Annotated in this window: 53 protein-coding genes and 3 pseudogenes (1 of these 56 cut by a window edge); 31 read left to right on the top strand and 25 right to left on the bottom strand. The window is 65.2% G+C overall.

Going from position 1 to position 56,407, the window contains the following annotated elements; genetic code table 11:
- Window positions 1-65: 65 nt before the first annotated feature.
- From folK to hda, 4 genes are read right to left on the bottom strand one after another with little or no spacing between them, the layout of a single operon-like run.
- Window positions 66-596, bottom strand: a complete 531-nt coding sequence (gene folK, locus KYG_RS14530) for a 2-amino-4-hydroxy-6-hydroxymethyldihydropteridine diphosphokinase (RefSeq protein WP_008905674.1) — start codon at window positions 594-596, stop codon at window positions 66-68.
- Complete coding sequence (pcnB, locus tag KYG_RS14535) at window positions 593-2,194, bottom strand: polynucleotide adenylyltransferase PcnB (protein WP_008905675.1); 1,602 nt, start codon at window positions 2,192-2,194, stop codon at window positions 593-595. Before pcnB ends, folK begins: the two co-directional genes overlap by 4 nt.
- Window positions 2,195-2,232: 38 nt before the next feature.
- Window positions 2,233-2,943, bottom strand: a complete 711-nt coding sequence (locus tag KYG_RS14540) for an HAD family phosphatase (protein WP_008905676.1) — start codon at window positions 2,941-2,943, stop codon at window positions 2,233-2,235.
- Window positions 2,944-2,978: 35 nt separating this feature from the next.
- A complete protein-coding gene (hda, locus tag KYG_RS14545) occupies window positions 2,979-3,677 on the bottom strand; it encodes a DnaA regulatory inactivator Hda (protein WP_008905677.1) in 699 nt (232 codons plus the stop codon).
- A 268-nt stretch (window positions 3,678-3,945) separates the two neighbouring features.
- Here hda and KYG_RS14550 point away from each other — a divergent pair, with 268 nt between their 5' ends.
- From KYG_RS14550 to KYG_RS14560, 3 genes are all read left to right on the top strand, one after another.
- Window positions 3,946-5,163 carry an MFS transporter gene (locus tag KYG_RS14550; RefSeq protein ID WP_008905678.1) on the top strand — a complete coding sequence of 406 codons (1,218 nt, stop codon included), beginning with the start codon at window positions 3,946-3,948 and terminating at the stop codon, window positions 5,161-5,163.
- 82 nt (window positions 5,164-5,245) lie between these two features.
- The gene (gene purM, locus KYG_RS14555; protein WP_008905679.1) at window positions 5,246-6,295 is read left to right on the top strand and encodes a phosphoribosylformylglycinamidine cyclo-ligase; all 1,050 of its coding nucleotides are present in this window, start codon (window positions 5,246-5,248) and stop codon (window positions 6,293-6,295) included.
- Window positions 6,296-6,326: 31 nt separating this feature from the next.
- Entirely contained in the window at window positions 6,327-7,436 is a 1,110-nt protein-coding gene (locus KYG_RS14560; protein WP_008905680.1) for an AI-2E family transporter, read from the top strand.
- Between the two features lie 98 nt (window positions 7,437-7,534).
- Here the strand turns inward: KYG_RS14560 and KYG_RS14565 are convergent, their stop codons facing one another.
- Window positions 7,535-8,602 carry a PHB depolymerase family esterase gene (locus KYG_RS14565; protein ID WP_008905681.1) on the bottom strand — a complete coding sequence of 356 codons (1,068 nt, stop codon included), beginning with the start codon at window positions 8,600-8,602 and terminating at the stop codon, window positions 7,535-7,537.
- Between the two features lie 310 nt (window positions 8,603-8,912).
- Between KYG_RS14565 and KYG_RS14570 the strand changes: the two genes are divergently transcribed.
- From KYG_RS14570 to KYG_RS14590, 5 genes are all read left to right on the top strand, one after another.
- On the top strand, window positions 8,913-9,497 hold the full coding sequence (locus KYG_RS14570) for a cysteine hydrolase family protein (protein WP_008905682.1): 585 nt from the start codon (window positions 8,913-8,915) through the stop codon (window positions 9,495-9,497).
- 18 nt (window positions 9,498-9,515) lie between these two features.
- Window positions 9,516-9,824 (top strand): DUF1272 domain-containing protein, encoded by a 309-nt coding sequence (locus KYG_RS14575; protein ID WP_008905683.1) that lies wholly within the window; start codon window positions 9,516-9,518, stop codon window positions 9,822-9,824.
- Window positions 9,821-10,855: a GlxA family transcriptional regulator gene (locus KYG_RS14580; RefSeq protein ID WP_008905684.1), complete on the top strand. Its 1,035-nt coding sequence runs from the start codon at window positions 9,821-9,823 to the stop codon at window positions 10,853-10,855. Before KYG_RS14575 ends, KYG_RS14580 begins: the two co-directional genes overlap by 4 nt.
- Window positions 10,856-10,952: 97 nt before the next feature.
- Window positions 10,953-11,459 (top strand): GAF domain-containing protein, encoded by a 507-nt coding sequence (locus tag KYG_RS14585; protein WP_008905685.1) that lies wholly within the window; start codon window positions 10,953-10,955, stop codon window positions 11,457-11,459.
- Window positions 11,456-11,845 (top strand): response regulator, encoded by a 390-nt coding sequence (locus KYG_RS14590; protein ID WP_008905686.1) that lies wholly within the window; start codon window positions 11,456-11,458, stop codon window positions 11,843-11,845. The genes KYG_RS14585 and KYG_RS14590 overlap by 4 nt, the downstream gene beginning before the upstream one ends.
- A gap of 30 nt (window positions 11,846-11,875) precedes the next feature.
- Here KYG_RS14590 and ppk2 read toward each other — a convergent pair whose 3' ends face one another.
- Window positions 11,876-12,790 (bottom strand): polyphosphate kinase 2, encoded by a 915-nt coding sequence (ppk2, locus tag KYG_RS14595; protein WP_034694817.1) that lies wholly within the window; start codon window positions 12,788-12,790, stop codon window positions 11,876-11,878.
- A 196-nt stretch (window positions 12,791-12,986) separates the two neighbouring features.
- Here ppk2 and KYG_RS14600 point away from each other — a divergent pair, with 196 nt between their 5' ends.
- Complete coding sequence (locus KYG_RS14600) at window positions 12,987-13,838, top strand: hypothetical protein (RefSeq protein ID WP_008905688.1); 852 nt, start codon at window positions 12,987-12,989, stop codon at window positions 13,836-13,838.
- A 3-nt stretch (window positions 13,839-13,841) separates the two neighbouring features.
- Here KYG_RS14600 and KYG_RS14605 read toward each other — a convergent pair whose 3' ends face one another.
- Together KYG_RS14605 and murJ are read right to left on the bottom strand one after the other, a co-directional pair.
- Window positions 13,842-14,693, bottom strand: a complete 852-nt coding sequence (locus KYG_RS14605) for a SirB1 family protein (protein WP_008905689.1) — start codon at window positions 14,691-14,693, stop codon at window positions 13,842-13,844.
- Between the two features lie 100 nt (window positions 14,694-14,793).
- Complete coding sequence (gene murJ / locus KYG_RS14610; RefSeq protein ID WP_008905690.1) at window positions 14,794-16,359, bottom strand: murein biosynthesis integral membrane protein MurJ; 1,566 nt, start codon at window positions 16,357-16,359, stop codon at window positions 14,794-14,796.
- A 201-nt stretch (window positions 16,360-16,560) separates the two neighbouring features.
- On the opposite strand from murJ, the gene rpsT reads away from it, so the two are divergent.
- The 9 genes and pseudogenes from rpsT to KYG_RS14655 all read left to right on the top strand — a co-directional run.
- Window positions 16,561-16,863, top strand: a complete 303-nt coding sequence (rpsT, locus tag KYG_RS14615; protein WP_008905691.1) for a 30S ribosomal protein S20 — start codon at window positions 16,561-16,563, stop codon at window positions 16,861-16,863.
- A gap of 293 nt (window positions 16,864-17,156) precedes the next feature.
- Window positions 17,157-18,371: a site-specific integrase gene (locus tag KYG_RS14620; RefSeq protein WP_008905692.1), complete on the top strand. Its 1,215-nt coding sequence runs from the start codon at window positions 17,157-17,159 to the stop codon at window positions 18,369-18,371.
- Between the two features lie 75 nt (window positions 18,372-18,446).
- Window positions 18,447-18,806, top strand: a complete 360-nt coding sequence (locus KYG_RS14625) for a type II toxin-antitoxin system RelE/ParE family toxin (RefSeq protein WP_008905693.1) — start codon at window positions 18,447-18,449, stop codon at window positions 18,804-18,806.
- A gap of 3 nt (window positions 18,807-18,809) precedes the next feature.
- On the top strand, window positions 18,810-19,130 hold the full coding sequence (locus KYG_RS14630; protein ID WP_034694820.1) for a helix-turn-helix domain-containing protein: 321 nt from the start codon (window positions 18,810-18,812) through the stop codon (window positions 19,128-19,130).
- A gap of 299 nt (window positions 19,131-19,429) precedes the next feature.
- Complete coding sequence (gene dsr1 / locus KYG_RS14635) at window positions 19,430-23,221, top strand: anti-phage defense-associated sirtuin Dsr1 (RefSeq protein WP_034694822.1); 3,792 nt, start codon at window positions 19,430-19,432, stop codon at window positions 23,219-23,221.
- Between the two features lie 631 nt (window positions 23,222-23,852).
- A complete protein-coding gene (locus tag KYG_RS14640) occupies window positions 23,853-24,500 on the top strand; it encodes a DNA methyltransferase (protein WP_008905696.1) in 648 nt (215 codons plus the stop codon).
- Complete coding sequence (locus KYG_RS14645; protein ID WP_008905697.1) at window positions 24,497-24,751, top strand: hypothetical protein; 255 nt, start codon at window positions 24,497-24,499, stop codon at window positions 24,749-24,751. The genes KYG_RS14640 and KYG_RS14645 overlap by 4 nt, the downstream gene beginning before the upstream one ends.
- Window position 24,752: 1 nt before the next feature.
- Window positions 24,753-24,950: a hypothetical protein gene (locus KYG_RS14650; RefSeq protein WP_008905698.1), complete on the top strand. Its 198-nt coding sequence runs from the start codon at window positions 24,753-24,755 to the stop codon at window positions 24,948-24,950.
- 966 nt (window positions 24,951-25,916) lie between these two features.
- Window positions 25,917-26,210, top strand: a pseudogene (locus KYG_RS14655) (DUF932 domain-containing protein); the annotation flags it as partial.
- Window positions 26,211-26,429: 219 nt separating this feature from the next.
- Here the strand turns inward: KYG_RS14655 and KYG_RS25515 are convergent.
- Both KYG_RS25515 and KYG_RS14660 read right to left on the bottom strand, forming a co-directional pair.
- Window positions 26,430-26,603 (bottom strand): annotated as a pseudogene (locus KYG_RS25515) (nucleotidyltransferase domain-containing protein); the annotation flags it as partial.
- Window positions 26,604-26,655: 52 nt separating this feature from the next.
- Entirely contained in the window at window positions 26,656-26,949 is a 294-nt protein-coding gene (locus KYG_RS14660; protein ID WP_008905700.1) for a helix-turn-helix domain-containing protein, read from the bottom strand.
- A 313-nt stretch (window positions 26,950-27,262) separates the two neighbouring features.
- On the opposite strand from KYG_RS14660, the gene KYG_RS14665 reads away from it, so the two are divergent.
- From KYG_RS14665 to KYG_RS14680, 4 genes are all read left to right on the top strand, one after another.
- Complete coding sequence (locus KYG_RS14665; RefSeq protein ID WP_008905702.1) at window positions 27,263-27,613, top strand: DUF2958 domain-containing protein; 351 nt, start codon at window positions 27,263-27,265, stop codon at window positions 27,611-27,613.
- 334 nt (window positions 27,614-27,947) lie between these two features.
- Complete coding sequence (locus tag KYG_RS14670) at window positions 27,948-28,700, top strand: DUF2285 domain-containing protein (protein ID WP_008905703.1); 753 nt, start codon at window positions 27,948-27,950, stop codon at window positions 28,698-28,700.
- A gap of 83 nt (window positions 28,701-28,783) precedes the next feature.
- Entirely contained in the window at window positions 28,784-29,065 is a 282-nt protein-coding gene (locus KYG_RS14675) for an AlpA family transcriptional regulator (RefSeq protein ID WP_008905704.1), read from the top strand.
- Between the two features lie 26 nt (window positions 29,066-29,091).
- On the top strand, window positions 29,092-29,949 hold the full coding sequence (locus KYG_RS14680) for a replication initiator protein A (RefSeq protein ID WP_008905705.1): 858 nt from the start codon (window positions 29,092-29,094) through the stop codon (window positions 29,947-29,949).
- Between the two features lie 141 nt (window positions 29,950-30,090).
- Here the strand turns inward: KYG_RS14680 and KYG_RS24720 are convergent, their stop codons facing one another.
- Complete coding sequence (locus KYG_RS24720) at window positions 30,091-30,240, bottom strand: hypothetical protein (protein WP_160165353.1); 150 nt, start codon at window positions 30,238-30,240, stop codon at window positions 30,091-30,093.
- On the opposite strand from KYG_RS24720, the gene parA reads away from it, so the two are divergent.
- From parA to KYG_RS14705, 6 genes are read left to right on the top strand one after another with little or no spacing between them, the layout of a single operon-like run.
- Window positions 30,239-30,877: a ParA family partition ATPase gene (parA, locus tag KYG_RS14685; protein ID WP_008905706.1), complete on the top strand. Its 639-nt coding sequence runs from the start codon at window positions 30,239-30,241 to the stop codon at window positions 30,875-30,877. The genes KYG_RS24720 and parA overlap by 2 nt on opposite strands.
- On the top strand, window positions 30,874-31,158 hold the full coding sequence (locus KYG_RS14690) for a hypothetical protein (RefSeq protein ID WP_034694778.1): 285 nt from the start codon (window positions 30,874-30,876) through the stop codon (window positions 31,156-31,158). Before parA ends, KYG_RS14690 begins: the two co-directional genes overlap by 4 nt.
- Entirely contained in the window at window positions 31,155-31,700 is a 546-nt protein-coding gene (locus KYG_RS14695) for a DUF2840 domain-containing protein (RefSeq protein WP_008905708.1), read from the top strand. The genes KYG_RS14690 and KYG_RS14695 overlap by 4 nt, the downstream gene beginning before the upstream one ends.
- Window positions 31,697-32,284 carry a S26 family signal peptidase gene (locus KYG_RS14700; RefSeq protein WP_008905709.1) on the top strand — a complete coding sequence of 196 codons (588 nt, stop codon included), beginning with the start codon at window positions 31,697-31,699 and terminating at the stop codon, window positions 32,282-32,284. The genes KYG_RS14695 and KYG_RS14700 overlap by 4 nt, the downstream gene beginning before the upstream one ends.
- Window positions 32,281-32,748, top strand: coding sequence for a hypothetical protein (locus KYG_RS23895; protein ID WP_008905710.1), 468 nt, complete (start codon window positions 32,281-32,283; stop codon window positions 32,746-32,748). Before KYG_RS14700 ends, KYG_RS23895 begins: the two co-directional genes overlap by 4 nt.
- A complete protein-coding gene (locus KYG_RS14705; RefSeq protein WP_008905711.1) occupies window positions 32,745-34,697 on the top strand; it encodes a relaxase/mobilization nuclease and DUF3363 domain-containing protein in 1,953 nt (650 codons plus the stop codon). The genes KYG_RS23895 and KYG_RS14705 overlap by 4 nt, the downstream gene beginning before the upstream one ends.
- Before the next feature lie 364 nt (window positions 34,698-35,061).
- Here KYG_RS14705 and KYG_RS14710 read toward each other — a convergent pair whose 3' ends face one another.
- Window positions 35,062-36,798, bottom strand: a complete 1,737-nt coding sequence (locus tag KYG_RS14710; RefSeq protein WP_008905712.1) for a GMC family oxidoreductase — start codon at window positions 36,796-36,798, stop codon at window positions 35,062-35,064.
- Between the two features lie 35 nt (window positions 36,799-36,833).
- The gene (locus tag KYG_RS14715; RefSeq protein ID WP_008905713.1) at window positions 36,834-38,300 is read right to left on the bottom strand and encodes a benzaldehyde dehydrogenase; all 1,467 of its coding nucleotides are present in this window, start codon (window positions 38,298-38,300) and stop codon (window positions 36,834-36,836) included.
- Window positions 38,301-38,588: 288 nt separating this feature from the next.
- On the opposite strand from KYG_RS14715, the gene KYG_RS14720 reads away from it, so the two are divergent.
- A complete protein-coding gene (locus KYG_RS14720) occupies window positions 38,589-40,505 on the top strand; it encodes a sigma-54-dependent Fis family transcriptional regulator (protein WP_008905714.1) in 1,917 nt (638 codons plus the stop codon).
- Here the strand turns inward: KYG_RS14720 and KYG_RS14725 are convergent.
- On the bottom strand, window positions 40,495-41,169 hold the full coding sequence (locus KYG_RS14725) for an OmpW family protein (protein ID WP_008905715.1): 675 nt from the start codon (window positions 41,167-41,169) through the stop codon (window positions 40,495-40,497). The two genes, KYG_RS14720 and KYG_RS14725, sit on opposite strands and share 11 nt — an antisense overlap.
- Before the next feature lie 181 nt (window positions 41,170-41,350).
- Here KYG_RS14725 and KYG_RS14730 point away from each other — a divergent pair, with 181 nt between their 5' ends.
- On the top strand, window positions 41,351-42,352 hold the full coding sequence (locus KYG_RS14730) for a helix-turn-helix domain-containing protein (protein WP_008905716.1): 1,002 nt from the start codon (window positions 41,351-41,353) through the stop codon (window positions 42,350-42,352).
- On the opposite strand, the gene KYG_RS14735 is transcribed toward KYG_RS14730, so the two are convergent.
- Both KYG_RS14735 and KYG_RS14745 read right to left on the bottom strand, forming a co-directional pair.
- Window positions 42,353-44,134, bottom strand: a complete 1,782-nt coding sequence (locus KYG_RS14735) for a carboxylesterase/lipase family protein (RefSeq protein ID WP_369749934.1) — start codon at window positions 44,132-44,134, stop codon at window positions 42,353-42,355.
- Between the two features lie 462 nt (window positions 44,135-44,596).
- Entirely contained in the window at window positions 44,597-46,438 is a 1,842-nt protein-coding gene (locus KYG_RS14745) for a tannase/feruloyl esterase family alpha/beta hydrolase (protein ID WP_008905719.1), read from the bottom strand.
- A 266-nt stretch (window positions 46,439-46,704) separates the two neighbouring features.
- Between KYG_RS14745 and KYG_RS23345 the strand changes: the two genes are divergently transcribed.
- Window positions 46,705-47,565 carry a helix-turn-helix domain-containing protein gene (locus KYG_RS23345; protein ID WP_008905720.1) on the top strand — a complete coding sequence of 287 codons (861 nt, stop codon included), beginning with the start codon at window positions 46,705-46,707 and terminating at the stop codon, window positions 47,563-47,565.
- A 211-nt stretch (window positions 47,566-47,776) separates the two neighbouring features.
- On the opposite strand, the pseudogene KYG_RS23900 reads toward KYG_RS23345, so the two are convergent.
- The 9 genes and pseudogenes from KYG_RS23900 to KYG_RS14800 form a co-directional block, all read right to left on the bottom strand.
- A pseudogene (locus KYG_RS23900) lies at window positions 47,777-48,187 on the bottom strand (transposase); the annotation flags it as partial.
- A gap of 203 nt (window positions 48,188-48,390) precedes the next feature.
- Window positions 48,391-50,241, bottom strand: a complete 1,851-nt coding sequence (locus KYG_RS14765; RefSeq protein WP_008905721.1) for an EAL domain-containing protein — start codon at window positions 50,239-50,241, stop codon at window positions 48,391-48,393.
- Between the two features lie 65 nt (window positions 50,242-50,306).
- On the bottom strand, window positions 50,307-51,278 hold the full coding sequence (locus KYG_RS14770; RefSeq protein ID WP_008905722.1) for a methyl-accepting chemotaxis protein: 972 nt from the start codon (window positions 51,276-51,278) through the stop codon (window positions 50,307-50,309).
- Window positions 51,279-51,308: 30 nt separating this feature from the next.
- On the bottom strand, window positions 51,309-52,445 hold the full coding sequence (locus KYG_RS14775; protein ID WP_008905723.1) for an ABC transporter substrate-binding protein: 1,137 nt from the start codon (window positions 52,443-52,445) through the stop codon (window positions 51,309-51,311).
- 102 nt (window positions 52,446-52,547) lie between these two features.
- A complete protein-coding gene (locus KYG_RS14780; protein ID WP_008905724.1) occupies window positions 52,548-53,249 on the bottom strand; it encodes an ABC transporter ATP-binding protein in 702 nt (233 codons plus the stop codon).
- A complete protein-coding gene (locus KYG_RS14785; protein WP_008905725.1) occupies window positions 53,250-53,996 on the bottom strand; it encodes an ABC transporter ATP-binding protein in 747 nt (248 codons plus the stop codon). It abuts the gene before it with no gap.
- On the bottom strand, window positions 53,993-54,982 hold the full coding sequence (locus KYG_RS14790) for a branched-chain amino acid ABC transporter permease (RefSeq protein WP_050813865.1): 990 nt from the start codon (window positions 54,980-54,982) through the stop codon (window positions 53,993-53,995). The genes KYG_RS14785 and KYG_RS14790 overlap by 4 nt, the downstream gene beginning before the upstream one ends.
- Before the next feature lie 17 nt (window positions 54,983-54,999).
- Window positions 55,000-55,872 (bottom strand): branched-chain amino acid ABC transporter permease, encoded by an 873-nt coding sequence (locus KYG_RS14795; RefSeq protein WP_008905727.1) that lies wholly within the window; start codon window positions 55,870-55,872, stop codon window positions 55,000-55,002.
- Between the two features lie 87 nt (window positions 55,873-55,959).
- Window positions 55,960-56,407, bottom strand: the 3' portion of a protein-coding gene (locus KYG_RS14800; protein WP_008905728.1) for an ABC transporter substrate-binding protein. It continues 725 nt past the right edge of the window; the window shows 448 of its 1,173 coding nt (coding positions 726-1,173); its start codon lies off the right edge, out of view — the gene reads right to left on this strand; the stop codon is at window positions 55,960-55,962.

The following is a 56,407-nucleotide window of genomic DNA, read 5'->3' on the forward strand; positions in this document are numbered from 1 at the left end:
TGTTTTTAGCCTCCAGCGCTTGTCCATCAAGCGCTAGCAGCTCCTTTTTCAGGAGCAAATCACCGTCAATCCACGCGATCCACCCTATCCGCCCAGCTCGGCCCTTGCAGCCGCTGGATGTCCTGCGACGCCACCGCCTGCAGCCACGCGGCCTCCACGCGTTCTGGTGCCAGGTCGGCAAGCGGGCGCAGCACAAACGCACGCTCGGCCATGCGGGGATGGGGCACGGTGAGTGCCGGGCTGTCAATGATCTGGCCGCCAAACCACAGAATGTCCAGGTCCAGCGTGCGCGGGGCGTTGCGGTAGGGGCGCTCGCGCCCGGCGCCAAGTTCTATGGCTTGCAACGCAGCCAGCAGGGCCTGGGGGGTCAGCGTGGTAGCCAGCTCGGCCACAGCGTTGAGGTAGTCCGGCCCGCCGGCATCCAACGGTGCGCTGCCATAAAGGGGCGACACCCGCATCACGCGCGTGCCTGGCAACCGTCCGATGGCCGCCAGCGCAGTGCGCAACGCCGTTTCACGCTCGCCCAGGTTGGCGCCCAGTCCCACATAGACCGGCGCGGGCCGTTCGCCGTGCTTTTCGGGACCTGGCAGGTTCACTCGCCGGCCGCAGCAGGGGCTGCGCCTGCACCGCCTTCGGTGCCTCCGGCACCACCGGGCTTGCGACGACGGCGGCGGCGTTTCTTGGGGGCGCCGCCTTCGGAGGGGAACTCCGAGTCGCCCTCGGCAGGGCCGTGGCTCTCGGCACGGGGCAACCCGCGCGGGTCGGCGGCAGGCGCGGCGCGGGGCACGCGTTTGACCACGGGCTGCGCTTTCTGGCGCGCTTTCTGCTCTTCCTTGGCCTGATCCATCAGGTCGTCGCGGCGCTCGTCGTCGGCGGTCTGGAAGTCCTGCCACCATTCGGCCAGCGCCTCATCCACCTCGCCCACATCGGCGCGCAGGCGCATGAAGTCGAACCCGGCGCGAAAGCGCGGCTGCATCACCATGCCAAATGGCGTGTTGCCCACGCGCTTTTCAAAACGCGGCTGCATGACCCAGATCTCGCGCATGTCGGCGGCCAGCTTGCCCCGGCCTGAGACGTCGCCAATGCGCTTGTCAAACACCTCGTCGATGGCCTCCTGCAGCGCGGGCAGCGGGTGCTGGCGCTGGTTCAGACGCTCTTGCCAGCCATTGCGCACGTCGTCCCACAACACGCAGGCCAGCAGGAAGCTGGGCGCGACGGGCTTGCCTTCGTTCACGCGGCGGTCGGTGTCCACCAGGGCGGCTTTGACAAACGGGGTGTCGGCGCGCTCCACGGCCACATCGAGCAGCGGATAGATGCCCTTGGACATGCCCAGCTTGCGCAGCTGGTCGATGGTGGCGATGGCATGCCCGGTCTGCAGCAGCTTGAGCATTTCGTCAAACATGCGGCTTTGCGGGACCTCGGCCAGCAGGGTCTGCGACTGCACCAGCGGCGCCGCCGACTTGGCGTCGATGCTGAAGCCCAGCGGGCTGAGCTTGGCCGCAAACCGCACGGCACGGATGATGCGCACCGGGTCTTCGCGGTAGCGTGTGGCGGGGTCGCCAATCATGCGCAGTGTCTTCTTCTTGGCGTCCTGCAAACCCTTGTGGTAGTCCACCACGATCTGGCTGACCGGGTCGTAGTACATGGCGTTCACAGTGAAGTCGCGGCGCGTGGCGTCTTCGTCCTGCGGGCCCCATACGTTGTCGCGCAGCACGCGGCCGCTGGCGTCCACAGCATGCTGCATGCCCGACAGCTGCGCCTTGCTGGTCTTCTCGTTGCCCGCCACCTGGCCGGCGGCGGCATTGTCGAGGTAGGCGCGGAAGGTGGATACCTCGATCACCTCGTGCTCGCGGCCGCGCCCGTGCACCACGTGCACGATGCGAAACCGCTTGCCGATGATGAAGGCGCGGCGAAACAGCCCCTTGACCTGCTCGGGCGTGGCGTTGGTGGCCACGTCGAAGTCCTTGGGGCGCAGGCCGAGCAGCAGGTCGCGCACGGCGCCGCCCACGATGTAGGCCTCAAAGCCCGCCTGCTTGAGTGTGGCCACCACATCGGCGGCGCGCCGGTCCACCAGCTCGGGGTTGATGCCGTGCACGCTGGCGGGCACCTCTTCGCGCTTGCCGAAGTGGGGCTTGCCGCCTGCGGTGCCGGGCGTCGATTTGCCCATCAGTTTGTCGAGGAACTTCTTGATCATGGGTAGGGAGTCGTCAGGGGATTGCGCTTGCGCAGGGGTCAGGAGGCCGTCTGGCTGGCGGGCGCTGCAAACAGGTCCAGTATGCGCCAGCCGCGCTCCTGGGCCAGTGCGCGCAGGCGCGGGTCGGGGTTGGTGGCCACGGGGTGGTTCACCTTCTCCAGCAGGGGCACGTCATTCATGGAGTCGCTGTAGAAGGTGCTGTCCACGTCGGCCCAGCTGAGCTGCCGCCCGGCCAGCCATTGTTCCATGCGGCGCACCTTGCCTTCGCGCATGGTCGGGATACCGTCAATCTCGCCGGTGTACCAGCCGCTGGCGTCACGCGCCAGCTGCACAGCCAGCAACTGCGGCACGCCCAGCGCCTGGGCGATGGGCGTGGTCACGAACTCGTTGGTGGCGGTGACGATCAACACCTCGTCGCCCGCCGCCTGGTGCTGGCGAATCAGGTCGAGCGCCTGCGGCTTGATGGCCGGGGTGATGACCTCGCGCATGAACTGCTGGTGCGCATTCGCCGCGGCCTCGGGGCCGCGCAGGCGCACAGCCTCGGTGGCAAAGCGCACGTAGTCGTGCACATCGAGTGTGCCGGCCTGGTAGTGGGCGTAGAACTCGTCGTTGCGGCGAGCGAACTCCACGGGGTCGTTCCAGCCGATGCGGATGGTGAATTCGCCCCACTCGTAGTCGGAGTCGAGCGGCAGCAGCGTGTGGTCCAGGTCAAACAGCGCAAGCCGCAGGCGGCGGGGTTCAGTAGTCATTCAGTGTCACAAAGGGCAATAAGAGGTGCGCAGCGTCATTCCGACTCGAGCATGGTTTTCAGCAGCGGAATCGTGATGGCGCGCTGGGTGCGCAAGGCAAACGCGTCGAGCTGGTCCAGCAACTGCATCAGGCTGCCCAGGTCGCGCGAGAAGCGGTTGAGCATGTAGTCCATCACTTCGTCGCCCAGGAACACGCCGCGCGCGTCGGCCTCCTGGCGCAGCACGGCTCGGCGCTCGGCCTCGCCCAGCAGCTGCAGCTGGAACACATGGCCCCAGCCCAGGCGGCTGCGCAGGTCGTCGCGCAGCGGCAGGTCCGCCGGGGGCAGGTTGCCCGCAGCCAGCACCCAGCGCTGGCTGCCGCTGGCGGGGCTGATGGCGTTGACGAACCAGTTGAAGGCCGTGGCCTGCTGGGCGGTGCTGTACAGGTGCACGTCGTCCATGACGACGGCGGCCCAGCGTTCATCAAAATCGGGCGGCTCGGCCACCGAGGGGTCGAGCCAGCCCACGCTGGAGCCCTGCTCGCGCAGGGCCTGGCGCACGGCCTGGAGCAAATGGGTCTTGCCGCTGCCCGGCTCGCCCCACAGATAGGTGGGCACCGGGGACCGCGTGGCTTCGCTGCTGCCCGCCCCGGCGGCCAGGCGAAGGTGTTGCAGCGCGGCCTCGTTGGGCCCGGCAAAAAAGCGCTCCAGGGTGGGCCCGGTGGCCAGGCTGATGTCCAGCGCCAGTTGCTTCATCGTCATGCGCGGCACCCGCACAGCACAGGCCGGGCCCTGGCGGTGGGTGCGCAAGCGGCGGTCAGAAAGAGGGTCAGCAGCGGCATCACAAGTGGGTGGGAAGGCACCGGGCCGTGGATGACTGCGGCCAGGCGCGGCGACAAAGTGGCGTACGGCGCGTGGTCACCGACCGGCTCCCTCACAGGGGCTGGGCGACAATGGCCGCGATTTTAGTCTGCTGCCAGCCTCTTTTGGCCGCCGCCCGGCCCACCCCCACGCGCACTGCACCATGGCCCCTCCCGCATCCCCTGCCCAGCGCCTGCCCGCCAGCATCTGGGCGCTGGGCTTCGTCAGCCTGCTGATGGACGTGTCGTCCGAGATGATCCACAGCCTGCTGCCGGTGTTTCTGGTCACCACGATGGGCGTGAGCATGCTCGCGGTGGGCCTCATCGAAGGCGCGGCCGAGGCCACGGCGTTGATGCTCAAGGTGTTCTCGGGCGTGCTGAGCGACTGGTGGGGGCGGCGCAAGCCGCTTGCGGTGCTGGGCTACGGGCTGGGGGCGCTGTCCAAGCCGCTGTTTGCCATCGCTCCCACCGTGGGCCTGGTGGTCACGGCGCGCCTCATCGACCGCGTAGGCAAGGGCATCCGCGGCGCGCCGCGCGATGCGCTGGTGGCCGACCTGGCACCGCCGGAGATGCGCGGTGCAGCGTTCGGGCTGCGGCAGTCGCTGGACACCGTGGGCGCCTTCCTGGGCCCGCTGCTGGCCATGGGGCTGATGCTGCTGTGGGCCAATGACTTCCGCGCGGTGTTCTGGGTGGCCGTGATTCCGGCCGTGCTGTGCGTGGCCTTGCTGCTGGTGGGCGTGCGTGAGCCCGAGCGCGCCGCCAGCGCCGTGCGCACCAATCCCATTCGCCGCGAGAACCTGCGCCGCCTGGGCAGCGCCTACTGGAGCGTGGTGACCCTGGGCGCCGTGTTCACGCTGGCGCGCTTCAGCGAGGCGTTTCTGGTGCTGCGCGTGCAGCAGGGTGGCCTGCCGCTGGCCTGGACGCCCCTGGTGCTGGTGCTGATGAACGTGGTGTTTGCGCTGGGCGCCTACCCGCTGGGCAAGCTCTCTGACCGCATCCGCCACACCACGCTGCTGGCCTGGGGGCTGGTGGTGCTGATCGCCGCCGATGCGCTGCTGGCGGTCAGCGACCAGGGCGCAGTCGCCTGGCTGGGCATCGCGCTGTGGGGCCTGCACATGGCCATGACGCAGGGCCTGCTGGCCACCATGGTGGCCGACACCGCGCCTTCCGACCTGCGTGGCACGGCGTTTGGCATGTTCAACCTGGTCAGCGGCGTGGCGCTGCTGGTGGCCAGCGGCCTGGCGGGCCTGCTGTGGGACCGGCTGGGCGCCAGCGCCACGTTTGGCGCCGGAATGCTGTTTGCCACACTGGCGCTGGCCGGTGTGCTGGTGCAATCCGCACGGCAAGGCCGCACCCCAAAGCCCCCTGTCACACAGGGCTGAGAGAGCTCGCCAAAGCGCGCCCCTTAAAATCCCCGGATTCCAGCCCGCCCGGCGGGCCTACCAGCACCAAAGCACCCCCTCCATGAGCTCCTCTGCCCCCTCCACTCCCATCTCGTACAAAGACGCCGGCGTTGACATCGACGCGGGCGACGCGCTGGTCGAACGCATCAAGCCGCTGGCCAGGAAGACCATGCGCGAAGGTGTGCTGGCGGGCATTGGCGGCTTTGGCGCACTGTTTGAAGTGCCCAAGCGTTACAAGGAGCCCGTGCTGGTCTCCGGCACCGATGGCGTGGGCACCAAGCTCAAGCTGGCGTTTGAATGGAACATGCACGACACCGTGGGCATCGACCTGGTGGCCATGAGCGTGAATGACGTGCTGGTGCAGGGCGCCGAGCCCCTGTTCTTCCTGGACTACTTTGCCTGCGGCAAGCTCGACGTGGACACGGCTGCGGCCGTGGTCGGCGGCATCGCCAAGGGCTGCGAGCTCTCTGGTTGTGCGCTGATCGGCGGCGAAACCGCCGAAATGCCCGGCATGTACCCCGCAGGCGAATACGACCTGGCCGGCTTTGCCGTGGGTGCGGTCGAAAAGAGCAAGATCCTGACCGGCAAGGACGTGGCCCCTGGCGACGTGGTGCTGGGCCTGGCCTCGTCCGGTGTGCACTCCAACGGCTTCAGCCTGGTGCGCAAGTGCATTGACCGTGCCGAAGCCGCTGGCACCGTGCCCGCCACGCTGGACGGCAGGCCCTTCAAGCAGGCCATCATGGAGCCGACCCGCCTGTACGTGAAGAACGTGCTGGCCGCGCTGGCCCAGCATCCCATCAAGGCCCTGGCCCACATCACCGGCGGTGGCCTGCTGGAGAACATCCCCCGCGTGCTGCCTGACGGCACCGCAGCCCACCTCAAGAAGGGCAGCTGGCCCCAGACCGAGCTGTTCGCCTGGCTGCAGAAGACGGCCGGCATTGATGACATCGAAATGAACCGCACCTTCAACAACGGCATCGGCATGGTGGTGGTGGTGGACGCGGCCAGCGCAGAAGCCACGGCCGCCACACTGCGTGCAGCGGGCGAGCAGGTGTACGCGATTGGCACGATCGCACCGCGCGGTGACGGGGCTGCCGTCGTGGTGGCCTGACCGCACTGCCTTCCTTCAGAACGCTCCGCGCATGGCGCACACCCCGCCCTCGCCCCCCGTCGTCATCCACCACACGCCGGAGCCGGCCCCCGCCACGCTACCGCCGCGCCCCCCCACCCGGGGCATTGTGGTGGCCAGCTATCTGCTGATGGCCGCCACCTTGCTGCTGGTGATGTGGCGCGGCCTGTTGCCGGGCCTGCTGTGCGTGTGCCTGGGCTTTCTGCTGACCCGCGCGCTCACCCGCTGGTTTGCCCAGGGCCTGAGCCGGGTGCGACGCCAGGCCCAGCCCTCCGCATCCGGCCTGCGGGTTGCGCAGATCGCCGCGGCGGCCCTGGTCATGCTGCTGCCGCTGGCGCTGCTGGCTGCAGGGTTGACGCATTCGCGCGGGTATCTCGTTACGGCGCCGCAGCAATACCAGGAGCTGCTCAATTACATGGCACGCACGGTGCTGGAGCTGCGGCTGAAGCTGCCCATGGACATGGCCACCCACCTGCCCGAAGGGGCCGCCGAGATCCAGCGCATCATCGCCAATTACCTGGGCGCCAAGGCGGGCGCGCTGGCCATGGCCGGGCGCGCGTGGCTGGCGGGCGTGCTGTTTGCCTACGTGGGACTGCTGATTGGCGCGCTGGCCGCGGTGCGCCCCGCCGCGCTGGCCGGCGGGCCGCTGGCCCAGCAGCTGAAGTTGCGCATCACGCTGTTTGGCGAGGCGTTCCGCCAGATTGTTGCCGCGCAGTTCTGGATTGCCGCCTTCAATACCCTGCTGACGGGCCTGTTCCTTCTGTTTGTGCTGCCCTTGTGGGACCTGGAGTTGCCTTACACGCCGGTGCTGATCACCTTCACCTTCATTGCAGGGCTGGTGCCCATCGTGGGCAACCTGGTGTGCAACGTGGTGATCACCATCGTGGGGCTGTCGGTGTCGCCCCTGGCGGCAGTGGCGTGCCTGGGGTTTCTGATCCTCATCCACAAGGCCGAATACGTCATCAACGCCAAGGTGGTGGGCCGCCGCACCCAGATGGGCGTGTGGGAGCTGCTCTCGGTGATGTTTGTGGCCGAAGCCGTGTTCGGCCCGGCCGGGCTGGTGGCGGCGCCGCTGTGTTACGCGTACCTGAAAAAAGAGCTGGTGGCGGCGCGGCTGGTGTAGTTGCAGCGCATCGCTGCAGGCGACACCTTTCACCGACAAAAACTACAATTTTGATAGCTTCCAGCGCTTGATGGATAAGCGCTGGCGGCCATTTTCACTCACAATTTTGCAAACTGCCGCGCCACGAACGCCCACACCAGGGCCGACGCGTCCGGCCCCGCAGGATCGCTGTAAGCCAGCTTCGCCGCGCCGCCGCTCCAGGCATGGGCCAGCCCCACGATCTCGCGCAGGGCCACCACGGTGCGGCCGCTTTTCTTGAACTCGGTCACCCGCATGGCGTGGCGCTGCCCGCGCTGCAAGGTGCGAATGGCGCCTGCACGCGCACCCAGGGCGTCCGCCCACAGCAGGGCGGTGGCGGCAGCGTTGCGCACGGACACCACCCCATCCGCGTCCCCATGCAGCACCAGCAGGGGGGGCAGCGCGGCGGGCGCAGCCTCTGACGGCACGACGTCCGGCAGGTGCGCGTCGCGCCGCCCATGCATGGCGGCCATGGCGGAGGCCGCCGATTCGGCCGTGCCGGGAGCCACCCCCGAATGCATGGCCACGGCGCAAAAGCGGTCGGGGTACCGCGCCGCCATGAGCACGGCCATGCTGGCACCGGCCGACAGGCCCGCCACGGCCACGCGCGCCAGATCCACGGGGTGTGTGGCGGCCACCCGGTCAATGGCGGCAAGCAGCGTGGCGGCTTCAGCCTGGGCCTTGCCGTTGCGCCGCTCGAACCAGTTCCAGCAGCCGTGGGCGTTGGCCATGCGCTCCTGCTCGGGGTAGAGCACCAGAAACCGCTGGCGCGCCGCCAGCCGGTTCATGCGCGACACCGCGGCCAGGTCGCGCCCCGTCTGACCGCAGCCGTGCAGCATGACCAGAAGCGGCAGCTTCTCGCGTGCCTTGAGCGCCAGGCCCGGCGGGATATACAGCTGGTAGCGCCGCGCCCCCGCGGGCCCGCGCGCCAGGCCCGCCAGCCATTCACCGCTGACGGGTGGGGGCCTGCCCGCAGGCCGGGCAGCGCTCGCCACCGCAGGCACCTTGACCGCTTTGGCCGCCGCCCCCCGCAGCTTGGCAGGCGCCTTGGCCCGCACCGGCCGCGTTGCGCGCGCGAACGCCTTGAGGTTGCGCTGGTACGCCCGGGTCAGCGACGACAAAGAGAACAGACGGGAACGGCGGGGCATGGGCGAAAGGAATGCTGGACGAGTGGCAACAGGAATATAGGGAAAACCCTAGCCACCATAGCAGCTTATGGCCCCCATCGTCAAAACTATTAAATTGATAGCTGCTTGCGCTTACTGAGTAAGCGCCAGTGGCCAATTTGGCTTCAATTTCTGTCACTTCCGCCAGCGGCAAAGGCAAACCCGCGCACATCCGGCATACCGCCAGGATTCATGGCTGAAAATGATCGATTCCTGTCTGCAGGGGTGCGGACACCGGCACATCGCCCCGGCATCATTGGCGCCATTCTCCCCACCACCTAGAGAGCCTGCCATGAACACCTGTCTGATAGTGATTGACGCACAAGAGTCGTTTCGCCACCGCCCGTACTTCACCGACACCGACCTGCCCGCCTACCTGCGCGCCCAGAACGCACTGATCCAGGGCTGCGCGGCCCGGGGTGTGCCCGTGGTGCGCGTGCTGCACAGCGACGGCCCCGAACTGCCCGAGAACGCCTTCGCGCACATGTCGGGCCATGTGCGGCCACTGCAGGGCCTCGCGCTGTTCGAAGCCGCCGCCACCTTCACCAAGTCGCGCCACAGCGCACTGGTGGGCACCGGCCTGGATGTGTGGCTCACGCAAAACGGCATCCATCGCCTCATCATCAGCGGCATCCGCACCGAGCAATGCTGCGAGACCACCACGCGCCATGCCAGCGACCTGGGCTGGCAGGTGGACTACGCCCTGGATGCCACCCTGACCTGGGACATGGTGCAGCCCGATGGCGAGATACTGAGTGCGCAGGACATCAAGACCCGCACCGCCACCGTGCTCCACGGCCGGTTTGCCACCGTCACCACCGCACAGCAGGCGCTGGCCCGGCTGGTGCCCGAGCATCTGCTGGCGCAGGCCGCCTGACCCGCCGGAGTTTTGCCCATGCTGGAACTGCGCCCCACCTGTGAGCACTGCAATACTGCCCTGCCCCCGGCGTCACTGCAGGCCCGCATCTGCAGCTTTGAATGCACCTTTTGCGCCACTTGCGCAGATACCGTGCTGGGCAACGTGTGCCCCAACTGCGGCGGCGGTTTTGCGCCCCGCCCCATCCGCCCCGCGCACAACTGGCGCAACGGCAACCACCTGGGCAACCACCCCGCCAGCGCCGCGGTGCGCCACCGCCCGGCAGACCCTGTTTCGCACGCGGCGCTGGCTGCCGCCCTGCAGGCTGTGCCGCCCGGGTTGCGATGACCCGGGCCGTGGACAACACCACCGCCACCGCGGGGCACGGCGCCCGTCCGATCCACGTCTACTTTGCACTGCTGCCGCACAGCCTGCTGCTGGACTGGGCGGGCCCGGCCGAGGCGCTGCGCATTGCCAACCAGACCCTGCGCGCGCTGGGGCAGCCCGATCGCTTTGTGCTGCACTTTGTCAGCCCCACGCCACAATCGGTGACCTCGGTGGGCGTGATGCTGACCGGGCTGGCGCCGCTGCCTGAAGCCCTGCAAGCCCTGCCGACCCCGTCATGGGTGGTGCTGGTGGGCCTGCCCGGCGAGCGCATTGACGTTGACCACAGCGATGCCCGCACTTTGCTGCACTGGCTGCGCGGCTTGCGCCTGGCCACCGGCCAGCTCGAGCTGGTGACCGTGTGCGCAGGCGCCATCGTGGCCGCCCACGCAGGCCTGTTGACCGGGCGCCGCGCCACCACCCACCACCACCACCTGGAAGAACTGGCCGCGGTGGACCCGCGCTGCGACGTAACCGCCAACCGCGTGTTTGTGGCCGACGGACCGGTGCACAGCAGCGCGGGTGTGACCACCGGCATCGATTTGCTGCTGCACCGCATTTCCGACATTTGCGGCCCCGTGGTGGCCGCGCAGGTGGCACAAACCATGGTGGTGGCCCTGCGCCGCGGCCCCAACGACCCCGAGCTGTCACCCTTTCTGCACCACCGCAACCACCTGCACGCTGCGCTGCACCGCGTGCAGGACGCCGTGGGCCGCCAGCCCCAGGCCGAGTGGAACGTGCCCGCCATGGCGGCCGTGGCCCACACCTCGCCCCGGCACCTCACGCGGCTGTTTCTGGAACATGCGGGCATCGCCCCGCTGGCCTACCTGCGCCGCATCCGGCTGGCCACGGCCGAGGCCGCGCTGCACGCGGGGCAGAACGTGACGCAGGCCGCGCTCATGGCAGGCTTCAGCTCGGACACCCAGCTGCGCCGTGCGTGGCACCAGTTCGGACGTGGCGGCACGCCGTCGCAGGGCAGCACGCGCAGCCGCTGAGGAGGGAAGCGCACGCCGTGCCGTGCCGCGCCCGCCCACCGCGCCACGCCGGCCGATAATTGGCCCGTTTGCCGCACCACCCATCCGGGTCGCCACCATGCAAGAACTCCCCCGCCCCGCCGACGAGCCGGACCGCCTGCAGGCACTGCGCCAGTTGCTGATCCTGGACACGCCGCCCGAAGAGCGGTTTGACCGCCTGACCGCATTTGCCGCGCAGGAGTTCGACGTGCCTACGGCACTGCTCTCGCTGATCGACGACGACCGACAGTGGTTCAAGGCACGGGTGGGCATGGGCCCGTGCGAGACCCCGCGAAGCATCTCGTTCTGCGGCCACGCCATCCTGCAGGACGACATCATGGTGGTGCCCGATGCGCACCAGGACGAGCGCTTCACAGGCAACCCGCTGGTGACGGGGGAGCCATTCATCCGGTTCTATGCCGGGGCGCCGCTCAGGCTGCCCGATGGGCACAACGTGGGCACGCTGTGCCTGCTGGACAGCAAACCCCGCACGCTGGACGAGATCGACCTGGCCATCCTCGGCTCGCTGCGCGATCTGGCGGTGGAAGAGCTGGTGCGCCGCGAGCCGGGAACCGCGACCCCATGAGCGAGCGCCGCAATCAGGACATCCTGCTGATCGAGCCCAGCTCGCTGACCGGCAGCATCATCGTGGCCACGGCCCGCCAGCTGAACCTGCCTGCAGTGCGGCAGGTCAACAGTGTGCGAATGGCCCAGCAACGGCTGGTGCACCAGGATTTTGCGGCAGTGATCGTCTCCATCGACGAGCAGCAGCAGGAGGCGATTAACCTGCTGGAGCAGGTGCGCAACGATGCGCTGGCCATCAGCGCCAGCGTGCCTGTGGCGGTGATCACCGCTCAGGTCGATGCGTCCACCGCCATCAAGATGAAAGCGCTGCAGGTGCGGCGCGTGCTGATCAAGCCCTTCAAGGTGCGGGACGTGATCGCCACCATCACCCTGCTGAAAGACACCTGAACCGCCCCAGCCCGCGGTGCTGTGCAGGTCTCAATAAATCTCCGGCACGTACATGCTGGCAGGCACGGGCTGGCGCAGGTATTCCGGGTTGCGCACGCGGTCGGGCAGCACCACGGGCGGGTGCGGCACCTCCTGGTAGGGCAGCTGCGACAACAGGTGCGCAATGCAGTTCAGGCGCGCCTTTTTCTTGTCCACCGCCTGCACCACCCACCAGGGTGCTTCGGGGATGTGGGTGCGCTCCAGCATCGTCTCTTTGGCCTTGGTGTAGGCCTCCCAGCGCACGCGGCTTTCCAGGTCCATGGGGCTCAGTTTCCACTGCTTGAGCGGGTCGTGGATGCGGCCCAGAAAGCGCAGGTGCTGCTCCTCATCAGTGATGGAAAACCAGTATTTCACGAGCGTGATGCCCGAGCGCACCAGCATCTTTTCAAACTCGGGCACGGTGCGAAAGAACTCTTCGTACTCGTCGTCGGTGCAAAAACCCATCACCCGTTCGACGCCCGCGCGGTTGTACCAGCTGCGGTCAAACAGCACCATCTCGCCGGCTGCAGGCAGGTGCGCCACATAGCGCTGGAAGTACCACTGCGTGCGCTCGCGGTCGTTGGGCGCGGGCAGCGCTGCCACACGGGCCACGCGCGGGTTCAGGCGCTGCGTGATGCGCTTGATGACGCCGCCCTTGCCCGCCGCGTCGCGCCCCTCGAACAGGATCACCACCTTCTGGCGGCTGTGCTGCACCCAGTCCTGCAGCTTTACGAGCTCGCCCTGCAGGCGAAACAGGTCCTTGAAGTATTGCTGGCGCGCCAGCCTGTCGCCGGGTGTGGGTGCGCCAATGTCATCGACCTCGCGGTCTTCGATCTCCAGCTCCAGCTCTTCGTCGTAGCTGTCAATGAGGTCGTTGGCGATGCGCTGCATCAGGTCCTGGGTATCGAGGGTGGTGCTGTAAAACATGGTGCAGTCCGAGGGACCGGAAGACGGAAACTCCGCCATGGTTGCGCGGTGCGGTGACATGGCCATGACACCCGCGCATGCTCGTCCTGCCGCCGTCACGGGCAAACGGCCTTTTGCCTGCGCCCTGGCGCGCCGCGCTGTAAACGCCCTCTACAATCGCGCCCCTTGCCCGCCCCGCAATTGCCTTGCTTGCGCCATGAACATCGTCGTCAACGAAGAACTCAAAGCCTATATCGACCCCCTGACCGCCGACGAGCACGAAGCGCTGGAACGCAGCATCCTGTCCGAGGGCTGCCGCGATGCGCTGGTGCTTTGGGGCGACGTGCTGGTGGACGGGCACAACCGGTATGGCATTTGCCTAAAACACGGCCTGCCCTTCCAGACGGTGCAGAACCCCCGCTTTCAGTCCCTGGAGGACGTGCACCTGTGGATGATCGACCAGCACCTGGGGCGGCGCAGTGTGTCGGATTTTCAGCGCGGGGTGCTGGCGCTGCGCAAACGCGAAATCATGGCCGACCGCAAGGCCCGCGCGGCCGCGCCCGCGCAAACTGAACCGGCCGCCGCAAAATCTGAAACGCCCGAGGCAGCGGCCGCCCTGCCCGCACCCGAGCCCCTGCACAGCCGCGAGGCCATTGCCCGGGCCGCACGCCTGAGCAGCAGCCAGGTGGTGCTGATTGAAAAGATCCAGAAGCAGGCAGCGCCGGAGCTGGTGGCTGCGGTGAAATCCGGCACCATCTCCATCAATGCAGCGGCGGCTGTCGCCACCCTGCCCGCGCAGGAACAGGTGGCGGCCGTCGCGGCTGGCAAGGACGAACTCAAGCTGGCGGCCAAACGCGTGCGCGAACTCAACAAGCGCAAGCCGCGCCAAGAATCAGTACACGATGAAAACCCTGCAGCCGCAGATGCCAGCGCGGGCACGGAAGCCGACGCCGATGTACTCCAGGCCCTACGGGCCCGCGTGGCAGAGCTGACGGCAGAGAACACCGAGCTGCGCCGGCAGGTGGCGCAATTGCAGGCGGCGCTGCCAGAGGGCAGCAGCCCGTTCTGAGGTTCAGCCGTTGGCGTTGCGCAGCGCGCTCAGCCGGTCGGCAATCAGGTCGATGTCGAGCCCATCCTCGGCGTGGGCCAGATAGGCCTGCAAATCGGCAATCGCTTCAAGGGTATTGCCCCGCTCGGCATGGGCGAGCCCCCGGTCGCGCCACTCGCCCCAGGCTTCGGGCAGCAGCACGATGAGACGGTCCAGCACGGCAATCAGGCGTTGCCAGTCCTGCTGCGTGCGGTGCACTTCCTTCAGGTTGCGCAGCATGCGCGCAATGATGTCGCGCGGCGTGGCGGCCTGCAGGTACAGGCCCAGTGGCACGTCGTAGTCATCCACCAGACCGTTGCGGCGCTTGTAGGGCTCCAGGCGCTCGGCCAGCTCTTCGCGGCTCAATGACTGGCCCGAGATCGGGTCGAGCACCACCTGGCCCTTGGGCAGCAGCACCTTGACCATGAAGTGCCCCGGGAACGCAATGCCCCGTGCATGCAGGCCCAGGCCTTGGGCCAGCTCCATCCACAACACGGCGAGCGAAATCGGGATGCCCCGGCGCGTGCGCAGCACGGCGTTGAGGTAGCTGTTTTCGGGGTCGTAGTAGTTGTTGATGTTGCCGGCGAAGCCCAGGTCGGCAAAGAAGAACTGGTTGAGCGTGCGCAGGCGCTGCAGCGCAGGGGCATCGGTGGGCAGGCGGCGTTTGATGCGGGCCAGCAGCTGGTCCATATCGCCCAGCAGCTGCTGCATGTCCAGCTCGGGGTATTCGTCCTGCGCCAGGCTGGCCGCCGCCTCCAGGAGCGGAAAGTGCTCGTCGCTTTGCACCAGTGATGCAAAGTACTCCAGCGAGGTGGGCACGGAATAGCTCAGGGACATGGCTGGTTTGTAAGTCTGGTCTGCGGCGGCGTCAACCCACAGATACTCTGGTTTAGCGGGGCTTTTACGGGCTTTGCCAGGCGGTGGCGCTCCAGGCCCATCAGCGCCGCAGCATCTTGCGCAGCTGGAGGCCCGCCGCCCACAGCGCGCCAAAGTACAGCAAGGCTGCCGCAGCCATCAGTGCCGCCAGCAAGCCCGCGCGCTGCAGGGACTGTGCCTTCATCCCCACCCAGTCGAAATGCTGGGAGCTCCACACCAGCAACACCGCCAGCAGCGCACTGGCTGCCACCACCTGCAGGGCGAACTTGCCCCATCCCGGCAGTGGCTGGTAGCTGCCGCGCCGCAGCAGCCCCACCAGCAGCCACAGGGCGTTGATGAGCGCGCCCAGGCCAATCGACAGGGCCAGGCCCGCGTGGGCAATCAGCGGCACCAGCGCAATATTGAGCAGCTGGGTAATGACCAGCACCACGATGGCGATCTTGACCGGCGTGCGTACATCCTGGCTGGCGTAGTAACCCGGCGCCAGCACCTTGATGGCCACGATGCCCAGCAGCCCCGCGCCATAGCCCGACAGCGCCACGGCAATCTGCCCCACATCACTGTCTGCCAGCTTGCCGTGGTGGAACAGCGTGGCCACCAGCGGTGTGGAAAACGTGAGCAGCGCCACCGCACAGGGCACGGCCAGCAGCACCACAATGCGCAGGCCCCAGTCGAGCATGGCCGAGTACTTTTCGGCATCACCCGCGGCCTTGGCGGCCGTGAGCTGCGGGGTCAGCACCACGCCCAGGGCCACACCCAGCAGCGCGGTCGGGAACTCCATGAGCCGGTCGGCATAAAAAAGCCAGGTCACGCTGCCGGGCGTGAGGTAAGACGCAATCTGTGTGTTGATCATCAGCGAGATCTGCGCCACCCCCACCCCCAGCAGGATCGGGCCCATGAGCATCAGCACGCGCCGCACGCCGGGCTCTGCCCAGGCGGCACGGATGGCGCCCCAGGTGATGCCGATGCGCGGCACCAGCCCCAGCCGCGCCAGCGCAGGCACCTGCACGGCCAGCTGCAGCACGCCGCCCAGCATCACGCCCCCCGCCATGGCAAAAATGGGCTCGATCCCCCGCGCCTGGAGCTGCGGTGCCCCCAGCCAGGCGGCGGCGATCATGCAGAGATTAAGCAGCACCGGCGAGGCAGCCGGTACGGCAAAGTGCTTCCAGGTATTGAGAATGCCCGCCGACAGCGCGACCATGGACATGAATCCGATGTAGGGGAACATGAAGCGCGTCATGAGCACGGCAGCGTCATAGGCCTCGCCACTGTGGCGCAGGCCGCTGGCCAGTGCCCAGACCAGCACGGGGGCGCCCAGCACACCAAGGATGCAGGTCAGCAACAGCACCCAGGCCAGTACGGTGGCCACGGCCGCGATGAGCTGGCGCGTGGCCTCGTCACCCTGCTGCGCCTTGGTGGTGGCCAGCACTGGCACAAAGGCCTGGCTGAAGGCCCCTTCGGCAAACAGACGGCGAAACAGGTTGGGGATGCGAAAGGCGACGTTGAAAGCATCCGTCAGGGCATTGGCCCCGAACAGGGTGGCCATCAAGAGGTCGCGCACCAGGCCCGTCACGCGGGAGGCCAGGGTCAGCAGGGAAACGGTAGAGGCGGCTTTGGACAGAGACACCGCCGGGAGTGTATTCCCCCTGAGCCGCTTCGCGTCTTCCCCCAGAGGGGGACGCACCCGGTGGCCTGGCAGAGCCAGTTCCACGGGTGCGCTGGCGATGGGGCTGCGCCAGTTTCGGGGGTTGGGATTGGATGCGGAAACCCGCTGGGCTATAATCGCTGGCTTTGCTGGCATCATCCACAGACCTCAAGGAACTCAACAATGGCATCCGCTAAACCCAAGAAGAAGAACCCGCGCCTGGCGTCGGGCCGCAAGCGCGTCCGTCAGGACATCAAGCTCAACGCTGCGAACACCTCGCTGCGCTCCAAATACCGTACCGCTGTCAAGAACGTCGAAAAGGCGGTTCTGGCTGGCGACAAGACCAAGGCGACCGAACTGTTCGCCAAGATGCAAGCCGTGGTGGACACCGTGGCTGACAAGGGCATCTTCCACAAGAACAAGGCAGCTCGTGACAAGAGCCGTCTGTCTGCCAAGGTGAAAGCCCTGGCTCTGGCAGCCGCCTGACCCACCTCTCCGCCTGCTCCGGCAGGCAAACAGCCCGAACGGCATGTGCCGTTCGCCGTTTGTAACGGGTGCGCTGCCAGCAAAAAAACGACAAGACCGCCTTAGGGCGGTTTTTTCGTTTCACGATGACTCCAGCACCGAACTTTGCCGGACTACGCCAAAGCCCGATATAGCAGGTTTATCAATAACTTAGGCGCGTTCATCATATGCCGGTGCTTTCTGAAACCTGACCCGGCTTGTGTCCTCATGGCTCCCATGTGGCCCTTGCAAAACGGGTCTTTTGAGGAGTCATCATGGCCAAAATCAAACTCACCAAATCCGCCGTCGATACGGCGCAACCCCGGGCGCAGGCCGTCGAACTCCGGGACACGCTGGTGCCCGGCTTCCTGTGCAAGATTACACCAGCGGGCCGCAAGGTGTTCATGCTCCAGTACCGCACGAACGCTGGCGAGCGCCGCAAGCCTGCCCTGGGCTTGTTCGGGGAGTTGACCGTCGAGCAGGCCCGCTCGCTAGCGCAGGAGTGGCTGGCCGAGGTTCGTCGAGGCGGCGACCCCGGCGGGGCCAAAGCTGCCGCGCGTGCTGCCCCCACGGTCAAGGAATTGTGCGAGAAGTTCATGGAGGATCACTCCAAGCAGCGCAACAAGCCCAGCACGCAGGCCGGCTACCAAAAATGCATCAACCGCAACATCGTCCCGATGCTGGGTCGCATGAAGGTGCAGGATGTGAAGCGCCCGGACGTGGCCACGGCGATGAAGAAGATGGCGCACAAGCCCGCCGACGCGAACCGCACGTTCAGCGTGATGCGCAAGATGTTCAACCTGGCCGAGGTGTGGGGCTACCGGCCAGACGGCACCAACCCTTGCCGCCACGTCCCGATGTACCCCAGCGGCCAGGCCACCCACCTCATCAGCGATGAGGAAATGGGCAAGCTGTTCCAGTATCTCGACTATCTGGAAACCGACGGGCTGGGCCTGGATCATGCGATTCTGCCGCTGGCCATCCGGCTGCAATTCGAGTTCGCTGGCCGCCGCTCCGAGATCATCACTCTGCAATGGGATTGGGTGGATCTGGAGAACCGGCGCGTGGTCTGGCCCGACAGCAAGACCGGCGGCATGTCCAAGCCCTTGAGTGAGGAAGCCTACCGGCTGCTGTCCACCGCGCCGCGCCAGGACGGCTGCCCGCACGTGTTCCCCTCGCCGAACCATCCGGGGCTGCACATGACCACGGGCGAGTATTACGGCGGCTGGACGCGCATCCTCAAGCGCGCCGGTGTGAGCCACGTGGGCACGCATGGCATCCGCCACCGCTCGGCGACCGACATTGCCAACTCGGGGATTCCGGTTAAGGTCGGCATGGCCCTGACGGCTCACAAGACCGTGGCGATGTTCATGCGCTACGTCCACACCGAGGACAAGCCGGTGCGCGAGGCGGCCGAGTTGGTGGCCAACCGGCGCCAGGCCATCGCGGGCATCCGGCGTAACGCGCCGACCGAGGCCGTGACCGCTTGAGCCGCCAGCCCGGATTGTCGTGCCACTGTCACGACAATCCGGGCGCTTGCAATATATACCCGAACGGATATAATCATGAACCCTGAACGCAAGCTGCTGTATTGGGAAGGCTCCTCGAAAAAGGACTTCAAGGAATTTCCCATCGACGTGCAGAAAGACATGGGCGTGGCCTTGTTCATCGTCCAGTTGGGCAGCACGCCGGATTCGGCCAAGCCCTGGAAGGGGCTGGGTTCCGGCGTGTACGAGTTGGTGGAAGACCACCGGGGGGATACCTTCCGGGCCGTCTACACCGTGAAGGTCGGCGACGCAGTGCATGTGCTGCATGCGTTCCAGAAGAAGTCCAAGTCCGGCATTGCCACGCCGCAGCCGGACGTGGAGTTGATCGAGAAGCGGCTGAAAGCAGTGCTCGCCCGCTATGGGGCGAGCGGGAGATAGATGATGACCCGTATCGACCATCCCGAAGGCACCGACAACGTGCTGGCAGACCTGGGCTTCGACGATGCCGAGGAACTGACGGCCAAGGCCGCGCTCGCCCTCAAGCTCAACACCCTGATAGAGCAACGCGGCCTGAGCCAGGTGGAAGCGGCGGCGATCACCGGCATGACCCAGCCCAAGGTGTCCCAGGTGCGCCGCTACAAGCTCCAGAACATCTCGCTGGAGCGGCTGATGCAGGCGCTGGTGGCGCTGGATCAGCGGGTTGAGATCGTGGTGCGGCCCGCGCGGCGCACGCATGTGGCGGGTATCGCGGTGGCGGCCTGACCGGAATGGATAGCCCCGCCGAGCATTCGCCAGACAGTGTCTGGCGGATTTCCCGTCAGATGTTCCGGGCCTGAACACACAACCCTCGGCGGCAAGCTGAGGCACGGATCCTGTCGCTGCCGGGTGATCGCTGCTGCCGTCGCATGACAGCGATGCTCAATTTCCCAGACAGTGTCTCGGAAATCTGGTCGTGCATCGGCATCGATCCCGCTGTCTAGATCGACCCGAGCTAGTCTGTCTATTCCAGTTTGGTTGGATGATGGCATGATCCATTAACTTGTTAGCGGATGTCACTTGAGATGCAGTTTGTTCGTCACGGCCCTGATATTCCCGAAAGGCTCTTGCAGGCTCACGAAGACGGGTGTGTAGTGTTCTTCTGCGGCGCGGGCATTTCCTACCCCGCGCGGCTACCCGGCTTTTCTGGTCTGGTGGACAAGCTCTATCAAGCCCTTTCGGTCACCCCAAATCCGGTACAGCAGTCTGCAATCAAGGCCGGGCAGTTCGACACCGCCATTGGCCTGTTGGAAGCGGATTTCGTCGGTGGCCGATGGAAAGCGCGCAGTGAACTGGCGAAAATTCTGACGCCAAACCTTACGGCTCCGAATGCGATGGTCACACACGAAGCCCTGCTGACGCTGGCACAGAACCGCGAGGGCCGCACACGACTCATCACAACCAACTTCGACCGCTTGTTCGAGGAAGTCAGGACTGCGAAATCGCTGTCGTTTCCAGACTTCAAGGCACCCCTACTCCCAGTGCCGAAGACCCGATGGGATGGCTTGGTGTATCTGCACGGCCTGTTGCCCGTTACGGCAACGGCAGGCGATCTGGATCGGCTCGTGGTTTCCAGCGGAGACTTTGGGCTGGCCTACCTGACAGAACGCTGGGCCGCGCGCTTTGTGAGCGAGTTGTTCCGAAATTTCACGGTTTGCTTCGTTGGCTACAGCATCAACGATCCGGTGTTGCGCTACATGATGGATGCGTTGGCCGCCGACCGTCTACTGGGGGAATCTCCGCCGGAGATGTTCGCATTCGGCAGTTATTCCAAAGGGAAGGAGGTGGATCGCGCTAGCGAATGGAAGGCAAAGAATGTCACGCCCATCCTCTACCGCGAGCATCAGCACCACGCCTATCTTCACAAGACCCTGCGCGCCTGGGCGAACACCTACCGCGACGGTGTGCGCGGCAAGGAGCGTATCGTCGTCGAATGCGCCATCGCCCGCCCGCTGGTGAGCACGAAGCAGGACGATTTCGTCGGGCGGATGCTATGGGCGTTGAGCGATCCGGGCGGTTTGCCCGCAAAGCGGTTCGCAGAACTCGACCCCGTGCCCTCGCTGGACTGGCTAGAGCCGTTGAGTGAGGAACTCTATTGCCATGCTGACTTGGGACGATTCAGTGTGCCGCCCCAAACTGCTGTGGACGACAAGCTCGCCTACAGCTTGATCAATAGGCCCACTCCATACCCGCTTGCGCCATGGATGAGGATTGTCGATGCCGGGCATCGCAGCAGTGGATGGGATGCGGTGATGTCCCAACTGGCCCATTGGCTGCTCCGTCACCTCGACGACCCGAAGCTGTTGATCTGGCTGATCAAGAGCGGCGGCCACCTGCACAATCAATTGGTCTGGTTGATCGAACATCGTCTCGACGAACTAGACAAACTCGCCAACGATGGCAACTCCACCGAATTGGATCGCATTCGAGCGAATGCACCGAACGCCATTCCCCGTCCCGCGATGCGAACGCTCTGGCGCTTGCTGCTCAACGGGCATGTGAGATCCGGGCTGCGTGATCTCAGTCTGTATCAGTGGCACGATCAATTCAAGCGCGATGGGTTGACTGCCAGCGTGCGCTTGGCTCTTCGAGAAGTATTGACCCCTTGCTTGTCATTGCGCGAGCCATTCCGCTGGTCTGATGCGGACGATGACGACGAAGCGCAGGATCGCATCAAGGGCATTGTGGAATGGGAAGTCGTACTGGCGTCAGACCACGTTCACTCCGGCCTGCGCGACCTGCCCAAGAATGAACAGTGGACGGCGGCACTGCCGGAACTGCTGGACGATTTCAGTGCCCTGCTGCGCGACGCGCTCGATTTGATGCGTGAGCTTGGCGGTGTGGATAGTGAAAACGATCATTCGTATATCCATCAACCTTCGATTTCAGAACACTCACAGAACAAGGACTTTCACGACTGGACGGCGCTGATCGAACTGACCCGCGATGCGTGGTTGGCCATCGCGGCGAAGTCGCCGGAACGGGCACGCATCGTGGCTGAGACCTGGACGCACGGGGCGTATCCGGTATTTCGACGTCTCGCGCTGTTTGCCGCAACACAGGGGCGTGTCATTTCACTTCGGCAAGCTCTCGACTGGCTGTTGGCGGATGGTAGGCGGTGGCTTTGGTCGGAAGAGACCATGCGCGAAACCATGCGCCTGCTGGTTTCTTTGGCATCGCAACTGGACACAGCGCTGCTGGCCGAGCTGGAACAGGCCGTTCTGTCTGGACCGCCCCGCGATCTGTATCGCGACGATATCGATTCTGATGCTTGGAACAACATCGTTGATCACAGTGTATGGCTGCGGCTTGCGAAGTTAGTCCAAGCAGGCGCAACCCTCAGCGAAGCAGGACAATCACGGCTCCATACTCTCTCAGCACAGAACCCGTGGCAGCTTGCATCGGATGAGAGTGACGAATTTCCCATCTGGATGGGAGGCGGCTGGGTCGGTGACCGCGATCCGTGGAAGCCATTCACTCCTATTCCGCGCATGAGGCGTGAGGTGCTGAACTATCTGTTGGCACATCCCGTTCTGGAAGACTCGCAGCAAGACGATTGGCGCAAGCTGTGCTCGGAGATGTTTCAGGCAACGGCCTACGCCTTGTGCAAACTCGCGCAGCAAGACAATTGGCCGGGCGAACGCTGGCGCGATGCGCTGCAAGCCTGGGCGGAAGCAAAGCTGCGCGACCGTTCGTGGCACTTCATGGCTCCAGTTGTCGCCGGTGCCCCTGATGACTTGATGCAAACCTTGTCTCGCGGCATCGGTTGGTGGCTGCAAGCCGTGGCGAAAACCTTCAACGGTCATGAAGATCACTTTCTAACGCTTGCTCAGCGCATCTTGGGCTTGGATTTCGAGGACGATGGCGACACTGACGATCCGGTCTCCCGTGCCATCAATCATCCCGTCGGCCACGTGACGCAAGCATTGCTGGATTGGTGGTATCGCCAAGAACTGAATGATGGGCAGGGGCTGCCGGAACTCATCAAGCCCATCTTTACGGAGCTTTGCGATACGCAGGTCGCCAAGTTCAGGCACGGTCGGGTATTGCTGTCGGCCCATGCTCTCTCATTGTTCAGGGTGGATAAAGTTTGGTCGGAGCAGCATCTTTTGCCACTGCTTGACTGGAACCGTTCGGAAATCGAAGCACAGGCAACTTGGGAAGGCTTCCTTTGGTCACCACGGCTGTATCGCCCGTTGATGGAAGCGATCAAGCCGGTCTTTCTCGACACTGTGAATCACTATGCGCAACTGGGCACGCACAATGAGCAGTTCACGGCGTTCCTGACATTCGCAGCACTCGATCCCGGAGACACTTTCACAGTAGCGCAACTGGCTACTGCCATCCGCGCACTTCCCGCTGATGGCCTGCGCGAATCGGCTAGAGCCTTAGTGCGCGCGCTGGAAGGTGCAGGTGATCAGCGCGAGGATTACTGGAAGAACCGGGTCTTACCGTTCTGGGAAAGGATCTGGCCGAAGTCCAATGATCAGGCATCGGGCGCAAGCGCGGAGTCGCTGGCTCGTCTGTGCGTCGCGGCAGGTGGTGAGTTCCCGTCAGCGATGGCGACGATTGGAAATTGGTTGCGTCCAGTTCAGCACCCCGACTATGTGATTCATCGGTTGCAGGAATCTGGCCTATGCGCCCGTTTTCCCGAGAACGCGCTGCAACTGCTATCCGTCATCTTGGGCGACCAGCCATCGTGGCTATCGCCGGAGCTACGCCGATGCCTTGATGCCATCGGTCAAGCAGTGCCGAACCTACTCCAGGATCGCAGATTTATGAGACTGGACGAACTCGCCAGGAAATTCGGGAGATAGCGGCAGGTAGTGAGCATGCATATCTGCCTGTTCTGAAACTGCGTGATGGAGTCCGCCTTGGGCGACGTCGCTCCTGCGGTGGCAGTGCTGTCGGCTGACGCCGTGATCATGGTGTGCTTGGACTCCCTGGGCATCCCCGGCCCTCTGGGAGATGGCCGGTCGCGCTGTCGTGCTGCGCATCGAACCCCCTGCGGGGTTTCGCCCCTGACGGGCTTCCATCGTTCCCTCGCTCCGCTCGGCTGACGCCTTCGGCCCGGCTTCCAGCTTCGGGCCTGCGCGCTCACGCTTGCTGTGCGGTTCGGCACACGGGGAAGGCCGTTGCCATGTCCAGCCGTCTTCCCTGACTCCATCACCTTGTTCGCGACTGTAGCCCGCGCCCGTGTGCCGTCAAGGCGCGCAGGGCCGTGTCCTCGGCTGCGCCTGCGGGCCGCACCAACCCTGCGCTTGTCTCCTTGACGGCGCCCGTTCGCGCGCTCCTGACCGTCGCGGGCGATGAACTCAGGAAAGACGGTGGCAACAGGGCCAACCGGGTTCCTCGTGCCGACCGCACCGAACAGCCGAAAGGCTGGGCTCCGAATCTTGGAATCCGGTGTGCGGTTTCTTCAACAACCTTTTTGTTCAGGAGAAAGACATGAGCCGCATTGTTTTAGGGGACTGCCTCGCCGTACTGCCCACGCTGCCCGATCGGACCGTGGATTTCGTTCTCACCGACCCGCCTTATTTGGTGGACTACCAAGACCGGACGGGCCGCTGCATCGCCAATGACAAGGAAGATAGCTGGCTGGCCCCCGCCTTCCAGCAGCTTTACCGCATCCTGCGCGATGACGCCTTTTGCATCTCGTTCTATGGATGGAGCCGTGTTGATCGGTTCTTCAGCGCCTGGCGTGCCGCTGGCTTCCGTGTAGCCGGGCATATCGTTTTTGCCAAGCCGTACCAGTCCAAAGCCCGTTTTTTGCGCTATCAGCACGAATCGGCGTATCTGCTGGTCAAGGGGCAACCCGCCATGCCGGACGAGCCTTTGCCCGACGTGCTGCCGTGGAAATACAGCGGCAACCGCCTGCACCCGACGCAAAAGCCGGTCGAATCGCTGGCCGCGCTTATCAAGACGTTTTGCCCGTCGCGTGGCATCGTGCTTGACCCCTTCGCCGGTTCGGGTTCTACCTGCGTTGCAGCACGTCAAACCGGCCGCCGCTTCCTCGGTATCGAGCTTGATGCGAAGTACCACGCGGCCGCGATAGACCGCCTGAATCTCACACCTGCCGGGAGGGTCGCAGCATGAACCGCGCAGCCGACAAGTTCGAGGGCCTGCGGGCCTATCTCACCGGCTACGGGCGCCACAACCGCGATGCGCTCGCCTTCGTTGCCGACTATGAGCACTGGCCCAAGCTGGCCTCGCAAGAAATCGAGCGGCGGGCAACCGCCATGCTGGGCAGCTTGCCCGACGATGAATTGCACGCCATCGCCCGCAGAAAGGTGAGCCTTCGCAAGCTCGCCCGGCAAGTGCAAGCGGAACTCGACAAGGAGCAGTGACATGGCCAAGCCCATTCTTTCATCCGCAGCCAAGCGCGAGATTGCCGAGATTGCCCGCGTGCATTTGCGAATCGAAACGCTCGAACGGCGCTGGAGTGACCGCCTCGATTTCCATGATCTTGCCGTCTGGAGCATTGAGGCGGCATTGGAAGCGGCCTACCTGGCGGGCATGGTCGATCACCACCGAAAGCGCGAATAGAGCAAGACCGGCGGCGGGCTGGCCTCGCCGCCCATTGCCCCGCGCCCGGTCATCCCGGCCAGGCGCGGGCAGACGCAAAAATCCGGGCGCGGCAGTGGCCGCACCCGGAATGGAAAGCTCGCAACCCCCAATCAGAACGCCGCCGCCTTCGCCCAGGCTCAGGCGGCGGCGTTAAAGGCATCGCGGTGGCGTTCGATGCCTTCGGGCACCGGCCCATACAGGGCCAGTGCCGTGCAACATGCGGGCGTTACGCCCAGTTCCGCATTTCACACCCTCGCGCCTGTGGCGCTGCACGCTTCGCTTGCACTCCAGGGGAAAGCCCTGCGGGCTATCCCCGCCGCGCAGGCTTGGCGCCCCTGAACACCGCCGACCCGGCTGCGCCGGATCGGCCAGACCACGGCAGTCGCTGTCGAACCTGTTTCTCGATGACTGGCGCATGAGCTTGTGCATCGAGCCTTGAAGGCTGTGCGTCCCCGGCCAAGAAACATGGCCGGTCGCGCTGTCGTGCGCGTAGCGCATCGAGCCGCCTGCGGTGTCTCGCCCCTGACGGGCTTCCATCGTTCCCTCGCTCCGCTCGGCTGGCGCCTCCGGCCCGGCTTCCAGCTTCGGGCCTGCGCGCTTCGCTTGCCGTGCGGTCGGCACACAGGGATGGCCGTTGCCTTGTTCAGCCGTCTTCCCTGACTCCATCACCTTGTCCGCGACTGTAGCCCGCGCCCGTGCGCCGTCAAGGCGCGCAGGGCCGTGTCCTCGGCTGCGCCTGCGGGCCGCACCAACCCTGCGCTTGCCTCCTTGACAGCGCCCGTTCGCGCGCTCCTGACCGTCGCGGGCGATGAACTCAGGAAAGACGGCAACAGGCCAACCGGGTCGTCGTGCCGACCGCACCGAACAGCCGAAAGGCTGGGCTCCGAATCTTGGAATCCGGTGTGCGGTTTTCTTCAACAGCCTTTTCTTGTCAGGAGAAAGACCATGCAACTCGCATCCCGTTTCGCTTCCCATTCCCCCTCACTGCGCAGCGATTACCCGCTGTCCGATGACCAGATTCATCGCGTGGCCCCGTCCATCTTCGCGGATGCCCCGCATGAGAGCCGTTCGCAGCGGTACGCCTACATCCCCACCGCCACGGTGCTGACCGAGCTTCGCAAGGAGGGGTTTCAACCCTTCATGGTGACGCAGACCCGCGTGCGCGATGAAGGCCGCCGAGAGCACACCAAACACATGATTCGCCTGCGCCACGCCAGCCAGATCAACGGAGCGGAGGCTATCCGCGCCGCATTCAAGTGATGATTCTTCGTCTGGAACCCACTTGGTGCCAACGTACTGAGCCGAACCGGCATCCAGCATCTGCCATTGGAGCTTTGTGAGCGATCCGCTCTTTTCCTGCCAAGGGTCTTGATAGTCATCGTCGTTGAATACGACCAGGCAATCCACTTCCTCTGGCTGTTTGAGCTGAGATCTCATGCTGTTGAATAGAGCCGCAGAGCCGAACACGATCAGGTCTGTATCCGATTCCTGTGTTGCACGCCCGTTCGCACGAGAGCCGATAAGCCATATCGAATCAGGAGGTGGTTGAAGGGCAGTCAATGCGGAAATGAATGCGGAAGCCGTCTTTGTGAGATGGATGGTCATTTGTGGACACCTGACGCCGACATACATGGGGTAGCAGTCGAACGTTTTCTAGCCATGCTGACCCTAGGCCCGGCCGTAGCTACGCTTCACCGCTTGCCTTCAGCGCCGCCTCCAGTTCCTGCCGCACCTGCGCCAGCAACTGCTCGGCCTGCTTCGGCTTCTTGCCGGCATAGGCCAGCGTCAGCAGCGTGAGCGGGTGGACTTCCATCACGTCGCACAGCTCGGCCAGCTTGTTCAAGGTAGGACTCTTGAGGTCGCGCTCCAGCGAACTCATGTAGGTGCGGCTGGAGACGTTGGAGAAGGCTTCCTGGCTCAGGCCCCGTGCCTTGCGGATGGTCTTCAATGCCTCCGACAATGTGTGTTTCGCTACCAACCCTGGATCTCCCCCAAAATCCAAGATGACAGCCGATAGCGCCCTATAGGGCTACAATCTATAGTGTTCGCTTCTTGTGGTTTGCCGCATTTGTGCTTTTACGAAACTCCGCATGTGTGGATTCCCACAGAGGCACGGAACTGCAACCGTGGTTTTCCTCAAACCCGCCAATGCGGCTTTGCGCTTTCACGCTTGGGCGGTTTCGATGCAAGGCGCATCCGTGCTTTTGCGCACACGCTTGACGATGGTTTGCGTTTGCGTATTGGGGATCGAGGCGTGCGAGCGCATCATGCGCGTTGAGGGGGATTCAGCCATGACCGAACCACTCACCACCGATCAGGAGCGTGCGCAGTTGCTGGCCAACGGCAGGGATCGCGCGGCGGGCCGCGCCATCGACCCGCTGCCTGTGGTGCGGCTGTTCACGCCCGATGCACACGCCACCTGGCTGCTGGCCGCGCTTGATCCTGCCGATGGCGATACCGCTTTCGGAGTCATGGATGTGGGGATCGGTATGCCCGAGCTGGGCCACATCAAGCTGTCCGATCTGGCCTCCATCGTCGGCCCGAACAAACTGCCGGTGATGCGGGATCGGTATTTCCAGGCGGTGCGCCCGCTGTCTGAATATCTGCGGCTGGCCCAGGAAAACGGCTCCATCGTCGATTGAGCCGTTCGCACCACGGCGTGGCTGGGCGGATTGAGGCTATTTTCGTCTGGCTTCAGACCTGTCAGGTCTTAATCCAGACTGTTGCAGCGAATGAGTGTTATTCAGGCGCGAACGGCCATGATGGCGAGTGCAATTTCTGGCACGGTGGTTCTCGCAGGAAACGAGATTTTTCTGGCGCCGACACCGCATTCAGACGATTAGCGCAATGTACTGGATTCATATCGTCTTGACACGAAATTTACGGCTCATCCATGTTTCTAACGATTGGATATTTAATGCAGTAATCCGTGCGCGGTAATGGCGCTGCTCCTGCGATTCGACAGGAGCTTGTGTCTTGGCCGAACCTCACCATCTTGCGCAGTGGTATCCGACTGCGGCGTACCTCTACATCCTGGGCCTCGATGCCCTCGCGCTGGCCTGGGAGTACCTGCGCCGCCATCCCGAATACCGACTCGACTGGCTGCGCCGTCATCGCCGCTCCGATGCTGCACATCGCTGGGGCTTGCGCCTGCTGGAAGACCCGGCCCTGGATGCGCGGGACGCGCAGCCGGCCTGGCTGCCAGGCTCCGATGCCGTGGTGCAGCTTTACCCCGACGCTGATCCACCGGTGGATGCCGAGCCCTTCGCGTTCTGGCGCATCCCTGGCCACAAGCAACTGCTGCACGACGGCAAGGGGCTGGCGCTGATCGCGCGCAGTCCGGGCCGCTGCCTGCGCTTTGCGCTGGCGCCCGGTCTGGAGGACGGCATGGCTGTCGCCCATGCCTACCGCAGTCGCGGTGCGACGCATACGCCCGACACGCCCGCGCCTATGGCGCGGCCCAGGCCGCCGCCTGTGGCGCTGCTGGAACTGCACACGCTGCAGGCGCTCGACGCCACCCTCACGGGTGCGTCCTTGCGCGAGGTGGCCGAAGGGCTGTTCGGCGCCGATGCCGTGGCGGCCGACTGGCACGCCGACGGCGAGCTGCGCGCCCGCGTGCGCCGCTTGGTGCGCCGGGGCACTGCGCTGATGCGTGGCGGCTACCGCCGCCTAGCACAGATTGATGTGCCTGGGAAGGGACGTTTTGCAGTGGACGCAAAACGTCCCTGAGCAAGAGGGCTTCGTTTTCTGAGACTGCCTCCATCCGGTTGCGCTGTGTGGCCGGAGCTTTGAAAGCTATGGAGGTTCTTGCCATGCGTCCTGCTCCCTTGCGGCCTGCCGCCGCTCCGATCGCTTCCGCTGCGCAGCCGCAGCGCTACCTGACCAACGACGAAGCCGCAGACTACCTGCGGCTATCGCCGCGCACGCTGGAAAAGCAGCGCGTGTTGGGTGGCGGGCCTAAGTTCCGCAAGTTCGGCCGTCGCGTCATGTACGCCGTGGCCGACCTCGATGCCTGGGCTGCGGATCGCAGCTTCGAGAGCACGTCCGATCCCGAATACGCCGAGCACCATTCGGCAGACAGCCGTGCGCGCTGACCGCTGGCGCGCGGATGGCCTTCGCCATGTCCAGCCCTGCGCTGCCGTCCCGGCAGCGGCCCGTGCCGGAGCGCGAGCAGCTCGATCTGTTTCGCGCCTTGCCGGGCGACATGGTGCCGCGCGACAGTCAGGACTTGATGGCCTTTCCGTTTTTCTCGCTGGCGAAGTCGCGGCGCGTGGCGCCGATCGACTTCCAAGCCGGCGGCATCACGATCCGCGTGGAGGGCACGCAGGAGCATGGCATCGCCACGATTTGGGATGCCGACATCCTGATCTGGGCCGCCAGCCAGATCGTGGAGGCGCGCGACGCGGGCTTGCGCCCGTCGCGGCTGATGCAGGCCACGCCCTACGAAATCCTGCGCTTTATCGGCCGCGGTACGTCGCTGCGCGACTACCAGCGCCTCAAGGCCGCGCTGGATCGCCTGCAATCCACTACGGTGGCCACGTCGATCCGCGAGACGACCGGACGGCGGCTGCACCGCTTCTCGTGGATCAACGAGTGGAAGGAACTCGCCGATGCCAAGGGCACGCCCTTGGGTATCGAGCTGATCCTGCCAGACTGGTTCTATGGTGGCGTGCTGGATGCGGCGCTGGTGCTGACCATCGACCCGGCGTATTTCCGGCTCACAGGTGGTATCGAGCGATGGCTGTACCGACTGGTGCGCAAGCACGGCGGGCGGCAGCCGGGCGGGTGGCAATTCGACTTCCGGCACCTGCACCGCAAGTCGGGCAGTGCCACGCGCTTTTCGGACTTCGCCTACGACCTGCGCGCGCTGGTCGCGCGGCAGTCGTTGCCGGGCTACGCCCTGGGCATCGAGCGGATGCCAGGCGATGGAGCGGAACTGCTGACCTTCCGTGCCGTGCCGCCCACGGCACGGGGATAAACGGTACGCAGTCTGTGGACGGGCTCGTGCTATCAGGAGTACGGGGTATCGTGCTATCGGGAGTACGACCCTCGTGCTATCAGGAGTACGGATCGGCCGCAAAGCCGCGCCAGCATTGGGTTTGCGGCCCCCTTAACTTATCTAACGTAATTCATCTAACTGGTAGTAGAAGCGCCGCGCCTTGGTGGACAACCGCCAAACGGCACGCGCGGGCCTGCGCATCCAGCCATCGAAAAGCCGGTTTTGCAGGCCGATCAAAACCCGGTTTTCCAGCAGGGAGGGCCAGGCCATGATCGTCGCGCTGCTCAATCAGAAAGGCGGCGTGGGCAAGACCACGCTCGCCACCCACATCGCCGGCGAGCTGGCGATGCGCGGGCAGTCGGTCATCCTGCTGGACGCCGACCCGCAGGGCTCCGCGCTGGACTGGACGCAGCGCCGCAGCCAGCAAGGTCTTCCAAGGCTGTTCAGCGCCGTGGGCCTTGCGCGCGAAACCCTGCACCAGGAAGCGCCAGAACTCGCCAGGCGGGCCGATCATGTTGTCATCGATGGGCCGCCGCGCGTCGCCGCCTTGGCGCGCTCTGCGCTGCTGGCGGCCGAGCGCGTGCTGATCCCGGTGCAGCCCAGCCCCTACGACCTGTGGGCCAGTGCCGAGATGGTGGCGCTGATCCGCGAGGCGCAGGTATTTCGGCCTGCGCTGCGCGCGGCCTTCGTCATCAACCGGCGCGTGGGCTGCACCGTGATCGGGCGCGAAGCGCGCGGCGCGCTGGCCGAGCAGCCGCTACCCGCGCTGCGCGCTGAGGTGCGCCAGCGCATCGTCTTCGCCGACAGCGTGGCTGCTGGCCGGCTGGTACGCGAGACGGCGCCGGACAGCGCTGCTGCGCGCGAAATCACCGCGCTGGTCGATGAACTGCTGCGGTGGCCGTCATGACCGCGAAGCCGCCACCAAGCAGCAAACGCGCTGCCAGGCGCGTAGGCATCGGTATGCGCCCGCCCGCGAATCCGCACGCCGAGGCGTGGATTCGCCAGGGCGACGCCGATGCGTTCAACAAAGGCGACCTCTACACGGCTCGCCTGACCCTCGACATCACGCCCGCCATGCGGGCGCGCATCAAGGTTTCGGCCTTCACGCAAGGCGTGACGGTGGCCGGCCTGCTGCGTGGCCTGTTGGACAGGGAGTTTCCAGAACACCACAGGGGGAACACACCATGACTGCATCCGCTTTGCCTGCCGCTGATGCGGCCACGGCTGCACCGTCGCCGTCGCTCGCTGTGCTCGTGGCGCGGCCCACATCCCCGCCGCTGACGCGCGTTTCGCTGGCCTACGTTGAGCACCGTTTCAAGCTCTACTTGCGCTTTGGCGAACCGGCGCGCACGCTGCGGCTCGACCGCTGGCGCAGCGTCGCCATGTTCCTGCCGAATGCCATGCTCTGCCGCATCCGCTGGCAGTCCAATGACTTCGGCACCGTTCGCTGGCAGCTCATGGTGATGCAGGCTTGCACTCCGCTGGACGCGGCGCAGCGCATTCCCGGCGTGCGGCCGGGCGCGCGCCTGCTGCTGCACGCCGAAGGCGACAGGAGCGTGCGCGCCGTGCTGGAGCGCATCGACGCCATCGAGGTGCTGGGCATCGCGCCTGTCGGCGTCTCGCCCGCGTACTGGCGCACGCTCGCCAACCGGCTCGCTGCGCGCCTGCCGCTGCCCGAATACACCGCCGAACGGCACGCCGCCTGGCTGGCCGGGAGGACGTTGCCATGACCGCCGTTTCCACTGCCGGTATCGTGCCGCATCCTCGCTCGCGCCTGCGCGCTCGCATCGTGCTGGCAGGCTTGTCCGCATGCGGCCTCGCTGCGCTGGCCTGGGCGGCTTTTGTGCAGCCGCTGCCGCGCTTGGTCTACAACCCGACCGACAGCGTGGCGGTCGGCTGGTATCGCGTCGATCCACTCGACCATCGCGCCAGCTCGCCACCACGTCCGTTGTCCGTTGGCAGCATCGTGCTGGTGCCGCTGCCCGCCGCGGCTATCGCACTCGCTGCGCAGCGCGGCTACCTGCCGACGCGCATCCCGCTGCTTAAGCGCGTGGGCGCGGTCGCACCGCAGGAGGTGTGCATCACTGGGGGCTGCGTTCGCATCGACGGCGTGCCTTCGGTCGCCGTGCTGCCCGCTGATCGGCTGGGGCGTCCGCTGCCGTCCTGGCAGCAGTGCCGCCGCCTGCGGCCTGGCGAACTATTCCTGCTCAGCGTCACCAATCCGGCGTCATTCGACAGCCGGTATTTCGGGCCGGTCAACGCGAGCGCCGTGATCGGCGTCGCGCATCCGGTCTGGCTGGAATCCCGACCATGATGGCCGCCGACTCGCTGCACGTCGCCGTGCATCTCATCGTGCCATCGGGCGTGTCGTGCTGCTGGCCTTCGTCGTGTCGTCGCGCGTGCAGTGCGAGCGCATCCGTGTCGCACTTCGCGCTGCCTTCGGCGCAGCCGTCCCATGTGCAGGCGCCTTGCCTCGAACGCGCCCGGCTTGCGGCCCTCATCGCGCTGGTTCACGCGTTCGCCGGCGCGCTGGCTGCTCACGCAGCAGCGCCGCAGGGCCGCCGCTGCCCGGAGCGCCAGCGGAGGGCAAAGGCGGAAGGCAAGATAAAAGGTCGCGGCACTTCGTTGACCGCAAAGCTTGTCTGCACGTGTGTTGGGCACGGCACGCGCCAGGGAGCGGCACCGTGCCGTGCCGGTATGCAATACCGCATCGGCGCTGCTGTTGCCGCGTGCCTCGCGCGCTGGGCTGCGCTGCCGCTGGATGGGGGCCTCCCATGAGCCGCAGCGACGACGACCGTTTCCGCGTTCGGCCAGGCACGCCCAAGCAGCGCGGCGACCGCTTCATCACCCAGGTTCTGCGCCAAGCCAGCAAGGCGGGCGCGAAGGCCACCCCCAAGGCAGCATCCAAGGCCGGCCGCCAGCCGGGCGCCCGGCTCGGGCGCGGCCATGTGGCGGCGCGTTTCGCCGGCGCCAGGCTGGCGCCCAATGCCCGCCGCGTGGCGATCAAGGCCCGGCTGGTGAACCTCGCCAAGGCCGGAGCGCGCTCCACCGCCGCGCACCTGCGTTACATCGAGCGCGAAGGCGTGGACCGCCAGGGCGGCCGAGGCCGTGCCTACGGGCCAACCACCGATGCCGCCGACCTCGATGCCTTCAAGGAGCGCAGCCAGGACGACCGCCACCAGTTCCGCTTGATCGTCTCGCCCGAGGACGCCGGGCAGCTGGACGACCTGCGCACCTACACCCGCCACCTGATGGCCCGCATGGAAGCCGACCTAGGCACGCGCCTGGAGTGGGTGGCCGTGGACCACTGGAACACCGACAACCCGCACACCCACGTCGTGCTGCGCGGCAAGGACGACACCGGCAAAGACCTCATCATCGCCCGCGACTACATCGCCGAAGGCATGCGCATGCGCGCCTCGGAACTGGCGACCGAATGGCTGGGGCCGCGCACCGAACTGGAGATCCAGCGCGGCATGGCGCGCGAAGTCGATCAGGAGCGGTGGACCAGCCTGGACCGCACACTGCAGCGCGAGGCGGTGGACGGCCTGCTGACGCCGCAGGCCCTGGCCCAGCCCCGGCTGCAGCGCCAGCGGCAGATGATCATCGCCCGCCTGCAGCGCTTGCAGCGCATGGGGCTGGTCACCGAGCAGCAGCCCGGAACCTGGGCCATCCACGCCGATGCCGAGCCCACCCTGCGCGCCCTGGGCGAGCGCGGCGACATCATCCGCACCTTGCAGTGGGCCATGGGCGGTCGGCAGCGTGAACTGGCCGTGTTTGAGCCCGGCGAGGAGGCCCGCGCCATCGTCGGCCGTGTGGCCGACAAGGGCCTGGCCGACGAGCTGTACGACAAGGGCTATCTGGTCATCGACGGGACCGACGGCAAGGCGCACTACGTGGCGCTGCCGCCGCGCACGGAACTGGAGCAATTCCCGGCCGGGGCGGTGGTGGAGGTGAAGGGGACAACGGAGGTACGTGCCGCCGACTGCACCATCGCGGCCCTGGCGGTGGACGGCCTTTACCGCACGGACCAACACCTGGCCCTGGCACAGGCTGCGCCTGGCCGCGACCCCGCCGAGGTGGTCGCGGCCCACGTGCGCCGGCTCGAAGCCCTGCGCCGCGCCGGCATCGTGGAGCGCATTGCCGAAGGCATCTGGCAGGTGCCGCCCGATCTGCCCGATCGGGGCCGCCAGCATGACGCCCAGCGCCTGGGCGGCGGCGTGGCGGTGGACCTGAAATCCCACCTGCCCATCGAGCGCCAGGCCCGCGTGATCGGCGCTACCTGGCTGGACCAGCAACTGATCGGCGGCGGCCAGGGCCTGGGTGAACTGGGCTTCGGCAGCGAAGTGCGCAGCGCGCTCCAGCAGCGGGCCGACTTCCTCGCCGAGCAGGGCCTGGCCGAGCGTCGCGGCCAACGCGTTGTCCTCGCGCGCAACCTGCTGGCGACGCTGCGCGGGCGCGAACTAGCGAAGGCAGCGGAGGGCATCGCAGCCGAAACGGGCCTGGAGCACCGCCCGGTAGCCGACGGCCAGCGCGTGGCCGGCACCTACCGGCGCAGCATCCAACTGGCCAGTGGACGCTTCGCCGTGCTCGACGACGGTCTGGGTTTCAGCTTGGTGCCGTGGAAACCAGTAATCGAGCAGCGGCTGGGGCAGCAGATCGCCGCAACAGTGCACGGGAGCGGGCTATCCTGGGAAATTGGGCGCAAACAAGGGCAGTCCATCTGAGTCAGGTGTCATATGGAGCTGGGCCGAGCATAGCACTGGCCGACCGAAATGCGGCAGAGTGCAAACTACTGAGAGTGTGGATCAGTTGCGTAGAGCATGTTATGAACTCAGCCGATTGCCGATCCAAAGCTGGGTTTTGGACGCCATAGGCATGATGAAGAGCACGAAATCCAGGCAGTCAATACTTTTTGCAGTAGTCCTATGCTGGTGCGCAGCCTCTTGCGAGATCCATTCCACCGGGAATTAATTCCTCGGTGTCAGGACAGGGTGAGTCGGACATCCACAACGCAGCCGATGGCCGAGATGATCTTCCAGCGGCTGCGAACTCACATCAAATGGCTACGAGCGATGCCGACGCCGACCTTCAGGAAGGCCGCAACAGAATGTCCGCCATGCGTTCGCCGATAACCACCGTCGGGGCCATGGTGTTCCCAGTGCTCACGCGGGGCATGACCGAGGCATCGGCGATGGACAGGCCCTGCACGCCACGCACCGACAGCCGCCCATCTACCACGGCCATTTCGTCGCGTCCCATGGGGCAGGTGCAGCTTTCGTGGAAGTAGGTGCCAGCCGCATTGCGCAGGAAGTCTGCCATGGCCTGAGGCTTCAGCGGACCCGGCATCACCTCCCGCCGTACGAAGTCTTTCATCGCTGGCGAGTTGCCGATCTCTCTGCAAAGTTCGATGCCGCGCAGCAGCGCCTTGACATCGTCGGGGTGGCGCAGGAAGCCTCCATCCACAAGCGCCTTGTCGGTCGGGTTGGCTGAGGCCAAGGTGACGCGGCCGCGGCTCTTGGGGCTCACAAGGCCTGGCGCGATTGACCATGCGCCGACGGGCGGCTTGTACTGGGCCCCCGTCACTTCCGAGGCGTAGGGCACCTCGATCTGGAAGGGCTGCAGGTCTGGGCTGGCCAAGGCAGAATCGCTCTTCCAGAAAAAGGTGGCTTCGGCCACGTTGTTGGCAGGCGGCAGGGCGCTCTTGTATTCCCACACGCAGCCGGCCACCAGCACGTGATCCTGGAAGTTGCGGCCCACACCCGGCAGCCGCGCCGCGACCTTGATGCCGTGACGCTTGAGTTCGGCCTCATCGCCGATGCCCGACAGCATCAGGATCTTGGGGGTGTTGATGGCCCCAGCGCACAGCACCACGCGCTTTGTGGCATTCACTGTGTGCAGGCGCCCCTCGCGCATGAAGCTTACGCCCTTGACGCGGCTGCCGTCCATCACCAACTGCTGCACTTCGGCGCCGATCAGCAGGGTCAGATTGGGCCGTCCCATCGCAGGGTACAGGTAGTCCATGGGCAGGTTCCGTCGTCGACCGTCACGGATGCGCAGGTTGGCAATGGCCACGCCGCCAGCGCCTTCCATCATGGCGCCATTCTGGTCCTCGAAGCGCGGGATGCCCAGGGCTGCGGCCGCCTCCACCATCGCCGGGGCGACGGGGTTGGGGTTGCGTGCCGGCTCCACCCACAGCCGACCACCCCGTCCGCGCCTGGCCGCGTCGGGCGCGCCCTGCCAATCCTCGATACGGCGGTAAATCTCCAGCACACGCTCGTAGCGCCAGCCTTCGTCGCCAGTTTCAGCGGCCCAGAAGTCGAAGTCATTGCGATGACCACGCGCCCAGACGGTGGCGTTGATCGACGAGCCGCCGCCCAGCACCTTGCCCATGGGCAGGATCAGCGCGCGCTGGTTCACCGCTGGACTGGGCTGGGCGATGTAGCCCCAGTCGCGCTCGCTGCCGATGTTGGTGGGCCACTGCGCTGGTTCGAGCACCGCTGGCACTTGGTCACTGCCGCCGGCCTCAAGCAGCAGCACCCTGGCGTCGCTTTCGGCAGCCAGGCGGCCAGCCACGACGGCGCCCCCGCTACCGGAGCCGATCACGATGACGTCGTATTCGGCCTGCAGGGCGCGGGCGTTGGCCTGCTGCAAGGCGGCGGCCTCCGCGCCTTGCTGCGCGATGGCCTCGGCGGCAGAGAGCCCGACGCCGCTGGCCAACGCGAGATGCAGAAAGCGGCGGCGGTCCAGCCGCCCGTGGTAGAGCGCTGCTTCGAGAGCGTTCAGTCTGTCGCCCTGGGACAGGGCAATGCTGCGAGGAAGTTTCATAGGTGTGTCTCCTGGAAATCGTTCTACTGCGAAGGTCAGAAGGGGTACTGGATGCCCTGCTCCATCACGCTGACCCACTGCGTCTGAGTGAATTCGTCGAGGTTGACGGGGCCACCAAATCGTCCGCCGTTGCCCGAGGCGCCCATGCCGCCGAAGGGCACGTGGAATTCGTTATTCACCGTCTGATCGTTGATGTGGACCATGCCGCTATGCAGTCGCCGCGCCAGGGCAAGGCCGCGTGACACCTGTCGCGTGTGGATAGCCGCCGCCAGCCCGTAGGGCGAGCTGTTGACCAGCGCCACTGCCTCGTCGTCGGTGTCGAAGACGGTGATCGGGGCCACCGGGCCGAAGATCTCCTCGGTGAAAGCCTGCATCTGCGGCGTGACGCCTTCGAGCACCGTGGGCCAGTAGTACAGCCCTTCCCGTCGCGCGCCGGCCAGGGCGTGGGCACCTCCGTCGATGGCGTCCTGCACGATTCGTTCCACGCGCGTCGCCTGCTTGTCGTTGATCAGTGGGCCCAGGTGCGCCGGGCCCGCGTGCGGGTCACCCACGTGCAGCCGCCTCGCCCGCTCAGCCAGCAGTTGGCCGTAGCGTGCAGCCACGCTGCGATGCACCAAGTGGCGGCCAGCCTGCATGCAGATCTGACCCTGGTGCAGGAATGCGCCCCAGGCGCCGCTGGAGCTGGCGGCCTCCAGGTCGGCGTCGTCCAGAACCACCAGCGCGTTGTTGCCGCCCAGCTCCAACACGCACTTCTTCAGCAGTCCGCCGCAGACCTGGCCGATGCTACGGCCAACGGCGGTGGAGCCGGTGAAGGAGATCATGTTCACCAGGGCATGCCGCACCACCGCGTCACCCGTTTCGGGACCGCCCGGCAACACCTGAAGCACCCCCTCAGGCAGACCCGCATCCGCGAACAGCTGGGCGATCAATGCCCCGCCGATCACCGCTGTCTGCACGTCAGGCTTGAGCAGCACCGCATTACCAAGCGCCAGTGCCGGAGCCACCGAGCGCATGGCCAGCAGCAATGGGAAGTTCCATGGCGAGATCACGCCCACTGTGCCGATGGGCACTCGGTGCCAGTAGTTCGTGCGCCCCGGCAGGCTGGAAGGAAAGATCTGTCCCACCGGCTGCATGGGCAGTGCGGCGCACATGGACAATTGCTCGCGCGTGGCCTGCAGTTCCCAGCCGGCCTTGGGCCCTATGGAACCGGCTTCACGCACGTTCCAGTGTTGGAACTCGTCGGCCCGCTCGGCCAGCAGTTGCTCCGCGCGGCGCAGCACGGCGGCGCGCTGGTCGAAGGGGGTGGCGGCCCAGGCGGGCTGGACGGCGGCGGCCCGTTGGGCGGCGCGGTCCACGTCGCGCGCGTCGGCCAGGCCGATCTCGCCCAGCACCTCGCCAGTGGCGGGTTCTTTTATCAGGGTGGTGCCGCCCTGGGCGGTTTCCCAACCATGAACGTAGATGCGCTGATGCCAGGCGGGCTGGCTAGCGATGGTGGTTGTCATGCAATGTCTCCGGTGACGTTGAGGTTGCCGACGGTTCGAGCCGTCGGTCTCCTGCTTCCCGCAAACCCCATACCAGACCGGGCACGGTTGGCTCCTTGCAGCATCTTTCCCTCGGAAACGCCCGAAACAGACGCGGGAAGCCAGCAGGATCACCGTCTCAATTCGAGACGATTCCGTCTCAAAGCTAGACGACGTGCCAGCCCAGGCACCGCGCGCGTCAGGACATCCCCGATTGACGCTGCATCCACGGCGCCTCAGACTTTCCGATTGCCATCCGCTTTCTCGCCTATGTCCGTTGCCACCGGTGCCATCACGAGCTATCGCCCAGAAGCCATCTGGAGCGCCCGCCGCGCCTTTTTCGATGAAGGCAGGGCGCCGCAAGGTGTCGTACATGAAGGCGTGCTGCGTTCCTGGGTGCACTGCTGCGAGATCGGCCGTTCGGTGGACGAGCCGGTGGAGTTTCAGCCAGTGGAACGTGCGCGCATTGCGCATCTGCTGGGTGCACATGCCGAGTTGTTGGACGCCGCACGCCCCGAACTGACGGACCTTGCAGCCTCGGTGGCCGATGCAGGCTATGCGGTGCTACTGACTGACCGCCACGGCAACGCACTGGCAGTGGATGGTGCCATCGCCCAGCGCAGCGTGCCGTTGCGGCAGGCCTTCCGCGCGGGCGTAGACCTCTCCGAATCGGCCATCGGCACCACCGCGATGGCTGTAGCGATCCGCGAGGCACAGCCCGTGCGCGTGCTGGGCCCCGAGCACTTCCACACCGAGACGCAGATCTTTCACTGCAGCGCGGCTCCCGTGTTCGACCCGCAGGGCGAGGTGATCGGGTCCATTGACGTCAGCCGCGATATGCCGGGCTTGGTGGACAGCACTTTGTGGCTGGCGGCGCGTTGCGCCCATCGCATCGAGCGGCGGCTGTTTCAGCGTGTGCCCGCACTGGTACACGTGGAGATCGATGCTGGCGGCGGTGCTACCTTGCCCGCAGGCAGCGGCGCCTGGCTGGCGTTTGGTGATGGCGGTGAGTTGCTGGCAGCCAACCGGCCGGCGCGGCACCTGTTGGGCCTGTCACCCGGCCCACTGGCGGTGCTGGATTTCGAGCAACTCTTCAGTGAGCGCTTCGGTGCTTGGGTGTCGGCGTTGCGCTGCTCTGGGCATGGCGCTGCGATGCGTTTGGCCGAAGGTGTGCGCCTGCGTGCGATGACTCTGGAGGACGCCAGGGCGTCTGCACGAGCCACCCGCCAGCCAGCGCGGGCTACCCCGTTGCCAGCGAAGCCCATTCTGGGCGACGATCGGTTGGCTCGCGCCTTTGAACGCACGCTGCGTGTAGCCGAGTCCGGCTTGCCGGTGCTGATCACTGGTGAAACCGGCACTGGTAAGGAGGTGGTGGCCCGTGGCCTGCATGCCGGTGGCACGAGAGCCGGAGGGCCTTTTATTGCCCTTAACTGTGCAGCCATACCCGCCGAATTGCTGGCCGGCGAGTTGTTCGGCCACGTGGAGGGGGCCTTCACCGGTGCCCGTCGTGGCGGCGCGCCGGGCAAGATCGAGGCAGCCCATGGTGGCACGCTGTTCCTGGACGAGATCGGCGATATGCCCCTGCCGCTACAGGCCTCGCTGCTGCGCGTACTGGATAGCGCCGAAGTGGTGCGCCTGGGATGCACGCGGATGCGGCCAGTGGATTTGCAGATCGTCTGCGCCACCCACCGCAGCCTGCCGGCGCTGGTGACCCAAGGCCTGTTCCGCGAGGACCTGATGTACCGGGTATCCGGCCATACGCTGCACTTGATGCCGTTGCGCGAGCGGCAGGACTTTGACACCATCCTGGATACCCTGCTGCTGCGTTTGGGCGCAGAACCTTGCCGCATACCGCCCAGCGTACGGGCTCAGTTGCGCACTTGGCGTTGGCCTGGCAACGTGCGCGAACTCGCGCATGCGGTCCAGCGGGCGCTGGCGTTGGCCTCGATGAATGCAGACCTGACCCTTGACGATTTCGGGGGGCATCTCTTGACTGCGTCGCCCAGCGCCGATGCCACCAGCGGTAGTGTGCTGCAGCAACTCACTCGCCAAGCCATCGAGCAGGCCCTGCAGCAGACTGGCGGCAGCGTTACCCAGGCGGCACGGCTGTTGGGCATCGGCCGTGCCACGTTATACCGCCGCCTGAGACGCGCAGATTCGGGCAATGTGCCGGGAGTCAGAAGCTGAAATGCAGGCCGGCGTGCACCACCACGGGGTCAAGGGTGCTGCGGGCACGCACCGGCGGACCGCCTGCGGCTGGCAGCGTGCCGGTGGCCGTCGTCTTGAGGAGTATCTTTTTGACATCGACGAACACCCCCCACCTCGGGCCGAGTGGAAACTCTACGCCCGCCTGCAGCGCAGAGCCCCAGCCACTCCTGGCATCCAGTCCCTGGATGGCGCCGTCGCGCGACTCCAGGACCCGGTAATAGACTGCCCCGGCACCGGCGTAAGGACGGATGCTTCCGGCCGCACCCCATCGGTACTGCATCGCCAGCACCAGTGGCCCGTACTTGATCTCGCCGAAGCGGCCAGCGCTCGCGACAGTGCCGGTGCCGTCGATGCGGCTGGTGGGCGGCACGCCCAACGTGGCCGAGGCCGACCAGTGAGGTGTCAATGCGTATCCGACCTCAAGCGCCGCCGTGGTGCTGTCCGATGCCTTTGCTCCGGCGCCGCTTACCGGTTGGCCTGCCAATGTGAGAGCCGAATGATCGTGGAATGTGACTCTAGCGGCGCCGACATGCAGCCACCAGCGGGCTTCTTCGGTGTCGGCGGCTGTGGCGGCGGTCGTGACGAGAGCGAAGGCGGCCAACGCCGCAAATCGCTTCTTTCGGTGATGCCTGGGTAGATTCATGCACTTGTCTCCTTGCTTCGGCTGTCATGTGTGGTTGCCGCATTGCGGCACGACCATGGTTCCGGGTCGCGGCTGCCATCGCAATCGCTTGCGCGCCGGCGAGAGCGGAAATGCGCAAGGCGATCATCAGGATATGAACTCTGGTCGCGTACAGCGCCGATGAGCAGAAGCCCCGAACACCATGCCATCCTTCGCTTTGCCGCAGTTTCTTTTCGCTGGTCTCGACTTCCGCCATGGTCGACTTTTCGACACGCGTGATGCGGGTGAAGCGCAGACCCGGCTTGGTCAGGTCTTCAGTCCCCATGCCTTGCGCGTGCTCGATGACGGCGCCCGCTTTCATGCCTGGGCGGACCACCTGCCATTTGGTTCGCTGTCGTTGAATCGGCTGGCTTGGCAGGCGCCGGTGGCTGTGGACCCCGGCGCATTGCTCGACTACTACCTGCTTTGCTTTCCATTGGCCGGCCACATCGAGTACCGGCATGGCCGTGAATTGCGGCGAGCTGGCCCTGGAGACCTTGCAGTCGTGGGCGGCGGAGAGCGCTTCCACTTCACGGCGGCAGTCGGCTACGAGCAACTCGTCCTGCGTATTGAGCGACAGGCTGTGGAAACCGCCTGGACGGCGCTTGCCGGAACCGTCCCGCGAGCGCCGATCTGCTTCTACAACCCCGATTCGGAGTGGACAGTCAGCGCGCTTGCCCCTGCGCTGGGACTTTTGACGGGCGCCCTTCGTGGGGAATTCGATGGCACAGCACTTCGGCACCTGGACGTGCGGTTGCAAGATCTCTTGCTGACCACATTGCTGCTACAGCATCCCCATTCAGCAAGACCGACGGCGATACAGTCCGTCCGCTCAAACCCGGCCTGCTTGCGCAAGGCCAAGGCTTTCTTGCTGGAACGCCTGGAGGAACCGATGTCGCTGATCAGGCTGTCGGAAGGCATAGGCGTACCAGGACGAACCCTGCAGGCCGCATTCCAGGCCAGCGACGGGCTGGGGCCCATGCAATGGCTGCGCGCGCGGCGGCTGGAAGGCGTCCGCGCCGCGCTGTTGGAAAAAAATGGGGCGCCGCCCCGTGTGGCGGCGACGGCCTTGCGTTTTGGCTTCACCCACCTGGGCGAATTTACGCAGCACTATCGCCGGGCCTTCGGTGAAACGCCCAGCCAAACCTTGGGGCGACGCACCTGATCAGACCTCCACACTGGGCCGAAAGGCTGTGGCAGGCAGATGGCAGCCGAATTCAGTGCACCAGCGCGCATACTCGGCTTCATCGCCATGACCTGCGAACAGAGGATTCCACAAGAATGTCCGCGCATAGACCCGGCAGCGCGCGGTCCCATCCTGTAGCTCCGGTGTTGTGTGCAGGGCATGCTTGAGTTGATCGATTTCCTGTCTCACTTCGGCCATGCGCCAGCCGCCTGCAGCGGGGCTGTCCCAGATCAGGCTGCGCCCCGAATCGAGCGTGCGTGCAAGCCAGGCGGTGCCGTCAGGCAGTGCAGGGTGGCCCGTGCGCGCAAAGGACGTCCAGGCGTCGCCCATCGCATGGGCCAGTGCCGAACGGGCCGTGCGGTTGAATGGGGTATTGATCTTGAAGACGTCCAATTCGCCGGCGATGTCCCGGAAGGGGAAAGCCATTTCCATGCCGTGCGCTGCGCCGAGCAGCAGGTCCGGCCGCACGAATGGGAGGGCGAGTACCTCATCCCAGTCGAAGCGATACGTCCAGACCTGGGCATGTCCACCGACCAGCATGGCATCCGCCGACCCATCAACGTGCATTGCCTGCCATGCCTGAGATAGAAAGCCCGACTCGGTCAGGTATGCCGCACGATCGCGTAGCAGCGGCAATCCGCCGGGCAGCAGGTGCACATGCTCTGGCTTGTCAGCGAGAAAGGTCCTGTACTCGTCTCGGTTGTTGCCCAGAATGACGGGGACGCGGTTCCATCGACCGGAGCGGAAGACCTCGGACAAAGGTTCGCGAGGGAGAACCACACCGTCGCGCACAGGGCGGGGCGCAAGATAGATGCCCGCGGTGCCAGGGCGGAATACGCTGAGCAGTTGATTGGGTGTGAGGCTGCGCAGCCAGTCCGCCGTGGCCCGGGCCGTCCCCGCAGCTGGACCGCCAAACCGTCTGCGTAGCCGGTTTTCCACTTCGCGAGCGCTGGTCCGATGGCTTTCCAGTGGCGCATTTGTGGCGTAGCTCGCCTGCGTTTCACTGAAGGTTTCGGTGACTGGCGATTGCGCGATGGCTCGGTGGAACAAACCCGCCGCCAGCGGGCTTGCCAGTAGCGTCAGCACGTTCTGGCCGCCGGCTGACTCTCCGAAGATCGTGACGCAATCCGGTTCCCCGCCGAAGGCCGCAATGTTCTGTCGTACCCATTGGAGAGCCAGAATCAGGTCCAGGGTGCCGAAGTTGCCTGATCGCTCCTCTTGCGTGGCATCGTCGGCTTCAGCGAGATCGGGGTGACGAAACCAGCCCAGCACTCCAAGCCGATAGTTGACGGTGACGACAACCAGTCCATCCCGCGCGGCGAGATTACGGATCGCGTCGTAGCTGGCGGAAGTGCCTACTGCGTTGCCGCCGCCGTGGATCCACACCATCACAGGCCGACGTTCGGTGCCCTGGGGCACCTCCTCAGGCAGCCAAGGAGGGGCGAAGACGTTGAGGTGCAAGCAATCTTCGTCCCCAACGATCTGGCCATGTATGCGCTTTGGCAGCGGGGCCAGCAGTCCCGCGTACTGTGGTGCCATCGGTCCATGGGCGAGCGCTTCGCGTACCCCTTGCCAGGGTGCTGCAGCACGCGGGGCTCTCCACCGCAGCGCTCCCACCGGGGCCGTTGCATATGGGATGCCTCGCCAAGCGTGGATGTTCTCAGGCTCCATGCTGCCAATCACTTCGCCCATCACGAGCTTTCTGCGTGTGGCGGGGTGTGCGCCGCGTGCCCTTTTGTTCTGAATCGATGACTGTTCCATGTGCCCGGACGTTGATGTGTTGAGGTAGAGATGGTTCACGCTCTACCCAGGCGATGGCAATCGCTGTTGCGCAGAAATTACGGAATCACGCAGCTTTGGTTGGAAGTGGTGCCCTGGAGCGTCGAACAGCTCGGTGCTATTACCCCTCGGCGTGCACTCATTCACCGAGGATCCCGTTTTGCGATGGCACCGTATTTGCCGACCAGCGCTGCACAGCACCCTCCTTCTCGCCCCGTTGGCCAAGCCGACGACTCGCTGATGAACCAGACCATCGCGCTGCTGGATAGGGTGCTACGCCAGCAGTTGGGTCCGTTCGAGCTGGAGGTAATGGCGGGGGGGCATCGGTTTGCCGGGCAATTTGCTGGATGAATGGCACATATCTCCACTCCAGTTCGCCTTAACCGGTGCAAATGTGAGTGACCCCGGCCATAGCTCCGCTACGAACGTCGGTTGCACTGTCGATTATCGGCAAACATAGCTCGCCGCAAGATAGGCATCACCTGACGTGTAAGTCGTTTTCAGTGGGTACGCGCAGACCGGCAGACTGATCTCTTCGGGGGCGCCAGGAACGGATGATGCAACGATGCCCTCTGGCGCCCGGCCATGCTCTACCCATTCAACCAGCAGCTTGTGCAGGTCCCCCGCCGCAGGGTGGGGCATCGGCGGTGAAGCGCCATGGTTCGACGTTTGATTCATGGGGCCATGGCCCATCCCGGCGTACTCGTAGTAGCGATAAAACTCTTGCACGGGAACTGGCCCGCCCATGGTCGCCAGGACACGCTCGTAATACTGTCGAGACCCTTGGGGAGGGATCAGCGGATCCGCCATCCCGGCATAGTGGATCAGTTTGCCGCCGCGCGCCTTGAATGCAGTCAGGTCCGGGTCGTCCGTGTTGATGAAGCCAAACTGCGATTGCAGCGCGATACCGGCGTCGTAGGCGTTATTGAGCTGCGCATAGCTCAGCGTTTTCCATGCGTCCGCTCCATTGCCGGTTGCGTTGGTGAACAAGGTACTGGCGATTCGATAGTCCTGCAGTTCAAATGCAACCATCTCCGAAGCAATCGGGAATACAGCGGGCGTGGCGAGCAGAGCCAGGCTCGTTCCGCGTGTCAAGCCGTACCACCGATGCACACCTTCAATAGGACCAAACCCGTTGTCGATCGCGGGATCTGGCACGCTTCCGTCCGAGGTCATGCCATACCAGATCTTGTTGATTGCCAGTGCTTGGGGCTGGGTCACGCAGGCCGAGGTTCCATTGGTTCCGCCGCTGCCAACACAAAGAACCTTGGCGTCCTTTGTCGGGTCGTAGCGGCAACTGGCCGGGTCGAGCACAAAGCCCAAATGCTTGCCCCCCACAATGTCGCAAGCGGAGATCGCAGCGTTTGAGACCAGATCCAACTGCTCCAGCGACATGTAGTTGCCGCCGAGATCCTGGTGAATGACGATTTGCGGGTAGAGTTCTGCAGTGATGAACTTGGTCCAATTGATTGCAGGGTAGCCTGCCAGAATTCCATCGAAATCGCCGGGGTGCGCCTGCGCGAGCTTGAGGGCTTGCCGCCCGCCCGTTGAGCCACCGTCCCAATACGAAAATTTGGGTGCTGTACCGTAGTAGGCTTGTGCAAGCGCTTTGGTCTTGACCGCCTGCTCGTGAATTGCCCTGGAGGCGAAGTCGTTCCAGAGGGTCGTGTTGATCGAACCGTCAGGGTTCACGGCAAATGACGCTTGGAAGCTTGGTGGGCTACCGCTATGGCCTGTGTCGGTTGACGAGGAAACCGACCCGTCCTGGCCTGCGATGTCAGCGGGAAAACGAATATCCCCGCTGTTCGTCGCGGAAGAGATTGCCGTGGTATCTGCCTCTTCCGTACCTGCCCAGCCACCGCCACCCACCGCATGCACTCGGCCATTCCATGCTGACTTGGCGGGTAGCCATACTTCGATTCCGATCCCTGGAGAGGTTGATGGCGCATTGACTGGGCCGGGATTGCCGGGGCCGACAAGAAGCTTGACCAAGCAAAGGGCATTGGCCGCTTTCGGCGTCTGCGCAGTGGCCGCGCCGGACAGGACGAGGGGGTCGCCTTTTTTGAAGGCTTTCACAAGGAGCACAGTGGTGTGGGCATCCGGCTTGAAGTTGGCCGTGATCGAGTCATCGCACGTCAACTGTGTGGTTTCCGCAGCGTGGTCCTTGCCGCTTCCTCCGCAGGCAACCAGGGCGAGGCTGAGCGACGCGGCAAAAGCGGTTGCGGCCCAAGCGCCCGAAAGCCGGGCTGGTCCGCAGGCCGAGAGGCGGCCTTGGATCGTGGTCATGTTGTCGTCTCCTTAAGTCACGTTGTGTTTTCTCTGGGGACAACGCTGTCAATGAATTAAAGTGCATTGATCGATGATCCCCAGCCACGATGCTAGGCGAGCGGATACGGACAATCTATCGAGATATTGCGCTCAATTTTCGAAAAATTGCTCCTGGCGCATAGGGTTTCCCAGGTTGTTGTTGCATGCATTAAAATGCATAAATCAAAGACTGTGTGGATCAGAATGCGCTTGTTCACTGCATCACAACCTAGCTGAAAGCACCCATGTCGGACTCTGCGCGGCAACCATTGCGACACTTCGAGCCTCTGGCAACGCCGCTCGGCTGGGCGGGGCTTCCCATCACTCTGGAACTGTTGCCGGGACAAGCTGAAGTGGGCGCTATGGAGCTGCCAGAAGCCGCCGTGGCCGTGGTGCGAAGCGGAAGAGGAAGGCGGTGGTGGACGACCGCCGGACGCACGCAGGAGTTCTATTCCGCGCCCGGTGTGGCGGCATTTGCCGAGGCGGGTTTGTGTCTCGACCGGGCACGGTGGGATGGCATTGCCGGCGAAGTCGTCATGATCCAGTTGCCGCCGTGCATGGTCAATCGCCTGGTCCACGCGGACGTCCGGCCCTTTGCACTGCAAACGCGGCTTGAACTGTTCGCCCCGCCGTTGGCGAATGTCGTCAATGCGCTGTGGGATGAGGCATCCAGATGCTCTCCCCATAGCCCGATGTACGCTGAAGGGCTGACCATCGCATTGCTGGGCCTGCTGACTACATTGGGCGGGCCGAGTACAAAGCGATTGCGAAGCAGCGGCCAGTTTGGATCACGGGACAAGACCCGTCTTCAAACCTATATCGCGGAGCACTTGTCAGGGGACCTGCGCATCTCCAGGCTGGCCGAAGAGGTTCACATGAGTCCCTATCACTTTGCCCGGATGTTCAAGGCGACGTTCGGCAAATCGCCGCACGCCTTCGTTCTTGAGCGGCGCATCGATGTGGCGGCCAACGTGCTTCGCTCCACCTCGGAGCAATCTATTACGGAGATCGCAAGCGAGTGCGGCTTTTCCAGCCAGGCGCATTTCACGGAAGCCTTTCGCCGCATGCTTGGCACCACACCCGCCCGCTGGCGACGAGGCACATAGTGGCGCTGGGGTTGGCATCAGAGGCTGTAGGAGAATCTGTACGGTGCAGGCTGCCTGCTAGGAGTCCGTCGGATTTGAACCCGAGCGGTATTGATTGCTGAGTGCAAGGTGTTGTTCAAGACGGCATCTGCGCGATTGCCAAGGCCCCCCTGAGGGCACATCAAAGCGCCTGAACATCCAGTCTTGTTGTGATCGAGATGAACTTTTGCTCTCACGTCGCTGCGCGTAGCATGTGCATGCGTTTGACGTTCCAGGCCATGGTCACCAAGCTCCATTCGCCTTGCGCCTGGGGGAGCCCGCGCATACTCATCTGGCGCCAGTCCATTACGCGCTTGATGATCCCGAACACTGGCTCCACGGTCTGCTTGCGCAAGCCGTACAGCGCCCGCCCGGCCTGCGTGCCCAGCCAATGCGCCATCTATATCACAGCATCCATGGTTTGAGGCTCAGGGGCGCCAGGTGCGAGACGCTCCAGCACGGGCTCATGGTGCTCTTTCACCTTGAGCGCCAGCAGCGGTTCGATCTCGGCTTGCTTGCAGGCACTCACGTTGGCCTGGCTGTAAAAGCCGTTGTCCCCCAGCAGGGTATGCACCTGGCCCAGCACTGCGGGCAACACACCAATCCATAGCTCTGCTGGATAAGGTGCTACGCCAGCAGTTGGGTCAGTTCGAGCTGGAGGTGTTGGCGGCGGGATCCAATCGCACAGTCTTGAATTGAAGCCGCCGATGCAACCTCGCTCGGTAAAAGACTCCCCGCCCCTACTCCCGCAAGCCCTTGTTCAGGTGCAGTCATAACTAATAGTCAGGAGCGGTTTTGGCTTGAGGTTCAGCCTCGTTGCTGCAGTAAATAAGTTTGCATTCCTGCGGTCGGCAGCGGTGGGCTGAAGTAGTATCCTTGGGCCTCATCGCAGCCCTGTGCGCGTAGGAAAGCGAGTTGGTCTTCGGTTTCCACGCCCTCGGCGGTGGTGCGCATGCCCAGAGCATGGGCCATGCGGATGATGGCGCTCACTATGGCGCGGTCGTTGGGGTCGTTGCCCAGGTCGCGCACGAACGACTGGTCGATCTTGAGCTTGAAGATCTGGAAACGCTTGAGTTGACTCAGTGACGAGTAGCCGGTGCCGAAGTCGTCCATCGACATGCGCACGCCCAAAGCGTGCAGCTGGTCCATTGTGGCTACGGCGGTATGGGGGTCGTCCACGGCCACGCCCTCGGTCAGCTCCAGCTCCAGCGCGTTGGGCGGCAGACCGAATTCGGCCAGCATGCGGCTGATTAGCTCGGGCAGCTGGGGCTGGCGGAACTGGATGGCTGAGAGGTTGACCGCCATCGTCAGCCCCGGGAACCCGCTGCACCGCCAGGCCTTGAGCTGCGCCAGTGCGGTGCGCAGCACCCATTCGCCGATCTGCAGGATCTGCCCGTTGTCTTCAGCAATGGGAATGAACTCTGCCGGCGAAATGCCGCCCAGCTGCGGGTGCAGCCAGCGCAGCAACGCCTCCACGCTGTGCACCGAGCCTGTGGACAGGCTCACCTGCGGCTGGTAGTGCAGATGCAGTTGCTCCCGTTCGAGTGCGCGGCGCAGGGCGTTTTCGAGCTGCAGCGCGCGCATCGACTGGGCCTGCATCTCGGGCGTGAAGAAGCGGAAGGTGTTGCGCCCGTCGAGTTTGGCGCGGTACATGGCCACGTCGGCGGACTGGGTGAGCGTGTCGAAGTCCGCGCCGTCCTGCGGGAAGAGGGCGATGCCCATGGAGGGCGCCATCGTCAGCTCGTGGTGGTCGATCTGGTAGGGCTGGCGCAAAGCTTCCTGCAGCTTGCCCGCCACGCGGGCAGCACCGTGCGCGTTGGCCCCGGGCAGCAGCAGGATGAATTCGTCACCGCCCAGGCGCGAGACGGTGTCGTTGTCGCGCACCGTGGCACGCAGCCGCTGGGCGACCTCCATCAGCAACGCATCGCCCACGCGATGACCCAGCGAGTCGTTGACCTGCTTGAAATGGTCCAGGTCCAGGAAGATCACGGCCAGCGGCGTGCCGCCCTCCTGCGCCAAGCAGATGGCCGAGCGCGCGCGCTCGGCCAGCAGCGCGCGGTTGGGCAGGCCGGTGAGCGCGTCGTAGTGCGCGAGCCAGTAGATACGCTCCTGGTCGGCCCTGCGGTCGCTGATCTCGCGGTGCAGGTTGTCCACCGTTTCGCGCAGCTCGCGCGTGCGATCGCGCACCTGGCGCTCTAGGTTCTCGTGCGCCCGGTCTAGCGCTTCTTGGGCGCGCTTGTAGGCCTCGATGTCGTCGATGGTCCAGATCGATCCTTCGGCGGTGTCATCCGGGTTGATGAGACGGCCAGTAAGGTTGCTCCAGAAGACTTCGCCAGTGCGCCGACGCATGCGCCATTCGGTGCGGAAGGTGTGCCCCTGCGAGAGAGTCGCGTAGGCGGCACGCCCCAGAGCGCGGAAAGCCTCGTTGCTCGGGTGCAGGGCTTCCATGCTCTGACCGATCAGTTCCTGCGGGGAGTCATAGCCGAAAAGCTCCGCATAGCGTGGGTTGCAGCGCACAACTACGCGCTGGCGAACGAAGACGATGCCCACGCCCGCGCTGTCCAGTAGGGTCTGCTGCTCGCGCAGGGTGCGTTGCAGCGGCGTATCAACGGGCAAATCGGAGATCGGGAGGACTGGCACCTCGGGCGTGAGGGGCATGTGAACGGCGGGATGAAGACAGCCGCCGAACGGTATCCTCCGCGTTGCTGTCTGTTTCATTGGGCCTAGGGCACTTTTTTCACTACATCCACTTTTTCAGCCAAAGACTGGATGTCATGGGTAAGCTGGTTTCCTAGAACCTCTTGTTGACGCAACGCCTCGACGACCTCAGACACGATGGCAACGCGCTTCTGGGCGCCTGTTTGGATGCCTTGCATAGCCTCACGCGATGCGTGGATGCGCGCCCGACCCATTTCCGTAGCCTTCGAGGCATCGCCCACACGCTCGCCGGCCGATTTGCATGAGGCCGCGAGCGAAGAGGCCAATGTGCTGACCTGGTTGCTCGCTTCGTTGGTGCGCGCGGCCAGTGCCTTGACTTCGTGGGCCACCACGGCAAACCCGCGCCCTGTTGCGCCGGCGCGGCTGGCTTCGATGGCGGCGTTGACGGCGAGCAGATCGGTCTGTCGCGCGATTTGGTGGATCGTGGCCACGATGTCTCCGATCTGATTTGCTTTGGCCTGGAGTTCGGCAAACACGGCGCTGGAATGCTCGATGTGCTGCGCAAGTTCTTCAATCGCTGTCTCAATGCCGGCGACGGCGACGGCTCCATCCTTGACTTGGTTACCCGATGATTTGGCCAGCACCGTAGCGCGGTCCATGGCATCGAGCGCATTGGCAACCAGGCGTACGAGGATGCCTGCGTGCTGCGCCAGGTTCTGAACTTCCCCGTCCAGCCCCAGCCCCTCAACCACTTCGCGCACGTCGCTCCAGAGGGAGTGGACGGCCACAGCGTGTGCCTCGGAGGCCGTCGAAGCCTGCTCATGCTGCAGGGGCCCTGCGTCTGCGCGCCGGTGGCCGAAGACAGCCATGACAACGAACAGGACCAGGCAGCAGCCACCCAGTAACATCGTCAGGAGATCTTGGGCCGTTAGAGCGATGGCCACAGAAACAAGGGCCCCAATGACGGCGGCAATCAACTGGCCATAGGCAGGTGGCGCAATGTGGGGCGCGTGGCGGTGTTCGGTTCGTGTTTGCATCGAGTTTCTCTTGCTCATGAAGTCGCAGTGTTAGTACTGCAGACGCCCATCCCGCGTGACGACGCCGATATCGACATAGCGCGACCCCACGTTGCCACCGGCGAAATCCACCAGGTAGCCGCCTAAGTCCACCCGCAGCTTGTGCAGCGCGCCGCGCAGACTGTCGGGGGTAGGCGCGCTGCCTGTGTGGCGGAGCCCTTCGATGAACACCCGGCAGTTCAGGTAACCGACCAGGTGCAGCTGCGTGCGCGCGGTGTCCGTCGGGGCATACCGTTCCATGGCCGAGCGGAACTGCCGGATCAGGGCTGAGGAAGATGAGTCCGTATTGGGGGTGACCTGGGCTACGCCGATGCCGACGGAGTGCGCCGCGCCGGCCTTGTCGATCAGCCCTTTGACGGGGACGTAGGACATGCCATACATCGGCGTGGCATCGCCCGCGCCCCGGACCTGCGCCGCGAAGGCTGCCCCGCTGTTGGGCACGAGGATCATCACGTAGGCTTGCGCGTTCGACTGGCGCAGGTCGTTGGCGATAGCCGTGAAATCTTCACCCGCCGAAGGTACGCCAACGCTCTTGGTAATGGCGACATCTGCCTTCTGGGCGACGCCCTGGATGAATTCCATCCCGCCTCGGCCAAAGGGAATGTCCTGGTAGGCAACGGCGATGCGCGAGATGCCAATCGTCGAGAGGTGCTGGACGATGCGCGCCAACTGGACATTGTCGCTGGCGTGAACGTGGAACATCCACGGGCTGCCTGGCGAGCGCAGAACGTCAGCTCCAGGGGTAACGCCCACAACCGGAATCTTCAGGCTTTCGAGTGTGCCGTCCTTGAGCAGCGCGCTGGCGTTGGCCGACCCCAGCAGGTTGAGGAAGGCAACGGGCTTTTCGCCGCGCGCGACCTCGCGCATAAGCGCAATGGTTTTTTCGGGCTTGTATTCGTCGTCACGCTGCACCAGCCGCAGGGTGTTGCCGTTGATGCCGCCGGCCGCATTGGCTTCGGCAATGCACGCCTTGGAGCCTTCCAGATTGGCCAGCCCGTTGACGCCCAGCGGCCCACTGAAAGGTCCCACATGGGCTACGACGACTTCGCCCGCAGCGGAAGTCTGAACCGCCATGCAAGAGCACAGCAACACCGGCGCCGCCAGAAGGCGCAATGTGAAGGATCGCATTTGTCTCTCTCCAAACTCGTTAGGCCGATGCGAATAGGCGGATCGCATTCGGCGCGTTGCATATGCGCCGTTGCCCCTCTGCCGGGGGCTTGGGGTTGCATATCAAACGCCCAGGCGCTCGCTGAGGGCGTGGGGATCTGCCAGGAGGCTGGCGGAATCGCCCGCCAGGACGATCTGGCCCTTTTCCATCACCAGCGCCTGTTCCGTGTGGTGCAGCACGCGGCGCCAGTCCCGGTCCACGATCAGGGTGGCGATGCCTGTCTGGCGGATCGCCTCGATCACGCGCCAGATCTCGGCGACGATGAGGGGTGCCAGCCCCTCGGTTGCTTCGTCGAGGATGAGCAGGCGCGGGTTCGTCATCAGCGCGCGGCCGATGGAGAGCATCTGCTGCTCGCCGCCGGACAACTGCTGCCCGCCGTGGGCCAGGCGCTCCGACAGGCGCGGGAAGGTAGCGAGCACGCGCTCGAAAGTCCACTCGCGCCGGCCATCGACGCCAGCGCGCGCGGCCATTACCAGGTTCTCGCGCACGGACAGGTTCGGGAAGATGCCGCGCCCCTCCGGCACGTAGCCGATGCCCAGCCGGGCCATCCGCTCGGGTGCCCAGCCCGTCACGCTGGCGCCGTCGCAGCGCACGCTGCCGCTCGCCGGGCGCACATAGCCCATCAGGCTGCGGATCAGGGTCGTCTTGCCCATGCCGTTGCGGCCCAGCAGGCCCACGGACGTGGCCGTGGGGATGCGCGCCTCGATGCCGCGCAGGATGTGGCTGTCGCCGTAATAGGTGTGCAGGTCCTCTATGCCGATCATTCAGTGCTCCTCGCCCAGGTAGGCCGTGCGCACCTGCGGATCGTTGCGGATCGCATCCGGCGAGCCGGTGGCGATGACGGCGCCGTTGACCATGACGGTGATGCGCTCGGCGATGCGGAACACCGCGTCCATGTCGTGCTCCACCAGCAAGATGGCGTGGCCCGGCTTGAGCCGCTCCAGCAACGCGAGCATCCGGTCGGTCTCCTCGGCGCCCATGCCGGCCAGAGGCTCGTCCAGCAGCAGCACGCGCGGCTGGGTGGCCAGGCACATGGCCACTTCCAGCTGGCGCTTGGCGCCGTGGCTCAGGGTGCCCGCAAGGCGGTTGGCTGCGGGAGCAAGCCCGGTGGCCTCCAGCGCAGCATTGGCCGCCTGTACGCTGGCGTCGCATTTGCGCGCCGACTCCCACAATGCCCAGGGGCGCGGGTTTCTGGCCTGGGCGGTCAGGCGGCAGTTCTCATGCACTGTGAATTCGGGAAAGATGGTGGTGCGCTGGTAGCTGCGGCCGATGCCCGACAAGGCGCGGCGCGGCTGCGGCTGGCGGGTCACGTCCGCGCCGGAGAGCTGGATGCGGCCCTCGGAACTGGCGATCTCGCCGGACAGCATGTTGATGAGCGTGGACTTGCCGGCCCCGTTCGTCCCGATGACAGCGTGGACTTCGCCAATGCGCAGGTCGATGGAAACGGTGTTCACGGCCGTGAGCCCCCCGAAGCGCCGGGTCAGCCCCTGGACTTGCAGGATCGTGCTCATGTGCGGGGCTCCTTGGCGGTGCGTGCGGTGCGGTGCACCAGCCCGATCAGGCCCCTGGGCAGTAGGGCCACGAAGGCGATGATCGCCAGCCCAAGGGTGAGCTGCCAATGGTCGGCCAGGCTGCCCACTACGGCGTGCGTGGACAACAGTTCCTTGAGAAGGGTGAAGACGATGGCCCCCAGCACCGCGCCGCGCAGGTGCCCGATGCCCCCCAGGATCACCATCAGCAGCACCTCGCCGGAGATATGCCACGACAGCATTTCCGGGTTGACCACGCCGTCGCGCGCGGCCACCAGAAAGCCCGCCAGCCCGGCCAGCGAGCCGGCGATGACAAAGGCGGCCAGCTTGTACCAAAAGGTGGGAAAGCCGGTGGCGCGCATGCGCTGCTCGTTGGCGCGGATGCCCGCCAGCGCGGCACCGAAGCGGGAGCGGCGAATCACGGCCAGCAGCACGTAGGTGAACACCAGTGCGGCGAGCGCCACATAGAACACGGTGAGGCGGCTCTCCATGTCCAGAGGTCCCACGGCGGGACGCGCATACAGGTAGATGCCATCGCTGCCGCCGCCCACGGGCGTGTCGTGGAAGATGAAATAGGCCATCTGCGCAAAGGCCAGAGTGACCATGATGAAGTACACCCCGCGCGTGCGCAGCGAGAGCGCTCCCACGACCAGCGCATACAGGCCTGCCGCCAGCATGGACAGCCCCACCAGCACGGCAAGGTTGCCCGCCCCGTCGCCCGATGCGATGACGGTGACGTAGGCACCAACGCCGAAATAGGCCGCGTGCCCCAGGCTGACTAGCCCGGCCATCCCAACCAGCAGTTCCAAGCTGAGGGCAAAGATGGACAAGATCATGACCTTGACCACAAGGTCTCCCAGATAGCCGGTCAGCATAGGGCCGGCGGCGGCGAGCGCCACCGCGATCCCCAGCGGTAACCAGATCCCGTTGTTGCGCGGGACAGCGATAGGCGTTGGAGCAGTTTTCATGGATAAGGTAGTGGTGTTCATGTGCGCCGGCCCATCAAGCCCTCGGGGCGCCAAATCAGCACGATGGCCATCAGCACGTAGATGCCAATGCCCGCAGCTTCCGAAAAGAAGACCTTGCCAAAGGTGTCCACGAAGCCCACCAGCAGTGACGCCACCAGTGCACCAGTGACGGAGCCGATGCCCCCGATGACGACCACCACGAAGCAGATGATCAGCACACTGGCCCCCATGTTGGGATAGACCGACGAGATCGGCGCGGCGATCATGCCGGCCAGGGCTGCCAAGGCCACGCCGGCGGCGAACACAGTGCGGTACAGGCGACGGATGTTGATGCCCAGCCCACGCACCATGTCCCGGTTGCTGGCCCCGGCACGGATCATCATGCCCAGCCGCGTGCGGTTGACGACCAGATACAGTGCCACGGCCAGCACGATGCAGGCGCCCGATGCGAACAGACGGTACCAGGGGTACTGCATAAGGTCGCCCAGGGGCAGGCTACCCCCCAGCCAGGGCGGCACCGGCACGCCATGCACGTCGTTGCCCACGAGGATGGAGCGCAGCTCCTCGAAGACCAGGATCAGGCCATAGGTCATCAGCACCTGCTGCAGATGCTCGCGCTGGTACAGATAGCTGAAGAACACCCATTCGAGCACATAGCCCAGGACGGCTGCCAACAAGGTTCCAGCAACGAGGGTGACCAGAAAATTGCCACCGAACAGCGGTGACAGAGCGAAAGCCATGTACGCGCCGATCATGTAGAAGCTGCCGTGCGCCAGGTTGATCACGCCCATGATCCCGAAGATGAGCGTGAGCCCGGAGGCCAGCAGAAAGAGCAGCAGTCCGTACTGAATCGCGTTCAGGCACTGCACGAGAAATGTGGCGAAATCCACGTTGGTTCATCCTGACTGATTGGAGAGTGGAAGAGCGCACCGGGTGTGCCGGGTCGCCCTGCCGTGGAGTGGCTCGGTGGATGGTGCTTACAGCTTGCAGCCGCGCGCCGGATCGGAAAGCGCCTTGGAGGCGATGCCGATCACCTTGTTCTCCTTGCCTTCCACCCGGCGCAGATAGATGTCCTGCACCGGGTTGTGCGACCTGGACATGGTGAACGAGCCGCGCGGGCTGTCGAACTTCGCCTTCTCGACAGCCGCCGCGAACTCGGCCTTCTTCGATACGTCGCCCTTCACGGCGTCCAGGCCCACGCGCAGGATCTGCGCGGCGTCATAGCCTTGCACGGCATAGACATCCGGCTGCAGCTTGAACGCCTTGGCATAGGCCACGCGAAAGCTCTTGTCCTTGGGCAGATCCAAGTTATCCGCATAGTGCAGCGTGGTCAGCAGGCCCTGGGCCGCTTCGCCCTGTGCGTCCAGCGTGCCGTCGGTAAGGAAGCCCGAGCCGTAGAGCGGCGTGGTCTTGTTCAGGCCCGCG

This window comes from Acidovorax sp. NO-1, from assembly GCF_000238595.1.
GTDB lineage: Bacteria > Pseudomonadota > Gammaproteobacteria > Burkholderiales > Burkholderiaceae_C > Acidovorax.

Coding starts and splice junctions, on each gene's coding strand:
- KYG_RS14705 (WP_008905711.1), top strand. CDS start 32,745: ATGAGCCGCAGCGACGACGACCGTTTCCGCGTTCGGCCAGGCACGCCC.
- rpsT (WP_008905691.1), top strand. CDS start 16,561: ATGGCATCCGCTAAACCCAAGAAGAAGAACCCGCGCCTGGCGTCGGGC.
- hda (WP_008905677.1), bottom strand. CDS start 3,677: ATGAAGCAACTGGCGCTGGACATCAGCCTGGCCACCGGGCCCACCCTG.
- KYG_RS23895 (WP_008905710.1), top strand. CDS start 32,281: ATGATGGCCGCCGACTCGCTGCACGTCGCCGTGCATCTCATCGTGCCA.
- KYG_RS14665 (WP_008905702.1), top strand. CDS start 27,263: ATGACCGAACCACTCACCACCGATCAGGAGCGTGCGCAGTTGCTGGCC.
- KYG_RS14715 (WP_008905713.1), bottom strand. CDS start 38,300: ATGACAACCACCATCGCTAGCCAGCCCGCCTGGCATCAGCGCATCTAC.
- pcnB (WP_008905675.1), bottom strand. CDS start 2,194: ATGATCAAGAAGTTCCTCGACAAACTGATGGGCAAATCGACGCCCGGC.
- KYG_RS14735 (WP_369749934.1), bottom strand. CDS start 44,134: ATGGAACAGTCATCGATTCAGAACAAAAGGGCACGCGGCGCACACCCC.
- KYG_RS14560 (WP_008905680.1), top strand. CDS start 6,327: ATGGCGCACACCCCGCCCTCGCCCCCCGTCGTCATCCACCACACGCCG.
- KYG_RS24720 (WP_160165353.1), bottom strand. CDS start 30,240: ATGGCCTGGCCCTCCCTGCTGGAAAACCGGGTTTTGATCGGCCTGCAA.
- KYG_RS14775 (WP_008905723.1), bottom strand. CDS start 52,445: ATGCGATCCTTCACATTGCGCCTTCTGGCGGCGCCGGTGTTGCTGTGC.
- KYG_RS14710 (WP_008905712.1), bottom strand. CDS start 36,798: ATGAAACTTCCTCGCAGCATTGCCCTGTCCCAGGGCGACAGACTGAAC.
- KYG_RS14620 (WP_008905692.1), top strand. CDS start 17,157: ATGGCCAAAATCAAACTCACCAAATCCGCCGTCGATACGGCGCAACCC.
- KYG_RS14565 (WP_008905681.1), bottom strand. CDS start 8,602: ATGCCCCGCCGTTCCCGTCTGTTCTCTTTGTCGTCGCTGACCCGGGCG.
- KYG_RS23345 (WP_008905720.1), top strand. CDS start 46,705: ATGTCGGACTCTGCGCGGCAACCATTGCGACACTTCGAGCCTCTGGCA.
- KYG_RS14650 (WP_008905698.1), top strand. CDS start 24,753: ATGGCCAAGCCCATTCTTTCATCCGCAGCCAAGCGCGAGATTGCCGAG.
- KYG_RS14720 (WP_008905714.1), top strand. CDS start 38,589: ATGTCCGTTGCCACCGGTGCCATCACGAGCTATCGCCCAGAAGCCATC.
- KYG_RS14550 (WP_008905678.1), top strand. CDS start 3,946: ATGGCCCCTCCCGCATCCCCTGCCCAGCGCCTGCCCGCCAGCATCTGG.
- KYG_RS14700 (WP_008905709.1), top strand. CDS start 31,697: ATGACCGCCGTTTCCACTGCCGGTATCGTGCCGCATCCTCGCTCGCGC.
- KYG_RS14605 (WP_008905689.1), bottom strand. CDS start 14,693: ATGTCCCTGAGCTATTCCGTGCCCACCTCGCTGGAGTACTTTGCATCA.
- KYG_RS14640 (WP_008905696.1), top strand. CDS start 23,853: ATGAGCCGCATTGTTTTAGGGGACTGCCTCGCCGTACTGCCCACGCTG.
- KYG_RS14600 (WP_008905688.1), top strand. CDS start 12,987: ATGAACATCGTCGTCAACGAAGAACTCAAAGCCTATATCGACCCCCTG.
- KYG_RS14570 (WP_008905682.1), top strand. CDS start 8,913: ATGAACACCTGTCTGATAGTGATTGACGCACAAGAGTCGTTTCGCCAC.
- dsr1 (WP_034694822.1), top strand. CDS start 19,430: ATGCAGTTTGTTCGTCACGGCCCTGATATTCCCGAAAGGCTCTTGCAG.
- parA (WP_008905706.1), top strand. CDS start 30,239: ATGATCGTCGCGCTGCTCAATCAGAAAGGCGGCGTGGGCAAGACCACG.
- KYG_RS14790 (WP_050813865.1), bottom strand. CDS start 54,982: ATGAAAACTGCTCCAACGCCTATCGCTGTCCCGCGCAACAACGGGATC.
- KYG_RS14725 (WP_008905715.1), bottom strand. CDS start 41,169: ATGAATCTACCCAGGCATCACCGAAAGAAGCGATTTGCGGCGTTGGCC.
- KYG_RS14585 (WP_008905685.1), top strand. CDS start 10,953: ATGCAAGAACTCCCCCGCCCCGCCGACGAGCCGGACCGCCTGCAGGCA.
- KYG_RS14540 (WP_008905676.1), bottom strand. CDS start 2,943: ATGACTACTGAACCCCGCCGCCTGCGGCTTGCGCTGTTTGACCTGGAC.
- KYG_RS14765 (WP_008905721.1), bottom strand. CDS start 50,241: ATGCCCCTCACGCCCGAGGTGCCAGTCCTCCCGATCTCCGATTTGCCC.
- KYG_RS14730 (WP_008905716.1), top strand. CDS start 41,351: ATGCCATCCTTCGCTTTGCCGCAGTTTCTTTTCGCTGGTCTCGACTTC.
- KYG_RS14780 (WP_008905724.1), bottom strand. CDS start 53,249: ATGATCGGCATAGAGGACCTGCACACCTATTACGGCGACAGCCACATC.
- KYG_RS14695 (WP_008905708.1), top strand. CDS start 31,155: ATGACTGCATCCGCTTTGCCTGCCGCTGATGCGGCCACGGCTGCACCG.
- KYG_RS14590 (WP_008905686.1), top strand. CDS start 11,456: ATGAGCGAGCGCCGCAATCAGGACATCCTGCTGATCGAGCCCAGCTCG.
- ppk2 (WP_034694817.1), bottom strand. CDS start 12,790: ATGTTTTACAGCACCACCCTCGATACCCAGGACCTGATGCAGCGCATC.
- KYG_RS14675 (WP_008905704.1), top strand. CDS start 28,784: ATGCGTCCTGCTCCCTTGCGGCCTGCCGCCGCTCCGATCGCTTCCGCT.
- KYG_RS14625 (WP_008905693.1), top strand. CDS start 18,447: ATGAACCCTGAACGCAAGCTGCTGTATTGGGAAGGCTCCTCGAAAAAG.
- KYG_RS14785 (WP_008905725.1), bottom strand. CDS start 53,996: ATGAGCACGATCCTGCAAGTCCAGGGGCTGACCCGGCGCTTCGGGGGG.
- KYG_RS14645 (WP_008905697.1), top strand. CDS start 24,497: ATGAACCGCGCAGCCGACAAGTTCGAGGGCCTGCGGGCCTATCTCACC.
- purM (WP_008905679.1), top strand. CDS start 5,246: ATGAGCTCCTCTGCCCCCTCCACTCCCATCTCGTACAAAGACGCCGGC.
- KYG_RS14680 (WP_008905705.1), top strand. CDS start 29,092: ATGTCCAGCCCTGCGCTGCCGTCCCGGCAGCGGCCCGTGCCGGAGCGC.
- KYG_RS14630 (WP_034694820.1), top strand. CDS start 18,810: ATGACCCGTATCGACCATCCCGAAGGCACCGACAACGTGCTGGCAGAC.
- KYG_RS14580 (WP_008905684.1), top strand. CDS start 9,821: ATGACCCGGGCCGTGGACAACACCACCGCCACCGCGGGGCACGGCGCC.
- KYG_RS14770 (WP_008905722.1), bottom strand. CDS start 51,278: ATGCAAACACGAACCGAACACCGCCACGCGCCCCACATTGCGCCACCT.
- KYG_RS14575 (WP_008905683.1), top strand. CDS start 9,516: ATGCTGGAACTGCGCCCCACCTGTGAGCACTGCAATACTGCCCTGCCC.
- KYG_RS14745 (WP_008905719.1), bottom strand. CDS start 46,438: ATGACCACGATCCAAGGCCGCCTCTCGGCCTGCGGACCAGCCCGGCTT.
- KYG_RS14690 (WP_034694778.1), top strand. CDS start 30,874: ATGACCGCGAAGCCGCCACCAAGCAGCAAACGCGCTGCCAGGCGCGTA.